The following is a 56,561-nucleotide window of genomic DNA, read 5'->3' as shown; positions in this document are numbered from 1 at the left end:
CGTAGCCGGCGGCGACAGCCTGGACATCGACGTAACGGTGGGTGCTGGCGCCCATGCGGTGCTGGCGACGCCCGGCGCGACCAAGTGGTACAAGTCGCTCGGCCGGGAGGCCGCGCAGCGCGTCACGCTGACGCTGGAGGCCGGCGCGCGGCTGGACTGGCTGCCGCAGGAGAACATCGTCTTTGACGACGCGCATGCACGCCTTGCCACCACCGTGACGGTGGCGCCTGGCGCCAGCGCGATCGGCTGGGATGCGATCGTGCTGGGCCGGCAGGCCAGCGGCGAAACGTGGGCGCGCGGATCGCTGGCGATGGAGACCACGGTGAATGGCGGTATGCGCCCGCTGTGGATCGAATGCGCGCAACTGGACGCTGGCTCCTCGCTGCGGCATGCGGTGGCCGGGCTCGACGGGCTCAACGTCATGGGCACGCTGTGGGCGGTAGGCGAGGGCGCCACGCAGGCGCTGGCCGAAGCGCTCGCCGAACAACTGCCGTATGGGCCGGACCTGCGCGCCGGCGTGACGCGGTTTGAGCAGGACGGCCAGTCCATGTTGCTGCTGCGCGTGCTGGGTGCGCAGATCGAGGCGGTCAGGCATCTGATGGTGACGGCATGGAGCGCATTGCGCGAACCCATCCACGGCGTTGCCGCCAGGCCGCTGAGGCTGTGGGCGACGTAGGCGTTGGCCGATCGCGCAGCGGACATACAAAGCAAGAAAACAACGGGAATACCACGATGGAACTCACTCCGCGAGAGAAGGACAAGCTGTTGATCTTCACCGCCGCGCTGCTGGCCGAGCGCCGCCGCGCGCGGGGACTCAAGCTCAACTATCCCGAGGCGGTGGCCTTGATCACCGCTGCCATCATGGAAGGCGCGCGCGATGGCCGCTCCGTGGCGGAGCTGATGCATGAGGGCACGACCGTGCTCGCACGCGAGGACGTCATGGATGGCGTGGCCGAGATGATCCCGGATATCCAGGTGGAGGCGACCTTCCCCGACGGCACCAAGCTGGTCACCGTGCACCATCCGATCGTTTGAACAAGACACGATGAACAAGACCCGAGGTCAAGACATGAACCACTCCAGCCGCTCGCGCGCCGTGAGGCTCGCTACCGTGGGCGCCTCGCTGGCGCTTGCCAGTGCCGCCGCCGCCGCGCATCCAGGCCACGACGCCACCACCGTTGGCGCCAGCCTGTTCGCCGGCTTGCTGCATCCTTTCACCGGCATGGATCACCTGCTAGCCATGGTGGGCGTGGGCGTGTGGAGCGCGCTGGGCGCGCGCTCGCCGCGCGAAGCTTGGCGCATGCCCTTTGCCTTCGTGGCCATGATGCTGGCCGGCGCGGCGCTCGGGCTTGCCGGCACGGGGCTGCCGCTGGTGGAGCCGATGATTGCCGCGTCGCTGCTGGTGGTCGGCTTGCTGGTGGCACTGCGCGCCAGGCTGGCGGCATGGGCGGGGATGGCCATCGTGGGCGGCTTCGCCGTCTTCCACGGCTATGCGCACGGATCCGAGTTGCCGGCCACGGCCGGCGCCTTGCCTGCGATAGCCGCCTATGTCGGCGGCTTTGGCGTGGCCACGATGGTGCTGCACGCGGCCGGCATCGGCCTGGGCGGCGCGTTGCGCCGCCACGCGGGCTGGCTGGCACGGCTGGCCGGTGCGGGCGTGGCGCTGTATGGCGTCGGCCTGATGGTCGCCTGACCGTGCTGACCTCGACAAGGAACCCATCATGATCCCCGGTGAACTGATGCCCGCGCAGGGCGAGATCGAACTGAACGCCGGCCGTGCCACGGTCAGCGTGGCGGTGGCCAACACCGGCGACCGCCCGATCCAGGTCGGCTCGCATTTCCATTTCTACGAGACCAATCCCGCGCTGGATTTCGACCGTGAGGCCACGCGCGGCTTCCGCCTGAATATCGCCGCCGGCACCGCCGTGCGCTTCGAGCCGGGGCAGCGCCGCACGGTGGAACTGGTGGCGCTCGCTGGCGCGCGCATCGTCTATGGCTTCAACGGCAAGATCATGGGAGCGCTGTGATGAGCGTGAAAATCTCCAGGCAGGCTTATGCCGAGATGTTCGGCCCTACCACCGGCGACCGCCTGCGGCTGGCCGACACCGGGCTCATCATCGAGGTGGAGAAGGACTTCACCGTGTACGGCGAAGAGGTGAAGTTCGGTGGCGGCAAGGTGATCCGCGACGGCATGGGCCAGAGCCAGCGCATGGCCAAGGACTGCGTCGACACCGTTATCACCAATGCGCTGATTGTCGATCACTGGGGCATCGTGAAGGCCGACATCGGCCTCAAGGACGGGCGCATTGCCTCGATCGGCAAGGCAGGCAATCCGGATATCCAGCCGGGCGTGACCATCGTCGTCGGGCCGGGCACCGAGGTGATCGCGGGCGAGGGCATGATCGTCACCGCCGGCGGCATCGACAGCCACATTCACTTCATCTGCCCGCAACAGATCGAAGAGGCGCTGATGAGCGGCGTCACCACCATGATCGGCGGCGGCACCGGGCCGGCCACCGGCACCTTCGCCACCACCGTCACGCCCGGCCCCTGGTTCATGGAGCGCATGCTGCAAGCGGTGGAAGCCTACCCCATGAATATCGGCCTGCTCGGCAAGGGCAACGCCAGCCTGCCGGGGCCGCTGATGGAGCAGGTCGAGGCCGGCGCCATCGGGCTCAAGCTGCACGAAGACTGGGGCACCACGCCCGCGGCCATCGATAACTGCCTGAGCGTGGCGGACGCCACCGACACGCAGGTGGCGATCCACACCGACACGCTCAACGAGGCCGGCTTCGTCGAAGCCACCGTGGCCGCGTTCAAGGGCCGCACCATCCATACGTATCACACCGAAGGCGCCGGCGGCGGCCATGCGCCCGACATCATCAAGGTGTGCGGCGAGCCCAATGTGCTGCCTTCGTCGACCAACCCGACGCGGCCCTACACCGTCAACACGCTCGACGAACACCTCGACATGCTGATGGTCTGCCACCACCTGGACCCGTCGATCGCCGAGGACATCGCGTTCGCCGAAAGCCGTATCCGCCGCGAGACCATTGCCGCCGAAGACATTCTGCACGACCTCGGCGCGTTCTCGATGATTTCCAGCGATTCGCAGGCCATGGGCCGCGTGGGCGAGGTCATCATCCGCACCTGGCAGACCGCGCACAAGATGGCCGCGCAGCGCGGCAAGCTGCCGGGCGACCCCAATGACGCGCGCGGCGGGCATGACAATTTCCGCGTCAAGCGCTATATCGCCAAGTACACCATCAACCCCGCGCTCACGCACGGCATTGCGCACGAGGTGGGCTCGATCGAGGTGGGCAAGTGGGCCGACCTGGTGTTGTGGAAGCCGGCCTTCTTCGGCGTCAAGCCGAGCCTGATCCTGAAGGGCGGGATGATCGCCGCGGCAGCGATGGGCGACCCCAACGCATCGATCCCCACACCGCAGCCGGTGCACTACCGCCCGATGTTCGGCGCCGCCGGGCGCGCACTGCACAAGTCATCGCTGACCTTCGTTTCGCAAGCGGCGATGGCCGCCGATGTGGGCGGGCGCTACGGCCTGAGCAAGGTGCTGTCGGCGGTACAAGGCACGCGCACCGTGGGCAAGCGCGACATGGTGCACAATGACTGGCAGCCGAACGTCACGGTGGATCCCGAGACCTACCAGGTGGTGGCCGACGGCCAGTTGCTGATCTGCGAGCCGGCTACCGTACTGCCGATGGCGCAGCGTTATTTCCTCTTCTGAAGGGCCGCTTTGCAAAAGATCGACAAACACCTCGCCGCCCATCGACAAACACCTCGCCGCCCCGCACGGCATCGCCGCCGTGCTGGTGCGTCGCGCGCCCAAGCTGGTACTGCCTTTTGCCGAGCGCAGCAAGAGCCGCCTGCGCGCCACGCTCGACAATGGCCAGGAAGTGGCGCTGTTCCTCGCGCGCGGCACCGTGCTGCGCGGCGGCGACCTGCTGGTCACCGAAGGCGGTATCTTCGTCGAAGTGCAGGCCGCGCCGGAGTCCGTGCTGCAAGTCGGCGCCAGCGATCCGCGGGCGCTGATGCGCGCGGCCTACCACCTCGGCAATCGCCACACGCCGGTGGAAGTGGGCCGCGACTACCTGCGCCTGGAGTTCGACCCGGTGCTCGCGGACATGCTGGCCCGCCTCGGCGTGCAGGCCGAACGCGCGGAACTGCCGTTCGAGCCGGAAGCCGGCGCCTACGGCGGCGGGCACAAGCATGGGCACGAGGCGACGTTTGCCGAGGACTATGCGGTGGCGCAGGCGGTGTTCCATGAGCATCACGGGCATGAGCACGACCACGACCACGACCACGGTCACGAGCACGACCACGACCACGACCACGATCATGCGCCGCATGTCCATGACGAGCATTGCGGGCACAAGCACTGACCTTCAGTGCAAAGTCGTTCCATGACCCAGCTGTCCCAACTCATCTCCCTGCTGCACCTCGCCTCGCCGGCGCTGCCGATAGGCAGCTTCAGCTATTCGCAAGGGCTGGAGGCGGCCATCGAGTGCGGCATGGTGCGCGATGCTGGCAGCGCGCAGCGGTGGGTGCGCAGCAACCTGCTGGACGTGCAGGCGCAGTGCGAAGCGCCCGTCTGGCTGCTGCTGTATCGCCATTGGCGCACGCTGGACGCAACGCGCCTGGCCGAATGGAACGATTGGTTCCATGCCACGCGCGAGAGCGCCGAGTTGCGGCTGGAGACGGAGCAGATGGGCTGGTCGCTGGCGCGGCTGGTGGCGCAGATGGAGTGGGGCGATGCGCGGTTGCGCGCGCAACTGGTGGCGTTGGCGCCGGTGTGCCTGCCTACCGCCTTTGCCGCGGCCTGCGTGGCGCTGGACGTGAATGAGCGCGATGGCCTCGCGGCTTATTGTTTCAGCTGGGCGGAGAACCAGGTATCGGCGGCGCTCAAGGCGGTGCCGTTGGGGCAGGTGGCCGGGCAGCACATCCTGCGCCGGCTGCATCCCGCGGTGCTGGAGACCGTCGACGAGGCCGTGCGCCGCGCCGATGCCGAGCCACCGCGGCTGTCTACCTTTTCCCCGATGCTGGGTCTGCTGTCCGCGCGCCATGAGACGCAGTACTCGCGGCTGTTCCGTTCCTGAAACGGGCCACGGCAGCATTCAAACGATTCCCCAAGACAAGATCTCCACCATGACCCAGGTTCGTACCAAGAAGAATCCTCCGTTGCGCGTCGGCGTGGGCGGCCCCGTCGGTTCCGGCAAGACCACCTTGCTGGAGATGCTGTGCAAGGCCATGCGCGAGCGCTATGATCTGATCGCCATCACCAACGATATCTACACCAAGGAAGACCAGCGCCTGCTGACCATCTCCGGCGCATTGCCGGCCGAGCGCATCATGGGTGTGGAAACCGGCGGTTGCCCGCACACCGCGATCCGCGAGGATGCCTCCATCAACCTGGAAGCGGTCGATCGCATGCTGGGCAAGTTTCCCGATGCCGACATCGTCTTTATCGAGTCTGGCGGCGATAACCTGGCGGCCACCTTCAGCCCGGAACTGTCGGACCTGACCATCTACGTGATCGACGTGGCCGGCGGCGAGAAGATTCCGCGCAAGGGCGGCCCGGGCATCACCAAGTCGGACCTGCTGGTGATCAACAAGACCGACCTGGCCCCCTATGTGGGCGCTAACCTGGATGTGATGCAGAGCGATGCGCGCAAGATGCGCGGCGCGCGCCCGTTCGTGATGGGCAGCGTGAAGTCGGGGCAGGGGCTTGACGAGGTGATCGCGTTCATCGAGCGCCAGGGCATGCTGGGCGTGTAGCCGCGGGTTCACTTCGCCCGTGGCCTCCGGTGGCTGCGGTTCCAGTAAGCCAAGGCAAGGCATGGACGGCACGCCGTGCCCGCGCATTCCACGCACGCCGCCACATCGCCGCGGCTTGTGGCATACTTGCCGATCCATGACGTTCCAATCGCTCGCCCCTTCTTCGCTGTGCCGTACCACCGATACCGGTGGCGCTGCTGCATGCGTGGGTGCCGAGATGCCGGTCGGGGTTGCCTGCGCGTCCGGCGCGTCGTCGATTTCCTTCTCGTTCTCCATTATTCGAATTATCCGGGGTCGCTGAGCTGCGGCTTTGGCTGGTGCTCGGTGGCCCGTGGTCCCTCCCTTGCCGTGCACGGCCATAGGGGCCTGCACGCGACCAACCGATTCGATGGAGAACACCCGATGTCCGATCTTTCCGACCTGCGCGCGCACGCCCGCTATCCTTCCCTGCCCGAAATCCAGGACACCGCGCGGCGCCTGCAAGGCAAGGTGCTGGAGACGCCCGCGTGGCGCTGGCAGACCGGCGCGGCCCAGCAGCTCGATGCGGGCACGGAAGTCTGGCTCAAGCTGGAGTTGTTCCAGATCACCGGCACGTTCAAGGTGCGTGGCGCGCTCAACAGCATCGAACACATGGATGCCGCCGCACGCGCGCGCGGCGTGGTAGCGGCCAGTGCCGGCAACCATGCCATGGCGGTAGCCTACGCGGCCAAGGTGGCCGGTGTCGGCGCCAAGCTGGCAATGCCGGCCACCGCCAGCCCGGCGCGCGTGGCGGCCTGCCGTGAGGCGGGCGCCGAGGTGCTGCTGCTGCCGGACGTCCATGCGGCTTTCGACCGCGCGCTGCAACTGGTGGCCGACGAGGGCCGCACCATGGTGCACCCGTACGACGGCCCGCTGATCGCGCAGGGCACGGCCACGGTCGGGCTTGAGCTGATGCGCCAGGTGGCCGGGCTGGATGCGGTCGTGGTGCCGGTGGGCGGCGGCGGCTTGTGGGGCGCCATCGCCGCGGCAGTCAAGCAGATCAATCCGGCTTGCCGGGTCTACGGGGTCGAGCCGGAGGGCGCCGATGCCATGAACCGTAGCTTCGAGGCCGGGCGGCCGCAAACGCTGGAGCGCGTCACGACGATTGCCGACAGCCTGGGCGCGCCCTATGCGCTGGACTACAGCTACGGCATGTGCCGCCAGTTTGTCGACGGCATGGTGCGCGTATCCGACGAGGCGATACGCGCCGCCATGCGCGTCCTGTATCGCGACATGAAGCTGGCCACGGAGCCTGCCACCGCGGTGTCCACCGCGGCGCTGCTGGGGCCCCTGCGCCAGACGCTGGCGGGCAAGAAGGTCGCGCTGATCGTGTGCGGGTCCAACCTTGACGCCGAGCGTTTCGCCGAACTGCTGGCGGTGGACGCGCCCGCCAGCGCCCGCTGAGCCCGGTGCCGCTCCGCGCGGCTGGCCTGCGCGGCGCCGTCAGGCCTGCATGGCCCTGACGGCGATCGTGCGCGCCACCGATGCAATCACATCCTGCTCCGCATCGGTCATCAAGGCCATGTGACGCACGGTGACGCGCTGTGCCGGCGTGATGTTGAACTCGGCGCAGCGTTGCTCCAGCACGAGCGCGCTGCCACGGCCGTTGCTGCCGGCCTCGCTGAAGTTGAGCATCTCGCGGGCGTCCACGCCAAGCGTGCCGGCCAGTGCGCAGATATTGATCAAGGAGACATTGCGCATGCCGCGCTCGATACCGCTGAGGTAGGAGCGCGCCATGCCGCTTTCGAGCGCGAGCTTTTCCTGTGACCAGCCACGCTGTTTGCGCAGTGCTGCAAGGTGTAGCCCGAAGAGCTTGAGAGGATCAGCGACCATGGCTCTATACGTGATTGAGAACGGATTGAGGCTAAGGGTTTGACCTCTTTGTAGCGACGCCTTATAGTAGTACGTACTATGGGTATCTGTCAGTTTCAATGATTATGTCATTTATGGTGATATAGGCGATCGCTGGCATATGTTGGCGTCTTGTTGGCGTCTTGTCGGCATGTTGCGGACGCTATTGGCGTTAGCGTTGGCGTTGCACAGGACGTAACTCGGCGCCAAGGCATGCCACGCAACCTGCGGATGATGTCCGTGGGCAAAGGGAAAAACCTTGTCCGAATGATACGAACGATACGAACGATACAAACGGGTTTCGCGGCAACAAGGACGAGGCGACCGGCCTCCGCGTCTTGTTCAGGCGGCGAGGCACCAGGCCCAAAAAAATGCACGGCCTCGACATAGAGGCACTGAAACCCCCGGGAAGCGCGGCGCTGTTTTTTTCCATCACCCGGAGAATGGAGTGCCATGCGTATTTTTTCGTTGTTCGATGCGCAGATGCGCGGCGAAGTCCTGACAGGCGGAACCGCATCGCAATTGCGCGTGGGCTTGCAGGTGAGGGTGGTGCCGGAGGCTGCTGGCCTTGGCAGCAGTGGTGACTACATCTTCTTGCCGCAGGGTGCGATGCAGTCCGGCATCGTCACGGCCTGCGCCGAGTGGTGGGCTTGCCTGTGCGGCACGATCAAGCTGACGCCGGTGGGCGGAGAGCCGGTGCTGGTGTCCGCGGGTGGCGTGTATGCGCTGCGCCAGGCCGAACGCCTGCATCTGGCGGTGCTGCAAGACGCGGTATTGATCCGCGCGGTCCTGGACCCGAATGCAGTCGGGCTGATGGGGGCGGGCGTGACTAGCAGCTACGATGCTTTTGCCGGGGGGCAGGCGGGCCGCTGGCAGCCGGATGGCCTGAAGCGCGGTGCGCAGGATGGCGTGCCGCGCGCCAACGCGGCCTTTGTTTCGCTGGCCGAGGGCGAGCCGGACTGGGCGCTGCGCTTGCGCGCGGGCGGGCTGAACTGGGCCGCCTGCCACGCGGGCACGCTATGCCTGCAGTGGCATTCGCCCTGGCCGCATGTCGAGCCGCGGGTGGCGTACCTGCAGCCCGGCATGGTCTTCGCGCCGGACCCCGATGAAGCGTACCGGATCGATGCGCTGCATCCCGTGGCGAGCCTGCTGTGCTGCCTGCAGGCGCCGGCGCGCGTGGCCGGCGCGGGCGGGATGCAGGGGCCTTTCCTGCATTGATCGCCTCGCGCGATGGCCATGGCCACGCTGGCGCACGGTTCAGCGGCGCTGGTACTGCGTGGTGCCGAACAGGATTTCCCGTTCCTTGTCGCCGGTCAGCGGCTTGCGTTCCTGCGCCAGCACCGCGACGCCGCGCTTCACGGCGGGCCGCTCGGCGATCTCAAGGAACCAGCGCTTCAAGTGCGGATAGTCGTCCAGTTCCACCCCCTGGTTTTGCCAGCTGCGCAGCCACGGGAAGGTGGCGATATCAGCCACGGAGTATTCGCGGCCAGCCAGCCAGGCATGTTCCGACAGTTGCTTGTCGATGACGCCGTACAGGCGCTTCGCCTCGTTGGTGTAGCGGTTGATGGCGTACTCGATCTGCTGTGGCGCATACATGCGGAAATGGTGCGCCTGGCCTAGCATCGGGCCGACGCCGCCCATCTGGAACATCAGCCATTGCAGTGCATCGTACTTGCCGCGCACGTCCTCGGGCAGGAACTTGCCGGTCTTGCCGGCGAGGTACAGCAGGATGGCGCCGGACTCGAACAGCGCGATGGGTTTGCCGTCCGGGCCGTCGGGGTCGACGATGGCCGGGATCTTGTTGTTCGGGCTGATCTTGAGGAAGTCCTCGCCGAACTGGTCGCCGGCGCCGATATTGATGGGGTGGACCTTGTACGCGAGGCCGCACTCCTCGAGCATGATGTGGATTTTGTGGCCGTTGGGCGTGGGCCAGCTGTAGACGTCGATCATCGGGAAGGGCTCCTGGCTGTGATCGTGCAAACGGTGAACCGCCACATCAACCACTGACGTGGCGAACCGCGCGATTTAAGCACAGAAGAAAAAAACGCGCAGACAGGCTGCGCGTTTCCCATGTTGCCAGCAGGGCCGGCGGCGAGGCCAATTGCGGCTTAGAAGCCGCGTGCCACCGGCATGCTGATGTCGTCCGAGCTCAGGCCCATGTGCTTGGCCAGCTCCAGCTTGGCGATGGCGTTGCGGTGCACCTCGTCCGGGCCGTCGGCCAGGCGCAGGGTGCGCTGGTGCGCCCACCAGTTGGCCAGCGGGAATTCGTCCGACACGCCAGCGGCGCCATGCACCTGGATGGCCCAGTCGATCACCTTCAGCGCCATGTTGGGGGCGACGACCTTGATCATGGCGATCTCGGCCTTGGCCACCTTGTTGCCAGCGGTGTCCATCATGTAGGCGGCCTTGAGCGTGAGCAGGCGCGCCATTTCGATTTCGCAGCGGGCTTCGGCGATGCGCTCGCGCGTCACGCCCTGGGCGGCCACCGGCTTGCCGAATGCGACGCGCGACAGGGCGCGCTTGCACAGCAGCTCCAGGGCACGCTCGGCCACGCCGATGCTGCGCATGCAGTGGTGGATACGGCCCGGGCCGAGGCGGCCTTGGGCGATCTCGAAACCACGGCCTTCGCCCAGCAGGATGTTGGCCGCCGGCACGCGCACGTCCTTCAGCTCGATCTCCATGTGGCCGTGCGGCGCGTCGTCGTAGCCAAATACCGGCAGGTGGCGCTTGATGGTGATGCCCGGGGTATCGGCCGGCACCACGATCATCGATTGCTGCTCATGGCGGCCCGCTTCCGGATCGGTCTTGCCCATCACGATATACACGTGGCAGCGGGGGTCGCCCGCGCCCGACGACCACCACTTGGTGCCGTTGATCACGTAGTCATTGCCATCGCGGCGGATGCTGCAGCAGATATTGGTGGCGTCAGACGAAGCCACGGCCGGCTCGGTCATCAGGAAGGCCGAGCGGATCTCGCCGCGCAGCAGCGGCTCCAGCCACTTGTCCTTGAGTTCTTCCGAAGCGTAGCGCTCCAGCGTTTCCATGTTGCCGGTATCGGGCGCGGCGCAGTTGAAGACTTCGGCCGACCAGGGCACTCGGCCCATGATCTCGCACAGCGGTGCGTATTCCAGGTTGGACAGGCCTTCCGGGGCACGCTTGGAATGGGGCAGGAACAGGTTCCACAGGCCGGCTTCGCGCGCCAGCGGCTTGAGTTCCTCGATCACCTTGGTCGGGATCCAGGCGTTGCCGGCCTGGCGGTTGGCCTGGATTTCCGCGTGGAAGCGCTTCTCGTTCGGATAGATGTGCTTGTCGAAGAAGGCCAGCAGGCGAGCCTGCATTTCCTTGACCTTGGGGGTGTACTCGAATTGCATGTTGTCTCCTCCACCTCTGAATGAGGCCGGCATCGGTTGGGCCGCCGCAGGTTGCGGCGGGCCGTTCCCGGCACCGGCAGACGCGGTTTGCGCCGACTGGAGAGGACTGTACCGCAATCCAGGTAATTAGAAAAATGAATTTTCTGGATTAGCCAGTATCAATACTGTGCATTCCATGCCAGAATGCCTTTCATGCAGCTATCCCGCATCGACCTCAATCTCTTCGTGGTGTTCGACGCTATCTATAGCGAAGGCAGCATCACGGCCGCCGCCCGCCAGCTTAACCTGACTCAGCCTGCGGTCAGCCATGCGCTGGGGCGCATGCGCACCTTGTTTGACGACCCCTTGTTCGAGCGGCGCGGTCAGGGCATGGCGCCCACGCCGCTAGCGCGCTCGCTGGCCGCCGAGGTCCGCACGGCCCTGCAGTCCTTTGCCCGCACCTTGCAGGACACGCCGCATTTCGATCCGGCGGCCACGGTGCGCCGGTTCACCATCGGCATGCGCGATGCGCTGGAGTCCACCTTGCTGCCGCCGCTGATGGCGCGGGTGACCGCGGTGGCGCCGCAGGTGGAAATCGCCGCGATCCGCTTTGACAGGCGGGAGATGGAGTCGGAATTGCTCTGCCGAGCATGTGCATGTGTCTTCGCGCCGGCGCGGGGCTTCACTGGAAGACCAGGCGCTGCACCGCATGGGCCTGACGCGCCGGGTGCGGTTGCGCTGCCAGCATTACGCCGCGGCCTGCCGGGTGGTGAGCTGCACCGACTTGCTGGCCACGCTGCCGCTGCGCTACGCGCGCATCGCCAACGAGCCCTATGCCAACCGCCTGCTCTCACTGCCCTTCAAGGTGCCTACGCTGGAGTTGCACCTTTACTGGCACGCCGGCGGCGAGAACGATGGCGCCAATCGCTGGCTGCGCGAGCAGTTGCTGGCAGTGATCAGCGCGCTCGGCGGCGGCGCGGGCGAGTTGGCGCAGGACTGAACGCGTCGGTTTGCCCCACCTCTCAGCTCTCAAGGCGCGCTGTCGGCCTGGCGCTCGATGCGCACGGTGGCTGGCGGCAACGTGCTGTCGGCCTGTACCGCATACGGCAGCGGCGGCCGGTATTGCGCCGGCACCGCCTGCCACAGGCGCTCGGCCCATCCCCTGACCTCGGGACTTGCCGGCGACGCCGCCGTGAGGCGCAGCGCGAGCTGCGCCCCGGCGGCGGGCTCTGCCCCCGACGGGGCGGACAGCAGGCGCTCCACGGCCAGCTGAGGCTCTTCCCGCAGGCTCATTGTCATTGTCCCCGGCCGTTGCACGCGTGCTGCGGGCGCGGGAGCGCGTGCGGCATCGGCCTGCATCGACGGGCTGGCGTGCAGCGCGAACCGGGGTGGCTCGATGGTGGGCGACGGCGCCGGTGGCGCGATGGGCCCGATCGGGGCGATCGGGGTGATCGGGGCCGGCGGCGCGATGGAAGCCATGGGGCCATCGGTGCCGGCGCGCGCATCGCAGGCGCGGGCACTGCGGCGGGCGGCGCCCCGGCAGAAAGCGAGGCTGTCGCGCCTGGCGCGCTTTCCTTGGGCGCCGGCGCGCGCTGTTCCGCGATCGCGTCGGGCTCGCGCTGCGCGGACTTGGCCTGTGCCTCGGCGGGCGGCGCGCGATGGGTTTGTGCGTTGGCCGTGGTTGGCGGGCTGGCCGGTTGCGCAGTTGGCGGCGGCACCGGCGCATCCGCGCGCGGCGCTGGCGGTTGTGCGGCAGGTTCGCCTTGCGGTGCTGGTGCCGCAGCCGTAGCCGTTGGCTGCGCTGCCGCCCGGGCGGCAGGCCTGGCGGCTTCCGCCCGCTGTTCCGCCTTGCCCGTCACGGGCACAGGGGCCTTGGCCGGCAACGTGATTTCGCCGTCGCGCAGGTCAAGCTGGCGCATGACGATCTGCAACGACAAGACACCCACGCCGAGGGTGGCAGCGAGCACGCCCAGCGCGGGCCACCAGCGCCGGGCAGGGCGGGTAGGGGCCTGCTCGCCTGCGGCAGGCTGCGCGGCGGGCTTTGCCTGTTCACGCAGCCATGCCTGCGCAGCCTCGCCGACCGGGGCGCCCAGCACGCTCCGCGGCGCGTCGCCGCGCCGGACTTCCGCCAGCACAGCGTCGCGGCGCGTGGCCTGCGCCGCCTGCATCCGCGCAGCTTCCGCCATGACCGATGCCTGCAGGCCGGCCGGCGGCGTGAACGCCATGTCGTCGTCACCGGTGGGGGCTTCGGCTTGCTCCGCATAGGCCCGGACCTTGGCCGGCAGCGACGCCGGCGGCAGCGGCGCGGGTGCATTCCGCGCAGCCTGCTCGGCCCGCGCCGCGGCCATTACCGAGGCCTCCAGCGAGGCGGGCGGCACAAAGGCCGGCAACTCGCGCAGCAGTGCCGCGAGCCGGTCCTCGCCGGCGATGAAGCGTTCGTCCGCGCTCATGGCAGCCGCTCCTGCGACGCGGTGGCGGTGGCCGCCAGGCTCTCGCGCAGCCGCGCAAAGGCGTAGCGCAGCCGGCTCTTGATGGTTTCGAACTTCTCGCCCAGCGTGAGGGCGATGTCCTCCACGCTCATCTCGCTGAAGAAACGCAGCACGATCACCTCGCGCTGGGGCGCCGGCAGCGCCAGCAGCGCTTGCCGCACGCCCTGCAGGTTCTGGCGCAGCTGCGCCTCGGCCTCGGGGCTGAGGTCATCCGCCGGCAGGGCGAGGTGCGCTTCGTCGAGCGTGTCGCGCTGGCGCTCATAGGCGCCGCGCAACTGGTCCAGCCAGGTGTTGCGCGCGATCTGGAACAGGAAGGTGCGCAGGGCCGCGCTGGGCTGGTAGTCCGCGCAGCGCGTCATCAGCTTGACCCAGGTCTTCTGGGCCACATCCTCGGCCTCGCCGGTGTTGCCCTGGCATAGCCAGGCCACGTAGTTGTACAGCGCTGCGTTGTGGCGGCGGAACAGCTCGGCCACCGGCTGCTCGATCAGGCCGTTGGCGACCAGCAGCATCAGGTCGGTATCCGGCAACGCGGACAGTCCGGCAGAGGATTGGGGGGGCGGGGCGCCAGGCGGGGAGGCATGCATGCGCGGCAGTATATGACAGCCCCGCGCACTGCTGTGCGGGGTTGTCAGCGCCGGGCGCTCGCGCGCGGACAAGCCGGTGGATCGCGGGGCGGGCGGCCTCAGCGTGGGCGGCTCCCGGGGCTACCTGGCCGAAGCCGGCGACCGCCGCGGCGAAGCGCAAGGCGTCGTCGGCCTGCGCTAGCGGCCGCACCGCGCTGTCCCGCACCGGCAGGTCGATCAACTCGCTGGCTTGCGCCTGCGGCAGCTTGTAGCGCAGCTTGATGTGGGCCAGTTCACCCGCGCTGCTCTTGCCCGGCTGGGCGGCGGGGCTGGGCGGCTGGTAGCGCAGCGGGTCGATCAGGCCGGGCTGGCCCGCCAGTGTCAGCTCATACAGCGCCGTCACCGTGTGGCCGGCGCCGATATCGCCGGCATCGACCTGGTCGTTGTTGAAATCCTCGCGCTTGAGCGCGCGGTTTTCATAGCCGATCAGGCGGTATTCCTTGACCGTGGCGGGGTTGAACTCGACCTGGATCTTGACGTCGCGCGCCACCGTGGCCAGCGTGGAGCTGAATTCTTCCACCAGCACCTTCTGGCCTTCCATCAGGTTGTCGATATACGAGTAGGCACCGTCGCCCGCGTCGGCCAGCTGCTCCATCAACTGGTCGTTGTAGTTGCCCGTGCCAAAGCCCAGCGTGGACAGGGAAACGCCGGACTTGCGCTTCTCCGCGACCAGGGCCTTGAGCTGGCGGAAGTCCGTGATGCCCACGTTGAAATCGCCATCGGTGGCCAGCAACACGCGATTGATGCCGCCCGCGATAAAGCTCTGCTGCGCGGCCTGGTAGGCCAGTGCGATGCCGCTCGCGCCGGCGGTCGAGCCGGCTGCCACCAGCGAGTCGATGGCCGACGAAATGGCGGCCTTGTCGCTGCCCGAGGTCGGCGCCAGCACCACGCGCGTGCCGCTGGCGTAGGTCACCAGCGTGATGCGGTCCTGCGCGCGCAGGGCGTTGGTGAGCAGCTTGAGCGAGGATTTCAGCAGCGGTAGCTTGTCGGGCGAATACATCGACCCCGACACATCGACCAGGAAGACCAGGTTGGCAGCCGGCAGGCTGTCGCGCGCCGCGTCGGCCGCCTTGATGCCGATGCGCAGCAGCACATTGCGCGCTTGCCATGGCGCGGGCGCGGCGTCGGCGTGCACGGCGAAGGGGCGGCCGTCGCGCGGCTGCGCGTAGTCGTACGGGAAGTAATTGACCATTTCCTCCACGCGCACCGCGTCGGCCGGTGGCAGGCGGCCCGCGTTGAGCAGGCGGCGCACATTGCTGTAGCTGCCGGTGTCGACGTCGATGCTGAAGGTGGAGACGGGCGCTTGCGCCACCTGCTGCACGCCGTTCTCGTCAATGGCGCCATAGCGCTCACGGTCTGGCCCGGGCTGCGGCTGCGGGTAGGGCATGGGCCGCGCCATCAGGGTCATCGGCGCCGCGGGCAGGGTGCGCATGACTGGCGCGCGCTTATCGGCTACAGCATTGGCGGCGGCACCGGCCGCCGCCTCCCTGGCGGCAAACGCGGCGTCGCGGGTCTTTGGCCGGCGCGGATTGCGCGGGAGCGGCTGGGGCAACCGGGGGCGGCTGCGTGGCCGGTGCCGCGTTGTCGGCCCGTGCGGGCGAATCCGGCGGAGTCGGGGCGGTGGTGGAATGACCACCGCATGCGGCCACCGCGAAGGCAATGGCTAGGGCTCCCAAGCGCTTGAGCATGTTCTTTTCTCCTGAAAGGCCGCGCCGGCGATGCCGGCGGCAGGGCGCTGTCAGTGAAACGAGGCAGCCTGGCGCAAGGGGTTAAGCGCGATCAAATAAATGCAAGAACTTGCCAAGACCCGGCGCGCGGATCAGTCGAGCCGGATGTCGGCCTGTTTCGGCGCTGAAGAACTTGTTGGTCTCCGGTGGCGTCATGGTCACCACTTCCGCGCCCTGGCCGGCCAGTTGCGCGCGCACGTCCGGCAAGCGGATGATGCGGATCAGCTCGCTGCTGATGCGTGCCACCAGCGCGTCGGGCATGCCGGCCGGCGCCATCACGCCCTGCCAGGTGCCGGATTCAAAACCCGGCACGCCTTGCTCGGCAATGGTCGGGACTTGCCCGACCAGCGGCATGCGCGTCTTCTTGGAAACGGCAATCACCTTCAGCTTGCCCGCCTGGACCTGGGGCAGCGTTGCCAGCATGCCGTTCATCAGCACCTGGGCCGTGCCGCCCACGGTATCGGCCACCGCTTGTGCGCCGCCCTTGTAAGGCACGTACTGCCACTTGGCGCCGGTAGCCTGCGCCACCGCCACGCCGGCCAGGTGCGGCGCGCTGCCGATGGCGGTCACGGCGAAATTGAGCTGGGTGCGCTTGGACAGGTCCACCAGTTCCTTGAGGTTGCTGACCTGCACCGAAGGATGGACCACCAGCAAATGCGGCGAATACGCCAGCATGGAAACGCCCTTCAGGTCCTTGCCCGGATCAAAAGTGAGCTTGGTGTAGACGGACGGGCTGATGGCAAGCGCGCCGATATCGCACAGCAGCAGCGTGTGATTGTCGGTGCCGGCCTGCGCGACCATGGCGGCGCCGATATTGCCGTTGGCGCCCGGCCGGTTGTCGACCACGATGGGTTGGCCAAGCGCTTCACCGAGCTGGCGGCTGATCAGGCGGGCGATGATGTCGGAGGAGCCGCCGGCGGGGTAAGGGACGACCAGCCGGATCGGGCGGGTGGGCCAGCCGGTGGTTGCCTTGGCCGGGGACGAAAGCAGGGTGCCGGCTGCGCCGAGGCTGCCCAGGGTGGCGGTGGCGCCCAGGGTTGAGAGCTGGGTCAGGAAAGTACGGCGGCTGGTTGGCATTGGCTTTGTCTCCGGTATTGGTTTTGTTGTATGTTGTCGTATGTGTTGGATAATAACTGGAAGTCAAGATTGGGTCCAGGGCATTTTCCCGGCAGGATTTTGGCGTGGCGAGTAGCGAACCTGGTGCGGGTCATCGTGAGATCGTCGCCGAAAGCAGGGCTACACATCATCTGATACGATAACCTGTCCCGTAAAAAAACCTCTTCCCCGCGGCTGGGGGAAGAGGTTTCCTGGTGATCCCGGCGCAGCGCCGGATGCGCGGATGACGCTGTCCCGTCCACCACGCGCTTCATGATCCCCTGCAGGATGCCGGCGATCCTGAACATGCTGAAAGCCAGGTAGAAATTCCAGTCGCCCGTGATCGGCCTTCCGGTACGTTGCTCGTAGGTGCGCCGGTAGGTTGCCTCGTCAGGGATGCCAAGCCCGGCATGGTCCAGCCCGGCGATGCCGCGGAACTGCCCGGGCGCGATATGCCAGCTCATGCAGTGGTAGCCGAAGTCGGCCATCGGGTGCCCCAGCGTGGACAGTTCCCAGTCGAGCACGGCCAGCACGCGCGGCTCGGTGGGATGGAACATGAGGTTATCCAGCCGGTAGTCGCCATGCACGATGGACGTGAGATCGGCGTCTTCCTGCGGGATATGCCCGGGCAGCCAGGCCATCAGCGAGTCCATGGCGGGAATGCTCTCGGTCTCGGACAGCTTGTACTGCTTGGTCCAGCGCTCGATCTGGCGCGAGAAGTAGTTGCCCGGCTTGCCGTAGTCGCCCAGGCCGATGGCCTGGTAGTCGACGGTGTGCAACGCGGAGATGACGCGGTTCATCTCGTCGTAGATGGCGCCGCGCTCGGCTGGCGTCATACCGGGCAGGGATTGGTCCCACAGCACGCGGCCGGCGACGAATTCCATGATGTAGAAGGCGCGGCCGATCACGGTCTCGTCCTCGCACAGGGCGTACATCCTGGCGACCGGCACGTCGGTGCCGGCCAGCGCGGCCATCACGCGGTATTCGCGTTCGATGGCGTGGGCCGAGGGCAGCAGCTTGGACTTGGGGCCAGGCTTGGCGCGCATGACGTAGGTCTGGCCCGGCGTGATCAGCTTGAAGGTGGGGTTGGACTGGCCGCCCTTGAACTGCTCGATGGAGAGCGGGCCGGTAAAGCCGGCTACATGCTCGCGCATCCAGGCTTCCAGCGCGGCCATGTCGAAGCGTTGCTGCTCGGCTACCTCGCGGGTGCCTTCGAAATTCGAAACGTTGGTGCTCATGCTGTCTCCGTGTTTTCGGTATGTTCCGGGTATTCCGAGATTCGAATCTGTCTGTTTTTTGTTTTATCTGCTTGCGGCGTGGCTAGCTGGCCGGCCCGCGCAAGTCGCGAAAGCGCAGGTACTGGTGCAGCAGCACTTCCATGGTGGTGTGGCGCGTACCGCTGTGCACGGGCGTGGGCGGCGAGTAATTCATCATGCGGACCACCCAGTCCTGCGGATCGTCGCCCACGTCCAGCACATTGATGCAGCCGGCGGTTTGCATCAGGCTGCCGTAGAACACGCGGCGCCCGCAGGTGATGGCGTGGGAGAGGATGGCGCGGTTGGTGCCACCATGCAGGACCAGCAATGCGGTGTCCCAGTTCGGGTCGTCGCGCAGGCGGCGCAGCGCGGGCAGCACGCGGTCGAGGAATTCGCCCACGCTCTCGCCGTCGAGGAAGCGCTTGTCTTCTGGCACTTCGCCTTCAAAGGCGCCGATAAAGGCGTCGCGCAGCTTGTCGTCGCTGATGCCGTGCAGCTTGCCGCCACGGATCTCCTGCAGCTCGGGCCAGGTTTCCAGCGCGGCGTCGGCCATGCCGGGCAGTTCCGCCAGCACGCGCTCTGCGGTTTCCACCGTGCGCGGCAGGCCGCTGACGATGATGCGGTCAAAGCCAATATTCTCGGCGGCGAAGGCGCGGCCGGCCGCGCTGGCCTGGGCGCACCCGGTCTCGTTGAGCGGCACCAGCTCGGGCAGCGCCGGGCGGCCAGTCTCGTCGAAGTAAGTCACGGCGCCATGGCGCATCAGGTAGACGCGGCGGCGGGGCGAGGGCGGCAATTCCATGCAAGTCTCCGGTGCTTGTGCTTTCGTGCCCGTCTGCGCGGGCATTGTTGGCGTGGCATTGCGGGCCGGGTGCGTATTGGCGGACCCGGCGGCAGGGCGGCAGGGCGGCTCAGCGGTAGTTCGGTTTGCGCTTTTCCAGGAAGGCACCGATGCCTTCGCCGCCATCCTTGTGATGCAGCGCGGCCACGAAGTTGTCGCGCTCCTCTGCCAGGTGCTCGGTCAGGCTGGCGGTGGCGGCGTGGTTGATCAGCGCCTTGATGCGGCCCATGGCATGCGGCGAGCGCGTGGCCAGCGATTCGCCCAGGCGCAGCGCTTCGGTCAGCGCCTGGCCGGGCGGCACCACGCGGTTGACCAGGCCGAAATGGGCCAGGCGCGCGGCATCCACGGGCTTGCCTTCCATGATCAGTTCGGAGGCGAGCTGGCGGGGCAGGTTGCGCGCCAGCTCGTACGAGCCACCGCCGTCGGGCGTCAGGCCAACATTGACGTAGGCCATCACGAACTTGGCGTCGCTGGCCGCTACCACGAAATCGCAGGCGAGCACCAGCGAGAAGCCGGCGCCCGCGGCGGGGCCTTCCACGGCCGCGATGATCGGCTTGGGGAAGGCGTGCAGCGTTTCGATCCAGTGGTTCAGGACTTCGATGCTCTCGGCTTGCACCTCGCGTGGCTTGGCGCGGTTGCCAAGCAGGCGGTTGAGGTTGCCGCCGGCGCAGAACACGCCGTCGGCGCCGGTGATCACTACCGCGCGGATCTCGTCGTCGCGCGAGGCCAGCTCAAGCGCTTCCTGCGAGGCCGCGTAGATGTCCGGATGCAGCGCGTTGCGTGCCTCGGGGTTCGAGATGGTCAGCACCAGGGTGGTGTCGACGCGTTCGGATAGCAGCTGTGCGGTCATGGCGGCCTGTACGGATGAGCGAATGCAACGATGCAACGATGCAAATGCGGTGTCGGATACGAAACGACCGCAGGCCAAGAACAAGCCTGCGGTCGCGCTTCTTACTGCTCTTCGGCCAGCAGCGACAGCTTGAGGCCGGCGCGGCGCCACAGCCACGGGCTGGGGCGGTAGCGCATGTCGCCGGTCAGGCGCTCCAGGTTGCGCAGCACGGTCAGCACCAGGTGCGGCCCGATCACGTCGCCGAGCGCCAGCGGGCCCTTGGGGTAGCCCAGGCCGAGGTTGACGGCGAGGTCGATGTCCACCGGCGTGGCAATGCGCTGCTGCGCGATGTCGCTGGCGATATTGACGATGCAGCTGATGATGCGCTGGGCCACGAAGCCGGCCGAGTCGCGGATCACGGTCACGGGCACGCCGTCGCTGCCGAACAGGCCGTGCGCGGCCTCGCGCATGGCAGCGGAGGTGGCCGGCGTGGTCATCAGGGTGCGGCGCTTGGTGGCTTCGAGGGGCAGCAGCGTGTCGATGGCCACCACGCGGGTCGGGTCCAGGCCTTCCTGCAGCGCGCAGGTGGTGGCATCCAGGCCCAGCGGCGTGACCACGATCAGGGCCTCGGCGGAGGGGTGGTTGCCGGCTTCGGTGGTCATGCCCAGGGCGCCGATCAGCTTGACGGCCATGGCGTGGCCGCGCTCGTCGGCGTGGCTGACCCAGACGCTGGCCGGGCGCGCGGTGGGCACGGCGGCGGTGGCGGGCAGTTGCTTCTGGCCGTCGACGTAGCGGTAGAAGCCGGCACCGGCCTTGCGGCCGATCAGGCCGCCCACCGAGCGGATTGCCGTGATCGGCGACGGGCGGTAGCGCGGTTCCTGGTAGAACTGGTTGTAGATCGATTCCATCACCGGGTGGGACACGTCAAGACCCGTCAGGTCCATCAGCTCGAAGGGGCCCATGCGGAAGCCCGCCTGCTCGCGCATGATGGCGTCGATGTCGGCAAACTCGGCCACGCCTTCCTGCGCGACCTTCAGGCCTTCGATGTTCATGCCGCGCCCGATGGTTGACGATGAAGCCGGGCATGTCCTTGCAGCGCACCGGGGTGTGCCCCAGGCGGCGCGACAGCGCCATCAGCGCATCACCCACGGCGGGGTCGCCAGACAGGCCGTCGATCACCTCGACCACCTTCATCAGCGGCACCGGGTTGAAAAGTTGATAGCCGGCGACTGCGCCCGGGCTGCTTCGCGCCGACCGCGATCGCGGTGATCGACAGCGACGACGTATTGGAGGCGATGACCGCATCCGGACGCAGGATGGCTTCGAGCTTTGCCACCAGGTCGCGCTTGACTTCCAGCCGCTCGACGATGGCCTCGAGCACCATGTCGCAGCCGGCCAGGTCTTCCAGCGCATTGCAGGGCAGCACGCGGGCCAGCGCGGCGGCACCATCCTCGGCGCTCATCTTGCCTTTTTCGGCCAGCTTGGCGAAGGTATCCTGCAGGTATTGCCGGGCGGCGGCCACGGCCTGCGGGTTGGTGTCGTACAGGCTGACGGTCAGCCCGGCCTGCGCGGCGATCTGCGCAATGCCCCGGCCCATGGCACCGGTGCCGACGATGCCCAGCGAGTCAATGGTGAAAGTGCTCATAGTGCGTCCAGAAAAGTGTGGTTAAATTAGCACGATCGTACGTTTTTTGCATCATCCGCGACAGTGGGGCAATGCAGGTGGCGTGCGCTGATCGGCCAACGCGGACCGCCAGAGTCTGTCATGGCACACAATGCCTGCTTGCCCGTGTGCGGGCAGGGTACCTTCGCCCCCGATTTCATCGCGATCCACCCGGTGGGTCGCCAATCACGCAATAACGAGGAGAGAGACGACATGCTGAAACTCTGTGGTTTTGCCGCCAGCAACTACTACAACAAGGTCAAGCTGGCCTTGCTGGAGAAGAACCTGCCGTTCGAGGAAGAACTGGCCTGGATCGGCAAGACCGATCTCGAAGCCTCGCCCCTGGGCAAGGTGCCCTACATGATCACCGATCACGGCCCGCTATGCGAGTCCGAAGTACTGGACGCCTACATCGAGTCGACCTACCCGCAGTCGCCGCTGCTGCCCGCCAGCCCCTACGAGGCGGCCAAGGTGCGTGAGCTGGTGACCTTCCTGGAGTTGTACCTGGAGCTGACCGCGCGCGAGCTTTACCCCGAAGCGTTCTTCGGCGGCAAGGTCAGCGATGGCGTCAAGGAGCGCCAGAAAAAGCTGCTCGAGCGCTATATCCCCGCCTTCGCCAAGCTGGCGAAGTTCTCGCCCTACCTGGCGGGCGACACCTTTACGCTGGCGGACTGCGCCGCGGTGGTGCACTTTCCGCTGATCTCGTCTTGTACCAAGATCATCTACGGTACGGACATGCTGGCCGACCTGCCGGTCAAGGAGTACCTCAAGCGCATGTCGGAGCGGCCGACGGTGCAGAAGGTGAATGAGGATCGCAAGGCGAATACCGAGCTGATGCTGGGCGGCCGGAAGTAAAGCGAAAACGGTTCAGTAGCAAGGCAAACTCCCGCGGCATGAAAACACCCCAAAAGTTGGTATCCAACTTTTGGGGTGCTGTTCAATCCGCGGGCGTTGTTTTTGGGCGCTTGTTTGGCTGTCTGTTCTGCGAATGGTCGTGCTTACAACGCCTTCAACCTTTCCAGGGCCAGCGCCAGCGTCTCCTCCTTCTTGGCAAAACAGAACCGCACAATCCCAGACTCCCGCGGCTGCGAGTAAAACGCCGAGACTGGAATCACCGCCACCCCGATCTCGCGCGTGAGCCACATCGAGAAATCCGCCTCGCTCATGTCCGAGATGGCGGAGTAGTCCACGCACTGGAAGTACGTGCCATCCGAGGGCAGCAGCTTGAAGCGCGTGGTGGCCAGCCCGGCGCGGAAAAGGTCGCGCTTGGCCTGGTAGAAGGCCGCCAGGTCCAGGTAGGGCGCCGGGTCCGCCATGTAGTCGGCCAGGCCGTGCTGAACCGGGGTGTTTACCGTGAACACGTTGAACTGGTGCACCTTGCGGAACTCGGCCGAGAGCGCGGCCGGCGCGGCCACATAGCCCACTTTCCAGCCAGTCACGTGGTAGGTCTTGCCGAAGCTCGACACCACGAAGCTGCGCCGTGCCAGCTCGGGGTGGCGCGACACCGACTGGTGCGGCTGGCCGTCGAACACCATGTGCTCGTACACCTCGTCGGACAGTAGCAGGATGTCGGTGCCCGCCAGCAGCCCTGACAGGCGGTCCATGTCGCCGGCGCGCCAGATGGTGCCGGTGGGGTTGTGCGGCGTGTTGATCAGCAGCATCCGCGTGCGTGGCGTGATGGCGGCGGCGAGACGGTCGAAGGGGATGTGGAAGTGCGGCGCCTCAAGCGCCACCGACACGACCTTGCCGCCGGCCAATTCGATCGCGGGGATGTAGCTGTCGTAGCAGGGTTCCAGCACGATCACTTCATCGCCCGGATGCACGGCGCACAGGATGGTGGTCAGGATGCCCTGGGTGGCGCCCGCGGTGACCGTGATCTCGCTGTCCCAGTCGTAGGCATGGCCGTACAGCTTGCCGATCTTGTCGGCAATGGCCTGGCGCAGCTTGGGCACGCCCGCCATCGGCGGGTACTGGTTCAAGCCTGAGCGCATGGCGTGGGTGACGGCGTCGACAATCTTCGGATCGCAGTCGAAATCCGGGAAGCCCTGGCCGAGGTTGACGGCATTGCGCTCGGCGGCCAGCGCCGACATCACGGTAAAGATGGTCGTGCCGACTTTGGGCAGGCGCGAAACCGGCGGCGTGAGCGGGGCGAGAGCGCCCGGCTGGGCGGAGAGATTGGTGGGCATGGGAAGCGGCGTCAGGCTAGGCGGTCGGGAAGGGCGGCAAAACGATGCTGGCATTCTAGCGGGGATCGGCATGTGCCTGCGCAGCCGCCTCGAGGCGCGCGGCCAGCCACGCGGCGAAGGCCTGGGGCAGCATGATATCCACGCCGCTCTGGCGGCGCAGGCGGCCCTTGAGCTTGAGCACGGCCTTGTCCTTGGAGACCAGGCATGCTGCCTGGGCGAAGTGCGCCAGTTCGATGAATTTCTGGTCATCGGTGTCGCGGCAGCGCGGCAGGCGGGCGGCGAGGGTGTCGGCCCCGTCCGGGATGGCGAAGGCGGTGGTCAGCCGGTCGACCGTGGCCATGGCGGCGGGGATATCCACACCAAAATGGGCGAATTGCGGATAAGCCAGCACTCGGCGCAGCTCTTCGCGGCAATCGGCACGGATCACTGCGGCAATGGTGCCGCTGTCCAGCGCGACCCGGATCGGCTCGACGTGGGGATCCGCAAAGACCAGCAGGTCGACCCAGATATTGGAGTCGAGCACAACCCGCGGCGCCAGTGGACCGGGAATGGCCTGGGGGGGCGGCGGGGAATTGACGGGTACTGCGGTGGAGTCGGGGTGCATTCGTTACAATCTGGCCTTTGTGTTTGCCGCGATTTTGCCATGCTCATCGTCCTGTCCCCTGCCAAGTCGCTCGACTACGAGACGCCTGCGCGTCTGAAGACCCATACGCTGCCACGTTTTATCGACCGTTCGGCGGTGTTGATCGAGCGTCTGCGCAAGCTTGCGCCGCAGGATATCGGGGCGCTGATGGACATCTCCGACAAGCTCGCAGTGCTCAATGCCACCCGCTATGGCGACTGGTCGCCGGCGTTCACCGCGGCCAACAGCAAGCAGGCCGTGCTGGCCTTCAACGGCGATGTCTACGAAGGGTTCAACGCGTCCAGCCTGTCGGCCGACGACCTCGGCTTCGCGCAGAAGCATGTGCGCATCCTGTCCGGCCTGTACGGCGTGCTGCGCCCGCTCGACTGGATGCAGCCCTACCGGCTGGAGATGGGCACGCGCCTCGACAACGTGGCCGGCAAGGATCTCTACACATTCTGGGGCGATGACGTCACGCAGTTGCTGAACGATGACTTCAAGGCGCAGAAGGCGCAAGGCAGCCCGACCCTGGTCAACCTGGCCTCCGAGGAATACTTCAAGGTGGTGCGTCCCAAGGTGCTCGGTGCCAGGATCGTCACGCCGGTGTTCGAGGACTGGAAGGGCGGCCGCTACAAGATCATTTCTTTCCACGCCAAGCGCGCGCGCGGCTTCATGGCTCGCCACGCGGTGATGCATCGCATCACGGAGCCGGCCAAGCTCAAGCGTTTCGCCGAGCATGGCTACGCCTTCGACGCGGCCGCTTCCGACGACGCCCGCTGGGTGTTCCGGCGCCGCCTGGACGACTGAAGCGTGGCGTGGCTGCGGCCCGCCGCCCCGTACAGAACCCGGCGCCAGGGCATGCCTCGCGGCATCCTGGCGCGAACCCTCCGAGATTCCAAGCCATGACCACAGCCCTGCATATTTCCGCCAGCTTCGACGCGGGTGCCATCGAAGTCGAATCGCTCGCGCAAGCCAGCGACATCCGCCTGCGCATCCGCGCCGATTCGCACGCCGAGTTCCGTCAGTGGTTTCATTTCCGCCTGCAGGGCGCGGGTGGCCAGGCTTGCCGCCTGCAGTTCCTCAACGCCGGCGACTGTACCTACCCCGATGGCTGGCGCGGCTACCAGGCCGTGGCCGCCTATGACCGCGCGCACTGGTTCCGCGTGCCGACCAGCTTCGATGGCAGCACCATGACGGTGGCCTTCACGCCCGAGCACGACAGCGTGTGGCTGGCCTACTTCGAGCCCTATGCCGAGGACCGCCACCTGTCCCTGCTGGCCACTTGCCAGCGCTCGCCGCTGGCGCGGCTTTCGCATCTGGGCAGCACGGTGGAAGGCCGCGACATGACCGCGGTCACGGTCGGCACGCCCGGCGACGGCAAGAAGACCATCTGGATGATCGCGCGCCAGCATCCCGGCGAAACCATGGCCGAGTGGTTTTGCGAGGGCGTGCTGCAACGCCTGACGGGTACCGGCATGTGGGCCGGCGACCCGGTGGCGCGCCGCCTGCTGGAGCGCGCCGTGTTCCATGTCGTGCCGAACATGAACCCCGACGGCTCGGCGCGCGGCAACCTGCGCACCAACGCGGCCGGCGCCAATCTCAACCGCGAATGGATGGCGCCGAGCGAGCAGAACAGCCCCGAGGTCTACCACGTGCGCCGCGCCATCGAGGCCACCGGCTGCGACATGTTCTTCGACATCCATGGCGACGAGGGCCTGCCGTACAACTTCGTCGCGGGCAGCGAGATGCTGCCGGGCTTCACCGAGGCGCAGAAAGCCGAGCAACTGCGTTTCATCGACGCGTTCAAGCGCGCGACGCCGGACTTCCAGGATGTGCATGGCTACGCTGCCAGCAAGTACAACCAGGATGCGCTCAAGCTGGCCTCGAAGTACATCGGCCATACCTTTGGCTGTCTGTCGCTGACGCTGGAGATGCCGTTCAAGGACAACGCCGACCAGCCCGATCCGGCGGTGGGCTGGAACGGCGCGCGCAGCGCCTTGCTGGGCGCCGCGATGTTGCAGGCGGTGCTGGCGCAACTAGGCTGAGGCCGTGATCGGCACCTGGCCGCCGCTCAGGTGGCCAGGTGCCGGGCGGCCCCATGCAGGGCCGGCGGCGCTCAGTGCGTCTTCTTGGTGGTCGACTTGCCGGTGGTCTTGGCGCTGCTGCTCTTCGCGCTCGATTTGCTGCTGCTCGACTTGGAAGAGGACGCGCTTGCCTTGGCGGACTTGCCCGAGCTGGACTTGCTTGCCTTGCTGCCCTTGCCGCCCTTGTGGCCCTTGCTGCTGGAGGCCTGGCGCGTGCTGCTGCGTACAGCGGGCGCGGCTGCCGGCTCGCTGATGACGGTGCCGCTGCCATCGAGCAATTCGTAGGCCAGCATCATGCCGTCGGCATAGCCACAGCGTACCTTGACCGCTTCCCACTGGGCCTCGGCGCGGCGCTTGTGGGCAGTCGCGGAAAACGTCACCACGGAGCTGACCGGCACCGCTTGCTTGCCCTGCGAGAAGCGGCCGTCCCAGGGCTCCACGGTAGCCTGGCCGGCGCCGAGCGCGCCGGTGGGAATCTTCAATGCGTCGTAGGTGGCCGAGCGTGGCACCACCCAGCTGGCGTGCGCGGCGCAATCGGCCACGTCCGCGCTGGCGTTCTCCGTCTGCATCAGTTGCTGGCGCATCTGCGCACGGTACTCGGCCAGGCTCACGCGGCCTTGCGCGGGCAGGGTCACGGTCGTGGTGGGCGGTGAGGCGGTGGCGGGCGGCGCGGCGGCGCGGGCGGTGGCGGATGCGGCGTTGGCAGCGGCTGCCTGGGCGGCCGGGGTGGCGATGCCGGGGGTCACCACGGCGTCGCGATCATTGAGCTGGGTATCGGCGCAGCCCACCAGGGCGATCGCACCTGCCACTGCAGCAGCGAGCGCACACAGCCGGCTGCTGAGGAGGTCAGAGATTCGTCGGATCACGGGATCGTCTTGCTTTGGAGCGTAAGGGGTTGGCAAAGGTCTGCCATGATAGAGGAAACCCATGCTGCAAAGTTCCGAAATCTCCCGGCCTAAGGGTTCTACCCGAAGTGAAAGCGTGCTGGATGTGCAGCGTTCTGCCCGGCTGCACTGGCCGCCCGGGGATGGCGGCGCGAGGGGGGAGGTGCCAGTGCGGGCCACCATGCATTGCATGGCGGCCCGCCTGGCCTTCAGCGCCTGGACGCTGAATCGCTGAATGGCTTTCGACGCTCAGTTCAACGCTCAGACGGTCTTGATGAAGACCTTGAGGTCGTCGAGCAGCGCGTTGAGGTCGGCCTTGAGCTTGCCGAAGCCCGCGTTGTGCACCAGGCCGACTTCATCCATGTACAGCTTGCGGTTGATCTCAAGCTGCAGGCTGTGGCGCTTGTGCGCCGGCTGGCCGACCACGCGCACGATCTCCACGCCCTTGTAAGGGTGGTTGCGCCAGACGTCGTAGCCCATGTCCTTGAGCACGCCTTCCACGCGGTCCGTGAAGCGCGTGTCGCAGGTGGTGCCGTCGCGATCGCCCACCACGAATCCAGCACGCGCCACACCAGGCCCTTGCCAAGACGGGTCTTGGAGGTTTCCTGGCGCGGGCCGGAGGGCGCGTCGAGCACGGCTTCGTCGATTTCCTCGATGCCGCGGTTGGCATCCAGGTAGCTGCGCGGGAAACCCGCGCACAGCAGCGCAATGCCCCGTGCGGGAGCGTCGGCGTACAGCTCGTCGACGAAGGTGTCTTCGGCCTGGCGCAGCAGCGCCAGGGGCAAGCCGGCCGCCGGCCGGAAATCGGCCGGGTAGCTGGTGGCGCTATGCGGCGAATCGAGAAAGAGCGGGCTGCTCTCGCCTTGCGGCAGTTGCAGGAGGTAAGGGCTGGGCCCGGTCTTTCGGTCTGCTTCCGTCATGATGTGCGTCGTTTAATCCAGGGTGATCTTGGCTGCGGCGGCGATGCGCTTGTTCTTCGCCACTTCGGACTTGATCTGCGCGGCGAATTGCGCCGGCGTGTTGCCAACCGGCACCGCGCCCAGCTTCTCCAGCTTAGCCTTTACTTCGGGCAGCGCCAGCACCTTGACGGCGGCGTCGTGCAGCTTGGCTTGCACGTCGGCAGGCAGGTTGGCCGGCGCGATCAGGCCGAACCAGGCGGCGTCGTTGACTTCGGGCAGGCCGAGTTCGGCGAAGGTGGGCACGTTGGGCAGGGCCGGCACGCGCTTGGGCGAAGCCACGGCCAGGGCGCGCAGCTTGCCGCCTTCGATGAACGGCAGCGAGGAGGGCAAGTTATCGAACAGCACCTGCACCTGGTTGGCCAGCGCGTCGTTCAGCGCGGGGCCCACGCCCTTGTACGGCACGTGCAGGAGCTCGGTCTTGCTGCTCAGCTTGAACAGCTCGCCCATCATGTGCGAGACGCTGCCATTGCCGGCCGAGCCGTAGGCCATCTTGTTCGGCTGGGCCTTGGCCAGCGCGATGAAGGCCTTCATGTCGTTGGCCTTCACGGCCGGGTTGATGCTCATCACGTTGGGCACTGAAGCCAGGTTGGTGATGGTGGTGAAGTCCTTGGTAGCGTCATACGACAGGCGCGGGTACACGGCGGGGTTGATGCCGTGGGTGGACGCGGTGGCGATGCCCAGGGTGTAGCCGTCCGGCGCGGCCTTGGCCAGGTAACCGGTACCGATGCTGCCGCCGGCGCCGCCGCGGTTGTCCACCACCACGGTCTGGCCCAGTTGCTGGCCGAGCTTGTCGGCCACGATGCGCGCCACGATGTCGGTGGTGCCACCTGCCGGGAACGGCACGACCAGCGAGATCGGCTTGGTCGGGTAGGTGCCCTGGGCAGCGGCCGACAGCGACAGGCCGGCGGCGGCGGCACCCGTGGCGGCGGCAAGGAGGCGGAGCATGTTACGGCGTTGCATGGTTCGGTTCCTGAATGGTGGGAAATGAGGAGAAGAGAGGCTTCCCCGATTCTGCTTGTTCGTGCAGGCAGGCCGCAAACGAAATAAAATCGTGCGATCATTCCGTTTGGTAGTGAAGTTGGGGGTTATCTATGCGACGCTTGTGTCCGTCGCTGACTGAATTGCAGGCCTTTGAGGCTGCCGCGCGCTACAACAGTTTCACCGCCGCGGCACGGGAGCTCCACGTCACCCAGGGTGCCGTGAGCAAGCAGGTGCGCAGCCTGGAGGCCTTCCTGGGCGTGGAGCTGTTCGAGCGTGTGCGCCAGCGCCTGATGCTGACCGATGCCGGCCAGCGCTACCTGGACCGCATCCGCCCCAGCCTGACCGAGATCGAGGCCGCCACGGTGGAGCTGATCGCCAAGCAGGGCCGCGGCGGCACCCTGCATATCGCCAGCATGCCCACGCTGGGCGCCAAGTGGTTGATCCCGCGCTTGCCGCAGTTCTTCGAGAAGCATCCCGACGTCAGCCTTGAATTCGTGCCGCATGCGCAGGGCTATGACTTCTCCCAGCCCGACCTCGATGCGGCCATCCGCTTCGGCGACGGCATGTGGCCTGGCAGCCTGGCCGACTACATGACCGGCCGCGAGGTGCTGCCCGTGTGCCGCCCGGCCTTGCTGGCCGGCGAGCCGGAAGGCATGGCGCGCGTGCCCTCGGCGCTGCTGCGTTTTCCCCTGCTGCATCACACCACCGTGCCTGAAGCCTGGCCCGACTGGTTCGCCGAGCTTGGCGTCGCGACCCGCAAGGCGTGGAGCGGCGCGCGCTTCGACCAGTTCTCGCTGCTCACGCAGGCGGCGATGTCGGGGCTCGGCATCGCGCTGATCCCGCGCTGCCTGATCGAGGAGGAGCTTGCCACCGGCGTGCTGGTGGTGGCGCATCCCGCCCGGGTGCTTAGCAAGAAGGGCTATTACCTTTGCTATCCCGAACAGAAACAGCACCTGCCTGCGCTGCAGACCTTCCGCCAGTGGGTGATGGAAGGCGTGGACGTGGTGGTGTGAGCCGCGCGCGCCTGCTGTAATCAAAACTTACGTTTTCCCGCGACGGTTTTCTCCGCCCGCCTGCGTTTAAGAGACATGACAGACATGACAAGCCTGCGCGCAAGCTGCGCCAGGCCGTCGATTGTGGACTGGAGGTTCTCATGCGCAGGTCATCGCCCCTTTCATCTAGCCTTGCCCGCCTGGGCGTCGCCGCGACGGCGGCGTTCGCGCTGGCGCCGGCAATCGCTCAAACCATCGTGATCGCGCCCTCGGCGCCCCCGCCGATGCGCCAGGAGGTCCTGCCGCCCGCGCGTGGCGGCTACGTCTGGGATCCGGGCCACTGGCAATGGCGCAATGGCGCCTACGTCTGGCTGGGTGGCCATTGGCGTCCCGCCAGGGCGGGCTACCGCTGGGTGCCGGGGCACTGGGTGGCGCGCGGCCCGCAATGGCGCTGGGTCGAAGGGCATTGGGCGGCGTGATCGGCATGGCCTTGGTGACGCGCGTTGGCAGCAAACCATAGCAAGGGGAAATCGATGAAAAGCCTTTTGATCGCGGCGCTTGTCGCCGTTACGTTGTCAGGCTGCGTGATCGTGCCGGCCCGGCCCGCCTACTATCACTATCGCGCGCCGGTTTTTGTCTACTGACGAGGCAATGCGCGCCCGCCCCGGGGGCGGGCGTGGATTACGAGAAGGATGAAGCGGCAACGCGGAACCACACCCATTGAGCGACAAAGATCCGGACGATGTGTTGCTGGCGCGGGTCGGCAGGCATGATGCAGCCGCGGTGCGCGAGATGGTCTCGCGCAAGCTGCCGCGCGTGCTCGCGCTGGCCACGCGCATGCTGGGAGACCGCGGTGAAGCGGAGGACGTGGCGCAGGAAGTGTTCATGCGGCTGTGGAGAGAGGCCGCGCGCTGGCAACCCGGCCGGGCGCGCTTTGACACCTGGCTGCATCGCGTGGCGCTGAATCTCTGCTACGACCGCTTGCGCGGTACGCAAGAGCAGGCGATCGAGGCTATGCCCGAGCAGGCGGCGCCCGGGGCGGGACCGGAGGAAGCGCTGGATGTGGCCGCGCAGGGCGCGCGCGTGGGCGCGGCACTGGCGAAGCTGCCCGCGCGCCAGCGCGAGGCGCTGGTGCTGCAGTACTACCAGGAGTTGCCCAACGGCGAGGCCGCCGCGCTGATGGGCATCAGCATCGAGGCGCTGGAAAGCTTGCTCGCGCGCGCACGGCGCAACCTGCGCGACTTGCTCATGCAGGACGGCCATCACGAGGACTTGCGATGACACCCGAGAGATTTCGCGCACTGACCGAGAGCTACGGTGCCGACCCGGCACGCTGGCCCGAAGGGGAGCGGGCCGAGGGCCAGGCCATGGCCGCCGATCCCGGGCATCTTGCTGCGCTGGCCAACGCCGCCGCGCTCGACCGCTTGCTGGCCGCGCATCAGGTGGCGGCCCCGGAAGCGGCGTTGCAGCGCCGCATCGCCGCGAGCGCGCCAACGCCACGCTCGCCGTGGTGGTGGTCCGGGCTGGGCCTGGCTGGCGTCGGCCTGGCCGGTAGCTTGGCGGGCGCGTTGCTGGTCTCGGCCGTGCTGGCAACGGTGCCGGTGCCGGCCGCCATCGATCTGCCCTATGCCTCGACCGGCTTCGGTGGCATGGCGCACAGCGGGAGCGAAGAATGAACGAGCGTACGCCGAAGCGGCTCAGGATGGCGCTGGCGGTCTCCGTGCTGGTCAACGTGTTCCTGCTGGGCGCGATTGGCGGCGGCGGCTATCGCTGGTACGCCGCGGAGCGCAACGCAGCCGCGCAGCCGCGCGGCCTGCGCTTTGCCGCCGACGGGCTGGAGGCTGAGCAGCGCAGGCAGTTCCTGCAAGGCTTGCGCGCGGCACGCCGCGGCGCGGCCGCCGAGGTGGACGCCGCGCGCGATGGACGCCGCCAGGTGGAGCAACTGCTGCGGCAGCCGCAGTTCGAGCGCGACGCGCTGGCGGCGGCTTTAGCCCGCACGCGCGAGGCCGATGCCGCGGTGCGCAGCCAGCTCGAAGGCAGCGTGGTGGATTTTGCCGCCACGCTGTCGCCCGCGGACCGGGAGAAGCTGGCCGATGCATGGTCCAGCGCGGCCCGCTGCGCACCGGCCCGGCCCGGCCCGCGAAGGCGGCGCCATGATGCGGCGAACGATAACGATAACGACGACGACAGCGATTGCGGCCAGGACCAAGGTAGCAAGCACGTCCCAGGGGAGCAACACATGACAAACACCGCCATGACGGCCGCGGCTGTCGCGGTCAACCGGTTCGGGCTGGGCGCGCGCCCGGACGAGCCGCCGCCGGCCGATCCGCGCGGCTGGCTGCTGGGCCAGTTCGAGCGCTACGAGGCCAGGCCCGCGGCCTGGAGCGCGCAGCCGGGCACCCCCGCGCTGGCCGGCGCGTTCGGCGCGCAGCAGCGCGAGGTGCGCCAGGCGCAGGCCGACGCCAAGACCGCGGCGCGCCAGCAGTTGCAGCGCGAGACGCGCGAGGCCTATCGCGACGCCGTCGACGCGCGCGTGACCAGTGCCCTGGTGACGCAGGCGCCGTTCGTCGAGCGGCTGGTGCATTTCTGGTCCAACCACTTCGCGGTCTCGGTGGAGAAGCCGGCCGTAGCCGCGCTGGCTGGCGCGTTCGAGGCCGAGGCGATCCGCCCGCATGTGCTCGGGCGCTTCGAGGACATGCTGGTCGCGGTGGAGCGCCATCCCGCCATGCAGGTTTTCCTGGACCAGGTCCGCTCGATCGGTCCCGACAGCATGGCCGCGCGGGTGGCCGCGCAACGCGCGCCCGAGCGCCAGCTCGGATTGAACGAGAACCTGGCGCGCGAAATCATGGAGCTGCATACGCTCGGCGTGCGCAGCGGCTACCAGCAGGCCGACGTGACCGAGTTTGCGCGTGCACTGACCGGCTGGAGCATAGGCGGCCTCGGCGCGCGCGAAGACGGCGAGCCCGGGCGCTTCCAGTTCCGCACGCGCGTGCACGAGCCCGGCACCCGCACCATCCTGGGCCGCAGCTACCCGCAGCAGGGCGAGGCGCAGGCGCTGGCCGTGCTGCATGACCTCGCGCAAAGCGAGGCCACGGCCAATCACCTGGCCACCAAGCTGGCGCGCCACTTCGTTGCCGACACGCCACCGCCCGCGCTGGTGGCGCGCTTGTCCGAGGCGTACCTGCGCGGTGGTGGCGCGCTGCCGGAGATGTATCGCGCGCTGGTGCAGTCGCCCGAGGCGTGGGCCGGCGCGCCGGCGAAATTCAAGACGCCTTGGGAGTGGACGCTCTCCGCCTTGCGCGGACTGGGTTTGCACGAGGCGGGTGCGCAGCACTTCGCGCCCGTGCTGACCCAGCTCGGCCAGCCGGTCTGGCGGCCGGGCTCGCCAGCGGGCTATGACGACATTGCCGCAAGCTGGGCCGCGCCCGACGCACTGGTGCGCCGGGTCGAGCTGGCGCAGCGGCTGGCGGCGCGCGTCGGCGACCGGATCGACGCGCGCGAGCTCGGTCCCAAGCTGCTCGCGGGCACGCTGTCGGCACCGACCGCCGCCGCCATCGCGCGTGCCGAGAGCGCACAGACCGCACTGGCCTTGCTGCTGGTGTCGCCCGATTTTCAACGGAGGTGATTGCCATGTTTTCCCGCCGAGATTTCCTCCGCGTTACCGCTAGTGCCAGCGCGATGCTGGCGTTGCCGCGCCTCACCCTCGCCAGCGTCGACTCCGACCATCGCTTCGTCTTCGTCATCCAGCGCGGCGCCGCCGATGGCTTGAACACGGTCATTCCCTACGCCGATCCCGGTTACGCCCGCCTGCGCGGAGCGCTGGCCATCGACGCCGCGCAAGCCACGAAGCTCGATGGCACGTTCGCGCTGCATCCCGCGCTGACGGAGACGGCACGGATGTACACGGCAGGGCAGGCGCTGTTTGTGCAGGCGGTGGCATCGCCATATCGCGAGCGTTCGCACTTCGACGGCCAGAACGTGCTGGAGACCGGCGGCGCCGAGCCTTACCAGGTGAAGGATGGCTGGATGAACCGGCTGGTGAGCCTGCTGCCCAAGCGCTCGGAGAATGCCATTGCCTTCGCGCCGACGGTGCCGGCTGCGCTACGCGGCCCGGTGCAAGTCGGTTCCTATGCGCCATCCGCGCTGCCGTCGGCACCCGACGACCTGCTCACGCGCGTCGGGCAACTCTACGAGATGGACGCGCAACTGCACCCGCTCTGGAGCGCGGCAATGCAGGCCAGGGGGCTGGCGGGAGACGCGGGCGCGCGCCAGGACCCGGCCAGCCTCGGCCGTCTCGCCGCAGGCTTCCTGGCGCGCGCGGACGGGCCGCGCATTGCCATGATCGAGACCGGCGGCTGGGATACGCACAGCGCGCAGGCGCCACGCCTGGCGGCTCGCCTCAAGGCCCTGGACACCATGCTGGCGGCGCTGCGCGACGGGCTGGGCCCGGCGTGGGAGCGCACCACGGTGCTGGTGGCCACGGAGTTCGGGCGCACCGCGGCCGCTAACGGCACCGGCGGCACCGATCACGGCACCGGCGCGGCGGCGATGCTACTGGGCGGTGGCGTGAAGGGCGGACGGGTGCTGGCCGACTGGCCAGGGCTGGCGCAGGGCGCGCTCTACCAGGGACGCGACCTGGCGCCGACCACGGAACTGGATGGATTGATCGCCGCGGCAGCGGCGCAGAGCTTCGGGCTGGATGGCGAGCGCGTGGCGCGCACGCTGTTCGGGCGCGGGCGCGGGCGGGGGGACGGGGGTGGGCGGGGGGAAATGCTGGGCGGACTGCTGCGCGCCTGAAGCGCGGCGGCAGCAGTCCAGACCCGGTGGCGTTACTTGGAGAGCAGGCGCATTGCCTGCTCGAGTCCGCCGAGCGTGACCGGATACATGCGCGACTTCATGATCTGGTTGATCACCGTCACCGACTGCCGGTATTGCCATAGCCCTTCGGGCTCGGGGTTGAGCCAGACGAAGCGCGGGAACTGCTCGATCAGCCGGTTGAGCCAGACCGCGCCGGCTTCCGGGTTGTTGTACTCCACCGAGCCGCCGGGCTGCAGGATCTCGTACGGGCTCATGGTGGCATCGCCGACAAAGATCACCTTGTAGTCGGGCGTGTACTTGTGGATCAGGTCCCACGTGGCGATCTTCTCCGCGTGGCGGCGGCGATTGTTCTTCCACACGTAGTCATAGACGCAGTTGTGGAAGTAGTAATACTCCAGGTGCTTGAACTCGGTCTTGGTGGCCGAGAACAATTCCTCCACGCGCTTGATGTGGTCGTCCATCGAGCCGCCGACGTCCATCAGCATCAGCACCTTGACCTTGTTGTGGCGTTCCGGGCGCAGCTTGATGTCGAGCAGGCCGGCGTTGGCGGCGGTGGAATGGATGGTGTCGTCCAGGTCCAGTTCGGTCTCGGCGCCTTCACGCGCGAAACGGCGCAGCCGGCGCAGCGCCACCTTGATATTGCGCGTACCGAGCTCGACCTGGTCGTCGTAGTCCTTGTAGGCGCGGGTTTCCCACACCTTGATGGCGGTGCGGTTGCCCTTGGACGGGCCGCCGATGCGGATGCCTTCCGGGTTATAGCCGCCGTGCCCGAACGGCGAGGTGCCGCCGGTGCCGATCCACTTGTTGCCGCCCTCGTGTTTTTCCTTCTGCTCGTCGAGCAGCTGCTTGAGCCGCTCCATCAGCTTGTCGAGCCCTCCCATGGCTTCGATCTTGGCTTTCTCCTCGGCCGAGAGCTCGCGCTCCAGCGTCTTTTGGAGCCAGTCCAGGGGGATGTCGGATTTCCAGTCGACCAGGCTTTCGATGCCTTTGAAGTAGGCGGCAAAGGTCTGGTCGAACTTGTCGAAGTGCTTCTCGTCCTTGACCAGCGTCATGCGCGACAAGTAGTAGAACTCGTCGATCGACGGCGTGATCACCTCGGCCTTGAGCGCTTCCAGCATGGTCAGGTATTCCTTGACCGAGACCGGCAGCTTGGCGTGGCGCAGCGAGAAGAAAAAATCGATCAGCATGGTGGGCTCGCTTAGAGTTTCCCGGAGCGGGTGCAGCGGTTTGCGTGCAGGTTCACGAGGCGCGCCCCGGCAGGTCCAGGCGGTATTGCAGGTGGCGCTTCACCGTCGGCCATTCGCTGGCGATGATGGAGAACACCACGGTATCGCGCAGCGAACCGTCGGGCATGCGCTGGTGGTTGCGCAGCACGCCGTCCTGCTTGGCGCCAAGCCGGGCGATGGCGGTGCGGCTCTGGTGGTTCATCCAGTGCGTGCGGAATTCCACGGCGATGCATGCCAGCTGCTCGAACGCGTGCGTGAGCAGCATCAGCTTGCATTCGGTGTTCACGGCGCTGCGCTGTACGCGCTGCGCATGCCACGTATGGCCAATCTCCAGGCGCCGGTTGGCGCCGTCGACATTGAAGTAACGCGTCGCGCCCACCAGCGCGCCCGGTACGCCGTCGCGGATCTCGCGGATCACGAACGGCATCGCGCCCTGCTGCTCGCGCATCTGCAGCGCGGTGTCGGTCCACGCGCGCACCTGGTCCGGCGCCGGCACCGAGGTGTACCAGAGCTTCCACAGCTCTCCATCGGCGACGGCGGCCTGTACCTCGGCTTCATGCTCCGGGCGCAGCGGTTCCAGCAAGGCGTGCTGGCCGCGCAGGGTGACGGGTTCGATAAAGCGTGCCATGGCGTGGCGCTCAGCGGTTGGCGCGGTTCATGAACACCAGGCGCTCGAACAGGTGCACGTCCTGCTCGTTCTTCAGCAGCGCGCCGTGCAGCGGCGGGATCGCGGCCTTCTTGTCCGGGCTCTTGAGCGCCTCGGGCGGGATGTCTCCATCAGCAGCTTGAGCCAATCGATCAGCTCCGACGTGGAGGGCTTCTTCTTCAGTCCCGGCAGGTTGCGCATCTCGTAGAACGATTCGAGCGCCGCGGCCACCAGCTCGCGCTTGATGCCGGGATAGTGCACGTCGACGATGCGCTGCATGGTTTCCGCATCGGGGAACTTGATGTAGTGGAAGAAGCAGCGGCGCAGGAAGGCGTCGGGCAGCTCCTTCTCGTTGTTCGAGGTGATGATCACCAGCGGGCGGTGGCGCGCCTTGACCAGCTCGCGCGTCTCGTACACATAGAACTCCATGCGGTCGATTTCGCGCAGCAGGTCGTTCGGGAATTCAATGTCGGCCTTGTCGATCTCGTCGATCAGCAGCACCACTTGCTGGTCGGCCTCGAAGGCCTGCCACAGCACGCCCTTGATGATGTAGTTGCGGATGTCGTGGACGCGGCCGTCGCCGAGCTGCGAATCGCGCAGGCGCGACACCGCGTCGTATTCGTACAGGCCCTGCTGCGCCTTGGTGGTGGACTTGATGTGCCACTGCAGCAGGGGCATGCCGAGCGCCGCCGCCACCTCCTCGGCCAGCATGGTCTTGCCGGTGCCGGGCTCGCCCTTGATCAGGAGCGGGCGCTGCAGGGCGCGGGCGGCATTCACGGCCAGCTTGAGGTCATCGGTGGCAACATATTGCTGTGTGCCTTCGAAACGGTTTTGCTGGTTCTGGCTGGCGTTGGTGGTGTTGGACATGGGGCAACCTGAAGGGGTTTATGCGTGTCGGAATTGGCCAGTATAAAAGAGCTTTTCGGTTCGCGTGTGGCTCGCCGTGCCATGCTGGACTGCCACGTGCAGCGTGCTGTACAATGCGGCGGTTTGACGCGCCCCCCACGTCCAAGACTCCACCCCCTCGCTTTGTCCGCCTTGTCACTCCCGCGGTCCTTGCCGGGAGGCGGCGATGACAAGAGATGGTTACAGAATGAGGCGGAGACTATGCCGGGATGCCTTGGCAGCGCTAGCTACAGCGCCCAGGTATCCGGCCCACGCTGGCAGCACCGCATCTACCCGCGGGCAGATACGGTCCGGCCGGACGCATTCTGAAGCCATTTCCGACCGGTTGGGCAGGTCACGCAGGGTTTAACACTTCCAATCAGCTACGACAATGAAAAAGCTCCTCACGATGGTGGTGCTGGGCGCGGCCGCAATGGCTGCGCAAGCCCAGGAAGTCAAGGGCAATGTGGACGCCGCCAAGAACAAGGTCGCGATGTGTATTGGTTGCCATGGCATTCCCGGCTATCGCGCTTCCTTCCCCGAGGTGTACCAGGTGCCCCTGCTCGGCGGCCAGAACGCCAAATATATCGAGAACGCGCTCAAGGAGTACCAGAAGGGCGAGCGCAAGCACCCGACCATGCGTGGCATTGCCGCGACCCTGACCGACCAGGACATCGCCGACGTGGCTGCCTATTACGCGCAGCAGTCTCCCAGCACGCAAAACAACACCCAGAAGTAAGAGGACCCACCCATGAATACGCTTAAGACGCTTTCGCTCGCGATCGGCGCACTCGTGCTGGGCGCCTCGGCCATCACCGCCTCGGCTGCCGACCTTGCGCACGGCAAGGCGCTGGTGGAGAAGGGCAACTGCGCGGCCTGCCACGGCGCCGGCCTGAATGCCCCGATCACCCCAGACTACCCCAAGCTGGCCGGCCAGCATGCCGACTACCTGTACCACGCGCTGGCTGCCTACCAGATCACCACCAACCCGCAGGTGGGCCGCTCCAACGCCATCATGGCCGGCCAGGTCAACGCCAACCCGGGCGTGACGGGCAAGGACGGCAAGCCGCGTCCCTTTACCCGGGATGAGCTGAAGGATATCGCCGCCTATATCGAGTCGCTGCCGGGCGGCCTGGTCCTGAAGAAGTAAGCAGGCTGGCGCCGGCTCACGCCGCGCCCGGGTCCGGAATTAGAAAAAGCCGCTGATTCAAGCGGCTTTTTCTTCGCCCGCGCGTCCGGCGGCTCAGTTGCCGGTGCCCTTGGCCAGGCGGCGTGCCTTGACGGCGTTGGCCAGGGTTTCGAGCACCTTTACCGAATCGTCCCAGCCGATGCAGGCATCGGTGACCGACTGGCCGTAGGTGAGGTCTTCCACCGGCGTACCCTGGGCATGGTCCTGGCGGCCGCCCACCAGGTGGGATTCCACCATGACGCCGACGATGCGCTCGTCGCCCGCAGCCAACTGGCGGCCGATATCCTCGCAGACCGGGATCTGGTTCTCGTGCTTCTTGCTGCTGTTGGCGTGCGAGGCATCGATCATCAGGCGCGCGGCCAAGCCAGCCTTGGAGATCGCTTCGCAAGCTTCCTGCACGCTGGCGGCATCGTAGTTGGGCGTCTTGCCGCCGCGCAGGATGATGTGGCAATCCTCATTGCCCGAGGTCGACACGATGGCGGAGTGGCCGCCCTTGGTCACCGACAGGAAATGGTGGGGCTGCGAGGCGGCCTTGATCGCATCGACCGCGATCTTGACGTTGCCATCGGTGCCATTCTTGAACCCGACCGGGCACGACAGTCCGGAGGCCAGTTCGCGGTGTACCTGGCTCTCCGTGGTGCGCGCGCCGATGGCGCCCCAGCTGACCAGGTCCGCGATGTACTGCGGGCTGATCATATCGAGGTATTCGGTGCCGGTCGGCACGCCCAGCTCGCTGATATTCAGCAGCAGTTCGCGGGCGATGCGCAGGCCATCGTTGATCTTGAAGCTGCCATCCATATGCGGGTCGTTGATCAGTCCCTTCCAGCCCACCGTGGTGCGCGGCTTCTCGAAATACACCCGCATCACCACTTCCAGCTCCCCGGCGAAACGGTCTCGCTGGACCTTGAGCAGCTTGGCGTACTCGAGCGCGGCGCGGGTGTCATGGATGGAGCAGGGCCCGACGATCACGATCAGGCGGTCATCCATGCCGTGCAGGATCCGGTGCATGGACTGGCGCGCGCCGTAGATCACGTCGGACGCCTTCTCGGAGCAGCCGAACTCGCGGATCAGGTGCGCGGGGGGCAACAATTCCTTGAGTTCGCGAATGCGCAGGTCGTCGGTGTTCTTCAGCATGATGGCTCCGGATTTTGTAGGGTCGTGTGTTTGGGTTGTCTGGGGTAGAGCTGGGTGCGGGCCGGTATAAAAAAAAGCCGCCAGGTTCGCTGGCGGCTTTTTTTTGAATTCTAGAGGCACTTACGATCGTCCCTCTCCATCCGCCAGCGGTGCGAGATCGCTAAAAAAGTAAAAATAAAACTTAGCGGACATGGATGGGATGCGGCTCAAATGGCGTTGGTTATTTGCGGCAACGCGTCACGAGATGGCAGGAAATTGCGCCAGCCCTGCCAATTCTGCCGGCAGCGGCGGTTGACCATCGGGTAACGAAGCATCTTTATAGCGCGTTTTATGGAGCTTGGCAAGCGTCCGGCATTGGCCTGGGCACAATTTCCGGCCGCTCCATGGCGGGTCCCGGATCCAGTTCCAGCCCGCGCATCACGGCGGCGGTACGGTTCTCCACGCCAAGCTTCACATAAACATGTTGCAGGTGTTTTTGCACCGTGCGGGCGCTGATGCCTAGCATGCCGGCGATTTCGCGGTCCGTCTTGCCGTGCGCCAGCCAGCGCAGCACTTGTTGCTCGCGCGCGGTCAGCCTGGCGAGCATCGAGAGCGCCGGGTCATCCTGGCAACGGCTGGATGTAAGCATTGCGGCGGCTTTGGGCAGCGTGCAGGTACGCAATGCTGCGTATTGGCGCGTTCCCGTGCGTGAACCAACATGAATGAGGCCAGTATAGGCGCCGCCAGCGCGCATGGTAGCGTGGCGGTGGCACCTGCACAGGTTTGCCCGGGGGAAGACAGGCGAACGCGGCGTGCCAGGCAACTCAGGCACGCCGGGCTGAGGCGAGGGGGAGGGAAACATCATGGCAATCGACGAAGGGAGGCTGAACGCCTTCATGGGGCAGTTTGTCCAGGATCTGGGGGCGGTGATGCATGCCGCCACCATCGTGGTGGGCGATACGCTTGGCCTCTACAAGGCCTTGGCCGAGAAACCGATGACCGCGCAGGTGTTGGCCGAGAAAACTCATACCGACGAACGCTACCTGCTCGAGTGGCTGTCCGCGCAGGCGGCCAGCGGCTATGTCGCGTACGACCCGGCCAGCGATCTGTTCAGCCTGACCGAGGAGCAGGCCTTCGCGTTGGCCCAGGAGGGCAGCCCTGCGTTTATCCCCGGCGCTTTCCAGATCGCGGTGGCGCAATTCAAGGCGATTCCCAAGATCGTGGACGCCTTTCGCAATGGGCGCGGGCTAGGCTGGCATGAACACGACCCTTCACTGTTCCACGGCACCGAGCGGTTTTTCCGCCCGGGCTACGCCGCGCATCTGACAACGGAATGGATTCCCGCGCTGGAGGATGTGCAGGCCAAGCTGCAGGCGGGCGCTCGCGTGGCCGATGTGGGCTGCGGGCATGGCGCCTCCACCATCATCATGGCGCAGGCGTATCCGGCATCGGAGTTCTACGGCTTTGATTACCACGAGCCGTCGATCCGCTTCGCCACCGAGGCGGCGGCGCGCGCCGGCGTGCAAGACCGCGTGCATTTCGAGGTGGCAAAGGCCAAGGAGTATGGCGGCAACGATTACGACCTGGTGGCCGTGTTCGACTGCCTGCACGATATGGGCGATCCGGTCGGCGCCGCCGCGCATGTGCGCGAGACCCTGCGCCCGGACGGCACCTGGATGATCGTCGAGCCTTTCGCCAACGACCGGCTCGAGGACAACCTGAACCCAATCGGGCGGGTGTTCTACTCGGCCTCGACCTTCATCTGCACGCCAGCCTCGCGCTCGCAGGAGGTGGGCCTGTGCCTGGGTGCCCAGTCGGGCGAGGCACGCATGCGCTCGGTGGTGCAGCAGGGCGGCTTTTCGCGTTTTCGCCGGGCGGCGCAAACGCCGTTCAACCTGATCTACGAGGCGCGGCCCTGAGCAGCAACCCTGAGCAGCAAGGGACCGCACCCGGCGCGCGGCACGGCAATCAGGCCGTGCCGCCGACCGTCATGTTTTCGATGCGCAGGGTCGGCTGGCCCACGCCCACCGGCACGCTCTGGCCTTCCTTGCCGCACACGCCCACGCCCGAGTCCAGGCGCATGTCGTTGCCGATCATGGTGACGTCCTTGAGCGACTCCGGGCCGTTGCCGACCAGCGTGGCGCCCTTGACCGGGGTAGTGATCTTGCCGTCCTCGATCAGGTAGGCCTCGCTGGCGGAGAACACGAACTTGCCGTTGGTGATGTCGACCTGGCCGCCGCCGAAATTGACCGCGTAGAGGCCGCGCTTGACGCTGGCGATGATCTCCTGCGGATCGCGGTTGCCGTTGAGCATGTAGGTGTTGGTCATGCGCGGCATCGGCAGCGCGGCGTAGCTCTCGCGGCGCGCGTTGCCGGTCACCGGCATCTTCATCAGGCGCGCGTTGAGCGTGTCCTGGATATAGCCCTTGAGGATGCCGTCCTCGATCAGCGTGGTGCACTGGGTCGGGTTGCCCTCGTCATCGAGGTTGAGTGAGCCGCGGCGGTTGGCCAGCGTGCCGTCGTCCACCACGGTCACGCCCTTGGCCGCCACGCGCTCGCCCATGCGGCCAGCGAAGGCCGACGAGCCCTTGCGGTTGAAGTCGCCTTCCAGGCCGTGGCCAATGGCCTCGTGCAGCAGCACGCCGGGCCAGCCCGGGCCGAGCACGACGGTCATGGCGCCGGCCGGAGCCGGCCGCGCCTCGAGGTTGACCAGCGCCGAGGCCACGGCCTCGTCCACGTACTTGCGCAGCAGCTCGTCGGTGAAATAGCCGTAGGCATAGCGCCCGCCGCCGCCGGAGGAGCCGATCTCGCGGCGCCCGTTCTGCTCGGCGATCACCGTGACGGAGACCCGCACCAGCGGGCGCACGTCGGCGGCGATCACGCCGTCGCTGCGCGCTACCAGCACCACGTCGTATTCGCCGGCCAGGCCGGCCATCACCTGCACCACGCGCGGGTCCTTGGCGCGCGCCATGCGTTCCACGCGCTCGAGCAGCGCCACCTTTTCGGCAGCGTCCATCGAGTCCAGCGGATCGTTGGGCGAGTACAGGTTGCGCCCGCCCTGGGAGGCCGTCGTCATCTTGCTCGCCACCTTGACGCGGCCGCTGCCGGCGCGGCCGATGGTGCGGGTCGCGGCGCCGGCCTTGAGCAAGGCGTCCAGGCTGATGTCGTCGGAGTAGGCAAAGGCGGTCTTGTCGCCGGACACGGCGCGCACGCCGACGCCCTGGTCGATGCTGAAGCTGCCCGACTTGACGATGCCTTCTTCCAGGCTCCACGCCTCGTTGCGGGTGTACTGGAAGTAGAGGTCGGCGTAGTCGACCTTATGCGTGAAGATGTCCGCCAGCACGCGCTGCAGGTTGGTTTCGTCCAGGCCGTAGGGCGCCAGCAGCAATTGCTGGGCGGTGGCGAGGTTGCGGATTCCGAGGTCGCCGGCGTTCATGGTTGTCCTTTATTGTCGTGCCGCGGTGGCGAAATGACGCCGCCGCTTGAAAATCTGGGAGTTTGGCGATTCCGGGGAATCGGCCAGGTCATTGCTTGTACATGCTACAGCACCCGATGGCGCAGTGCAGGCAGGTTCTGCCGCACCTCGTCCAGGCGCACGGGGTCAATCAGCCCGCTTACCACGCCTTCGCCTTCCGGCAGCACCGCCATCACTTCGCCCCAGGGATCGATCAGCATCGAGTGGCCCCAGGTGCGCCGTCCGTTCTCGTGCTTCCCACCCTGTGCGGCAGCCAGCACATAGCACTGGTTTTCGATGGCGCGGGCGCGCAGCAGGATTTCCCAGTGCGCCTGGCCGGTGGTGTAGGTGAAGGCGGCCGGCATCAAAATCAAGCTGGTGCCGCCGCTCTCGGCGAGCTGGCGGTAAAGCTCGGGAAAGCGCAGGTCATAGCAGACCGACATGGCGACCCGCCCACAGGGCGCCTCGAAGCTGACCGGGGTCTGGCCGGCCAGGATGGTACGCGATTCGTCGTAGCTTTCGGTGCCGCGCGTGAAGCCGAACAGGTGGATCTTGTCGTAGCGCGCCACGCGTTCACCGCGCGGGTCGTAGACGAGCGACGTGTTGTAGACGCGGGCCTCGTCCTCGCACCACAAGGGCAGCGTGCCGCCGACCAGCCAGATCCGGTGGCGCCGCGCGGCATCGGCCAGGAATGCCTGGATTGGTCCGTCGCCGTCGCGCTCGCGGATCGCCACCTTGTCGCCTTCGCGCAGGCCCATCATGCAGAAGTATTCCGGCAGCAACACCAGTTCGGCACCGCCCTTGGCGGCCTGCGCGATCAGCGCGTCGGCGCGGGCCAGGTTGGCCTCGGGCGAAACCCCGCTGATGGTCTGGATGGCAGCGACGCGAAAGGGTGCCGCGCTGGGGGCTTGGGCGGAGGCGTTTGCGGTCATGAAACGGTTTCCTTGGCTTGCGGCGGCGGCGCGGCGCGGCTCGGCCGGCAGGGCCAGCCGTTACGGTTATGGCGCCGGGTAGATACGATTGGACGAACCCTGCACGGGGTGCGAGTCGGTCTTATTCTCCCCCACTTTGACGATCTGCGGGCTCGCCCAGGCACCGCTGATATGGAAGCGGCGGCTGAAGGCCTTGGAGAATTCGTCGGCAAACATCAGTTGGGCCGCCAGCGTGCCGATGCCCAGCGCGGGATTGATGAACGCCGCCGCCACCGACGCGGAAGTGGCGTTGATGCGCGGCACTACCGTCACGTCCAGGTCCTGCGTCTCGCGCGGGATGTTCGCGCTGCCGGTCATCGAGGCGCGCAGTTGCCCGCCCTTGAGCGCGAAGTCCTTGGTGCTGGCCACGCCGTTCTCGATCGTGCCAGTGCCCGTGATCTCGTCGAACACCATGCCCTGGCCCGCCACTCCCCGGAAGTCGAAGGTGGCCAGCCGCATCAGGCCTTGCAGGCTGAGCACACCCAGCAGCTTGGCCGCACCCGGGTCCACGCTGAGGATCTGGCCATTTTCCAGCTGCAGCTTCATCCGCCCCGACAGGGTGGGGTAGTCGATCGACAGGGGCGAGCCGCGCCATCCGATCCGGCCCTCGAAGGTGCCATGCCCGTCGGCCGATCCCGCCGGCTTGCACTTCCACGGCATCGCCATTGCGGCGTAGCAAGTAGCGCGCATTGAGCACGTTGCCATACTGCACCAGCATTTCCTCGCTGCCGGCGCGGGCGGCGGCCGGGCGCAGCTCAAAGTGCAATGGCACGGCCAGCGCCGCGCTCTTGGCCATCGGTGCGGGCAGGTTCACCGCCAGTCCGGCCAGTTCCGATGCAACCGTGACCTGTGGCTGGTGATCGCGCACGCCGATCACGGCGCTGTAGGCGGTGCTGCCTTCCAGTTTCTGTACCAGGCCGGCTGCCGGCGAGGCGCCAAAGGCTTCGCGGATGCCCTGGGCGGTGAGGTTGCCGCTGGCATTGACCCGGACCGCGCCGTCGGGCTGGCTGCCGCCGCCGGCGCGAATCTCTCCGCCCAGGAAGCGGGCGCGCAGGTCGTTGAGCTGGAAGCCGTGCTCGTTGAAGGCAACAACGCCGGTAGTGCCGGCCAGCACGGGCAATTGCGGGGTCAGCACCACATCGTTGCCGGGTAGCCGGAACTGGCCGTCGACCTTGGTTGCATTCGCTTCGGTGAGGGGCAGGTCGAGCTTGAGCCGCAGCTCGCCGTTGCCCTGGGCGCGCATGTCCGCCATCACCTGGCCGGTCCAGTCACGCACCGGGCTGGCGGCGACAAAACGCAGGAAGCCCGCCATCGCCCCGCTGGCACTGCCGTCCAGCACCAGGCGGCCGTGCTCGCCGAGGTCGGCGATGCGGCCATTGACCTCCTGCAGCGTGACGCCAGTGGCGCCTTGCACGCCAGCGCGCTGCGCGACGAACGACAGCCCGCCGCGTTCGAACAGCAAGTGGCCGCTGATGTCGGTGAAGTTCGGCCAGGCCTTGCCGCCATTGCTGGCGCTGGCGGCGCTGCCCGCCGGCGCGCTGACATGGGGCGCGATCTGGTAGCTGACATGCTGGATCGGCACTTCGACCCGGAAGTCGCCGGCGCGCTCGAACGGGCTGTGGAAGGGGAAGTGCTCCAGGTCTCCCTTGAGCAGGAACCTGACGTCGCTGGCTTCGCCGCTGACCAGGGCGCCGGCCAGGTATTGGCGTGTGGACGCGGGTATGCCCATTGGCAGGTAGCGGGGTACGCGGCTGACCTGGGCGCGGGCCAGCTCGCCGGTCAGGTCGGCAATGCCGCCGTGGCCGTCGCCGCCGGCGTGCCAGGTGCCACGTACGCTGCCGGCGGTATCCGCATTGGCGAATTGCACGCCGTCGGTGCGCACCGCCAGCTTGCCGTTGTCGTTGGTCCAGCGCACTTCGCCGTTGATCTGGTCGAACGCAAGGCGCGGGTCCTCGAACATGCCGGGCAGTATCAGCGCGGCATTGTTGCCTTCAAAACGGGCGCTGCCCTGGCGTTCGTCGAAGCTGAAGCTGCCGGAAATCCGCGAGAAGCCCGGCACGCCCAGGTGGGGCTTGCCATTCGCGCCGAGGGGCGGGTTGGCGGGCTGGCCAAGCACCGAGACGCTGCGCAGCGTGCCCTGCACGTTGTAGTGGCGCTGGCCATCGCGGCGGCTCAGCACACCTTGGCGATCCCGTGTCCAGTTCACGTCCAGGTTATCGACATGGCCGGAGGGCTGGAGCGCGCGCAACTGGCGCGACAAAGCGGTGTCGAGCGGCAGCGAGGTGGCCAGCGCGCGCACGGTGTTCAGGTCGAACGTGGGCGCCTTGAGCGTGAATTTGCGCAATTCGCCCTTGTTGTCGGTGGCCCAGCCGACCACCACCTTGCGCATGCCTTCGCGCCAGGCGCCTTCGCCGCTGGCCAGGCCGGCGGCCGCGCTGGCGGCGCCGGCCGCCGAGGCCGCCTGCGCTTGCCGTGCCGGTGGCACCGCCGGGCCTTCCACGGGCTCGGGCTGCCACAGCAGGGTGTCGATGGTGAGGATGTTGTCGCGGTCTCGCCCTGCGCGGTGCAGGACGAAGGCCTGCGCGCTGGCCAGCTTGAGCGCTTCGGGCGCGCCGGCGAGTTTCAGGTCCACGCTGTTCGCGCGCAGCCGGGCCTGGCTGCGGGTGATCTGGCCGCCGCGAAACTCGATGGTGCCGTCGGTGCTGAAGGTGCCGCGCGTGACCCGGTCGAAGATCGCGAGATAGCGCTGCAGCACCGGGAGCTCCAGCCGGCCAAGGTCCCAGCTGGCCTGTCCATACCAGTTGTGCCAGTCGCCGGTGCGATGCAGGTATTCATGGCGGAATCGCCGACGTCCAGTTGCGGCAGCTTGTTCTTGTCGTCGAGCCAGCGCAGCTTGCCGTCGGTGAGCTCGACCCTGCCCTGGGCCAGCAGCCAGTCGAACAGCCGGTTGTCTTGCGGCTGGGCGCCGGTGGTGTCCACGGCCAGGCCGGCCACCTTTAGCTTGCCGTCGGCGGAGCGGCGGATCAGCAAGTCGGTCTGGCGGGCGGAGATTCGCTGGAACAGCACGTCCATGCTGAACAGCGAGCGCCATGATAGCTTGCCATCGAGCTCGCCCGCCGCCAGCAGCACGCGCTGGTCGGCATCGACGGCCTTGACGTCGCGCGCATGGAAAGCGGGATGCCAGCCATCCCAGTAAGTATCGAGCTGGCCGATGCTCAAATGGGCCGCGAGCGCCACCGAGCCGCGCTGCTCCAGCCAGGTGCGGGCGGCCGAGGCTTGCGGCCAGAGCACAAAGCGGATCAAGAGCCCCGCCAGCAGCGCCAGCAGCGCCAGCGCCAAGGCCAGACGCACCAGCACGCGTGCCAGGCCGCGCCAGACGGGATGGCGCAAACCTGCCAATAGGGCGCGGCCGAACGCGCGCGCAAACGCGAGCGCGCGCCGGTCGCCTAGCTGCGATGGGGGGGAGCCTGCACCGGCGGTCCCATCGAGTGCCGGCGTGCCGCCGACGGTGGCGGCGGAGGGCTCGGCAGGTGGGGTGGCGCGGCTGGACATGCGCAGATTATCCGACAATACTAGGCGCTCTCCAATTCGGTGCCTGACCGGCCGTGCATAACGCGCGACGCCGGCCCAGGGGCCGGCTCACGCGCTACTTAAGTAACAGGAATGACTTCCACTGATCCGACGAGTTCCGCGGCGGCGCCCGATACCGCCGCAACCGATGGCGCAAACCAAACCGCGGCCGCGGCTGGTCCTGCCGGCGAACATGCGCCCGGCAACACTTCCAGCGCTGCCAGGCAGGCTGTGGCCGACATGGCCACGGGCCCGTTCGCGGTGGTGGCCGCCGCGGAACTCGTGCCGGTCGCATGCGCCGGCATGGCATTGTACTCGCCCGCCTATTCCCATTACACCCGCCGCATGGTGCAAGCTCGTCCCGAGCTGGCCGAAATCGTCGCGCTCGCGCGCGAGCAGCCGCTCACGCGCGCCTGGATGGCGGCGCGGCTCAAGGTCCTGCACGAGCCATCGGCCGATGTGGAAGATGCCATCAAGCGCGCGCTGCGCCGCTTGCGCGCGGAAGTGATGTGCGTGTTGATCGAGCGCGATCTGCGCGGCCTGTCGACGCTCGGCGAAGTCACCGGCGCGATGACCGACCTGGCCGAACTGGGCATCCAGTACGGCCTGGCCATGCTGGAGGCGGACCTTGCCCCGACCTACGGGCGGCCAGTCGGGGAGAGCAGCGGGGAGGTGCAGGAACTGGTTGTGGTCGGCATGGGCAAGCTGGGTGGCCGCGAGCTCAATGTGTCGTCCGATATCGACCTGATCTTCCTGTACGACGAAGATGGCGACACCGACGGCGGGCAACGCAGCCTGTCCAATCACGAATATTTCATCCGCCTGGGGCGGCGCCTGATCAACCTGCTGGCCGACGTGACCGGAGATGGCTACGTGTTCCGCGTCGACATGCGCCTGCGCCCCAATGGCGACGCCGGGCCACTGGCCTGCAGCCTCGGCATGCTGGAGCAATACCTGATGGTGCAGGGGCGCGAGTGGGAGCGCTACGCCTGGATCAAGGGCAGGGTGGTGTCGGCGCAGGATACCCCGCATGCGCAGCGTACCGCCGCGCAGCTGGCCAGCCTGACCACGCCCTTCGTCTTTCGCCGCTACCTCGACTACGGCGTGATCGCGGCGATCCGTTCGCTGCATGCGCAGATCCGCGCCGAGGCTGCCAAGCGCAGCGGCGGCCTGGCGGCGCCTGGCAGCGGCCAGCGCGTGAACCAGCGCGCTTTCAATATCAAGCTGGGCCGCGGCGGCATCCGCGAGATCGAGTTCATGGCCCAGGTCTTCCAGCTGATCCGTGGCGGCCAGGACCCGGCGCTGCGCATCCGGCCGACCTTGGAGGTGCTGACGGTGGCCGTGGAGCATGGGCTGCTGCCTGCTGGCCAGGCCGGGCAACTGGCTGACGCTTACCGCTTCCTGCGCCAGCTCGAGCATCGCCTGCAGTATCGCGACGATGCCCAGACGCACCATCTGCCTACTTCGGAAGAGGAGCAACTGGCGGTGGCGCGGATGATGGGCTGCGCGGACTGGCCGGCCTTGCTAGAGCGGCTGGCGTCGCTGCAGGATCCGGTGGCGCAACAGTTCGAGGCAACCTTCTCGGACCCCGACGAAGCGCATGCGCCGTGCGAGGCCTTGTGGCCGGCGTTGATCCAGGAAGAACAGGATGAGCCCCCGTGCGAGCGCCTGGCCACCGCCGGCTTCAGCGATTGCGCCGGGCTGCTCGACCGCCTGCGCGCCATTCGGCGGCTCGTTGCGTTACCGGGCGTTGTCGGAGCAAAGAAAGCCGCGTGCGCTTTGACCTGCTGGTCAACCGCGCGCTCGACCTGGCCTCGCGCCAGGAAGACGCGGACCGCACCATCGCCCGCTTTGTCGATTTCCTGGATGCCATCAGCCGCCGCGCGTCCTATCTGTCGTTGCTTTCCGAGTACCCGCAAGCCATGGCGCGCGTGGCCGACACGCTGCACGCATCGAGCTGGGCCGCCGCCTACCTGACCCGCCACCCGCAATTGCTCGACGAACTGCTCGACAGCGATGCGCTGGCGGGCGCGCCCGACTGGAACGGCTTCCGCGGCCGCCTGGCCGCGCGCCTCGACGCGGCCGATGGCCAGATCGAAGCGCAGATGGACGTCCTGCGCCGCGAGCACCATGCCGAGACCTTCCGCATCCTGCTGCAAGACCTGCAAGGCATGCTGACGGTGGAGCAGATTGCCGACCGGCTGTCGGACCTGGCCGACGTCATGCTCGAAGTGACCCTGCAGGCAGTCTGGCGCCAACTAGCCACCCGCCACGCCGAGCAGCCGCGCTTTGCCGTGATCGCCTACGGCAAGCTGGGCGGCAAGGAGCTGGGCTATGCCTCCGACCTCGACATCATCTTCCTCTACGAGGACGAGCATGAGCGCGCGCCCGACGTCTACGCCGCCTACGCGCGCCGCCTGATCACCTGGCTGACCAGCCATACCGCCGCCGGCACGCTGTTCGACGTCGACACGCGCTTGCGTCCCAACGGCGAGGCCGGGCTGCTGGTGACCAGCTTCGAGGGCTTTCGCCGCTACCAGCAGCGCGAGGGCGACAACACCGCCTGGGTGTGGGAGCACCAGGCGCTGACGCGCGCGCGTTTTTGCGCGGGGGATGCCGAGATCGGGGCGCACTTCGAAAGCTTGCGCGACGAGATCCTGCGCCAGCCGCGCGACGCCGCCACGCTGCGCGGCGAGATCGCGGCCATGCGCCACAAGGTGGCCGACGGCCATCCCAACCCAAGCGGTTTATTCGACCTCAAGCATGATCGCGGCGGCATGGTCGACATCGAATTCACGGTGCAATACCTCGTGCTGTTGCACAGCCACGATCATCCGGCGCTCACGCGCAATGCCGGCAATATCGCGCTGCTGCGCACCGCGGGCGAACTCGGCCTGATCGATGCCACGCTGGCGCGCGAGGTGGGCGATGCGTATCGGGTGTTCCGTGCCCGCCAGCACCAGCTGCGCCTGGATGGGCAGGTCCACGCACGGGTTGCGCCGGCCGTGGTGGCGCAGCAGGCGGAACACGTGCGCACGCTCTGGCAAGCGGTGTTCGGCGAGCCGGTTGCTGCCGGCGCCAGATGAACCCGCAGGTGGCCGGCGCGGCGCGCCCGCCGGGATGGCTGGAGGTGCTGGCCGTGCTGACGGTCACGGCCTCGCTTGGCGCCGCCTTCACCTTCATCCCCTGGCTGCACGCGCACGGGCTCTACCTGCGCGATGCGGTAGTGGGGCACGGCTTGGCGGGCCAGTGGTGGCGCCTGCTGACGGCGATGTGGGTCCACCTTGGCTGGCAGCACTGGCTGGCGGACCTGTTGGCCGCCGCGGGCCTGTTCCTGCTGATCGGCCGCGAGGCGCGCGCCGGCGCGATGCTGGCGGTCCTGCTCGCCTGCGGCGTCGCGGTGCAACTGGCGCTATGCCGCGTGCCGTCGGTGGGCTGGTATGGCGGGTTGTCCGGCGCGCTGCACGGGCTGGCCCTGTGGGGCGGCCTGCGCCTGCTCTATGGTCACGGCGTGTCGCGCGTGCTCGGCGTGGCGCTCTGCCTCGGCGTGCTGGCGAAGACCTGGCTTGAACAGTCGTGGCTTGCGCCCGTGGTGTTTGACGCGCAGTGGGGGTTTGGGGTCGTGCGTATCGCGCACGCGGCCGGCGCGCTGGCCGGCCTGGGGCTGTGGCTGTTGCAGGAGTGGTGGCAGCGTCGTCACGGCCAGCCGGCCGCATAGGCACGCTGCCAAAGGGCGCCGACCGGCCCAGGCCGGTCGGCGCCCCGCGATCAATGCGATTTCGCCGGGCGCCGGCGGCGTCCGATCCAGTTCAACAGCAAGCCAAGCGTGCACAGCCCGAGCGCGAGCGGCCACGATAGCGCGCCGCCGCCGCCGCCGCCGCCCGAGGAGGTGGCTGGCGCAGCGGGCGCCGGCTGCACCACCTGCGTGCCGGCGGCCACGGCAGCATTGGCATCGAGCAGGCCCGCACCGCAGATGCCGGCATTGGCGGCGGCCGTGCAATAGGTACCGGCCGGATGGGGCCGTGCCGAACTCTTCAAGGTGGCAAGCACCTGGGCGGGCGTGAGCGCCGGGTTGGCTGCGAGCATCAACGACACCACGCCCGATACCAGCGGCGTGGCAAAGCTGGTGCCTTGCGAGTTGGTGACGTTGTAGTTGCCAAGCGAAGTGGTTCCGTCATTGGACAGGGTCCGGATGTACGACTCTGCGACTGTGCATTTGCCGCCCGATACCTTGGAGTTGCCACAGCCGCCGCCCGGCGCGCTCAGTGCAACCTGCGGCCCGACATTGGCATAGCTGGCGTTTTCGCCGTCATTGGCATGTGCCGTTACGGCGACCACGCCGCTGCAGTCGGCAGGTGCCTCGACCGCGCCGGCGCTGTTGCCGGTGGCGGCGACCACCACCACGCCATTCGCGGCGAGGTCAGCCACGGCTTGCTGCTCGATGCTGGAACAGGTCCCGCCGCCCAGGCTCACATTGATCACGCGCGCCGGGGTGGGATTGGCCGGCACATTAGGCACGGACAGGCCGCCGGCCCAGCGCATGCCATCCACGGTGTCCGAGAGCAGCGCGCCGCAGCGGCCGGAGACGCGCACCGGCTGGATGCGGGCGTTCCAGTCCACGCCGGCGATGTTCAGCCCATTATTGGTGAGCGCGCCAAGCGTGCCTGCCACGCGGGTGCCGTGCCAGCTATTGTTGGTGGCGGTTGTGGTTGGCGTGGTAGTGCCTGGGCAGGTGAATCCCACCGGTACGCCGTCGCCGGCGTCGGTGGCAATCGGCGTCCCGGCCGCCGCCGTCGTTGGAGATGGACGGATCGCTGATGAAGTCATAGCCGGGCACGATGCGGCCGGCCAGATCCGGGTGCGGCAGGTAGCCCGTATCGAGCACGGCAATTACCAGGCTGCTGCTGCCGCGGGTGCGGTCCCATGCGGGCGGCAGGTTAACGCCGCCCACCACCTGGCCGGGGGTGCCGAGGTAGGGCTGGTTGAGCGCGAATTCGGGATCGTTGGGCACAGTATCGTGCAGCCGCAGCCAGCGGTCCGGTACCACTTCCGCGATGCGCGGATCCTGGCGCAGCCGGGCGGCGGTGCCTTCGGGGTCGGTGGCGTCGCTGCCGGAGACGCTCAGCAACTGCAGGCTGCCCCCCATCTGGCGCTTGACCGAGAGCGCCACGCCAGTGCTCTGGCTCACGCTCAGCATGCGCTCGGACAGGCCGCCGGGGGCAACGCTGGCGCCGGCGGTGCTGGCGCTCGTGCTGGCGGTTGTGCTTGTGCTGCCGTCGCGCCAGCGCACGATGAAGTTGCCGGTGTAGTGCGGCGCGGGGCGCGCAGCGGGGTCGGGGGCTGCACTGGCTGCGGCCGGCACACCCAGCCAGAGGGCGGCGCCCAGCGCCAGCAGCAGGGCGGCATGGGGCGCCACGCGCCGCGTTTCACCAGATTGGAATTGACGCTGTGCCTGCATGTCTGCCTTCTCCCGTTGAGGCCGCTTCGGACTGACCGCGGTTAAAGCATTCAACCTTCAATCTTCAACCTTCAACGCCCAAGCCATGGATTCCGACGACAGGAATCGGGCCGCCGCCGGAATCAGCTCGCAGGCATGTCGCGGCCGATGGGCTGGGCGCGGTTCGGCTTGAGCACGCGGTCAGGCTCGGCCAGCTCGATGCGAGGGGTGCCGCGCAGCGTGGCGACCGCCTGGTCGATCGTGGCATCGGCCGATGCGGAGATCGCGGTGACCAGCCAGACACCACCCGACATGGGCCGCTTGACGACGAAGCGGATCGGGCCGGCAATCGACGCCAGCAAGCGATCGGCGTCTTCGGAGACGGTGACGGGCGGCGCGGAGAAACGCACCATGATATCGCCCACGGCGCGATCCGCGCTGATGCTGTTGGGCGGCGGCGCCGACGGGCGCTGTTGCGCCTGGCAAGCGGTCAGGGCTAGCAGGGCCAGCAGGCCGCAAGCGGCGGTCATCCACAGCGGGCGAGCCAGTGAGGGGGAGTGCGGCTGTTTGCCAAGTGACATGAGGAAACTCCTAAATGGTTACTGGCCAGGGCGTGGGCGATCAGCCAACGCTGCGCCGCGAACGGCGGGCTTCCCGGGCCGTGCCGGTGGTGCCGCGCAGGCCCTGTGCGCGAGCATCTCCTCGGCGTGTTGCACGGTGGTGGCTGTCACGGTGGTCCCACCCAGCATGCGTGCAGTTTCGACCACGCGGCCGGCGCCGTCCAGGGCACGGATGCGCGAGCGGGTGACCGAGCCTGTGCCGTCGCGCTGGCTGGTCTCCTTGCTGACCAGCAGGTGGGCGCCGGCCTGGGCCGCCACCTGCGGCAGGTGGGTCACGCACAGCACCTGGCGGGCGCGGCCAAGTTCCTGCAGGCGGCGGCCTACCACTTCGGCCACCGCGCCGCCGATGCCGGTGTCGACCTCGTCGAAGATCAGGGTCGGGGTGGGCGCGGCCTCGCTGGTAATGACGGAAATCGCCAGGCTGATCCGGGCTAGCTCGCCGCCCGACGCCACCTTGGCCAGGGCGCGCGCGCTGACGCCGGCATGGCCTGCCACCAGGAACTCGACTTGTTCCAGGCCGTGGCTTTGCCCTTCATCGAGCGGGTGCAGCGCCACCGCGAAACTGCCGCCCGCCATGGACAGGCCCTGCATGGCATCCGTCACGGCAGCCGACAGGCTCGCGGCCGCCACCTTGCGGGCGGCGCCAAGATGCTGGGCGATGGTGAGGTAGGCGGCGCGGGCCGCGGCCTCGCGCGCCATCGCCTTGTTCAGGTCCTGGGCCGACTGGAGGTCGTCCAGTTGCTGGCGGCGTGCCATCAGTTCGTCCGGCAGTTGCTCCGGCGGCATCCGGTACTTGCGCGCGGTGGTGTGCAGCGCCTGCATGCGCGCCTCCACCACCTGCAGGCGTTCCGGGTCCAGGTCGATCCGGTCGACGTAGCGGTTGAGCGAGTGCGCGGCCTCCTCGACCTGGACCAGCGCCGGGTCCAGCGCCGCCAGTACGTCGCCCAGCGCCGGGTCGACGTCAGCCATCTGGCGCAGGCGCTGCACTACGCTGTTGAGCCCCGACAGCACCGAGCCATCGGCCTCGGACAGCGCCTCCAGCGCGGCCCGGCTGCCCTCGATCAGCCCGGCGGCGTGCGACAGCCGGTTGTACTCGGCCTGGATGTCTTCCCATTCGCCGGGTTGCGGTGCCAGCTTCTCGAGTTCGCCAACCTGCCATTCGAGCCGTTCGCGTTCCAGCTGCATCTCGCGCGAGCGGCGCTCGACGTCTTCTCGCTGGCGCACGCAGGCGCGCCACGAGCGCCAGGCTTCGGCCACCGCGCCGGCCTGCGCGGTGAGCCCTGCATGGGCATCGAGCAGCAGGCGCTGGGCGTCGGGGCGCAGCAGCAGCTGATGGGCATGCTGGCCGTGGATGTCGACCAGGCGGTCGCCGATGTCGCGCAGCTGGCCCAGCGTGGCGGCGGCGCCATTGATAAAGGCCTTGCTGCGCCCGCTGGCATCAACCGTGCGGCGCAGCAGCACGGTGCCTTCGTCGCCGGTGAGGTCGTGTTCGGCCAGCCAGGCATCGAGCCCGGCCGGGGTGGAGAAGGTGGCGCTGATGCTGGCCCGGGCGGCGCCTTCGCGGACCACGCCGGCGTCGGCGCGCTCGCCCAGCACCAGGGCCAGCGCATCGATCAGGATCGACTTGCCGGCGCCGGTCTCACCGGTGAAGACGGTGAAGCCCGGAGAGAAGTCGAGGTCGAGGGTATCGACAATGACGAAATCGCGGATGGACAGGCTGCGCAGCATCGTGGTCGACGGGTCAGGGCTGGGTGATGTCAGGGGGCGGATCTGGGCCGGATCGGTGCGGACCGGGGCGGATCAGAGCCGGTTGTCTTCGCTCGGGTACTCGTGCCAGTGCAGCTTCTTGCGCAGCGTGGCGTAATAGTTGTAGCCGATCGGGTGCAGCAGGTTGACGGTCTTGGCCGAGCGCCGCACCACGATGCGGTCGCCGGGCAAGAGCGAGGTCAGCGACTGCATGTCGAAATTCACGCTGGCGTCACGCGCCGTGGCGACCTCGATCGACACTTCGGCGTCGTGCGGCAGCACGATCGGGCGGTTCGACAGCGCATGCGGGGCAATCGGCACCAGCACCAGCCCCGACAGGGTCGGGTGCAGGATCGGGCCGCCCGCCGACAGCGCATAGGCGGTCGAGCCGGTCGGCGTGGACACGATCAGGCCGTCGGAGCGCTGGTTGTACATGAAGTGGCCGTCCACCGAGACCGCCAGCTCGACCATGCCGGAAATGCCGGAACGGTTGACCACGACGTCGTTGAAGGCCAGCGCGGAGAAGATCACGCCATCGTCGCGCACGACCTGGGACTCCAGCAGCATGCGGGTCTCCGACTCGTAGCGGCCCGCCAACATGTCGGGCAGCACCGATTGCACGTCCTGCAACGGGATGTCGGTCATGA

Annotated in this window: 44 protein-coding genes and 10 pseudogenes (1 of these 54 running past the window's edge); 25 read left to right on the top strand and 29 right to left on the bottom strand. The window is 67.6% G+C overall.

What is annotated here, in order from left to right:
- The 9 genes from OR16_RS04655 to OR16_RS04615 form a co-directional block, all read left to right on the top strand.
- On the top strand, window positions 1-676 hold the 3' portion of the coding sequence (locus OR16_RS04655) for an urease accessory protein UreD (protein ID WP_043418479.1). The gene continues 194 nt to the left of window position 1, outside the view; only the last 676 of its 870 coding nucleotides appear in the window; its start codon lies off the left edge, out of view; its stop codon occupies window positions 674-676.
- Between the two features lie 56 nt (window positions 677-732).
- On the top strand, window positions 733-1,035 hold the full coding sequence (locus OR16_RS04650; RefSeq protein ID WP_006156809.1) for an urease subunit gamma: 303 nt from the start codon (window positions 733-735) through the stop codon (window positions 1,033-1,035).
- A gap of 34 nt (window positions 1,036-1,069) precedes the next feature.
- Complete coding sequence (locus OR16_RS04645) at window positions 1,070-1,693, top strand: HupE/UreJ family protein (RefSeq protein ID WP_006156808.1); 624 nt, start codon at window positions 1,070-1,072, stop codon at window positions 1,691-1,693.
- 28 nt (window positions 1,694-1,721) lie between these two features.
- Window positions 1,722-2,027, top strand: coding sequence for an urease subunit beta (locus tag OR16_RS04640; RefSeq protein ID WP_006156807.1), 306 nt, complete (start codon window positions 1,722-1,724; stop codon window positions 2,025-2,027).
- Window positions 2,027-3,745 (top strand): urease subunit alpha, encoded by a 1,719-nt coding sequence (gene ureC, locus OR16_RS04635; RefSeq protein ID WP_006156806.1) that lies wholly within the window; start codon window positions 2,027-2,029, stop codon window positions 3,743-3,745. The genes OR16_RS04640 and ureC overlap by 1 nt, the downstream gene beginning before the upstream one ends.
- Window positions 3,746-3,785: 40 nt before the next feature.
- Window positions 3,786-4,400: an urease accessory protein UreE gene (gene ureE / locus OR16_RS04630; RefSeq protein WP_043418477.1), complete on the top strand. Its 615-nt coding sequence runs from the start codon at window positions 3,786-3,788 to the stop codon at window positions 4,398-4,400.
- A gap of 21 nt (window positions 4,401-4,421) precedes the next feature.
- Window positions 4,422-5,114 (top strand): urease accessory protein UreF, encoded by a 693-nt coding sequence (locus tag OR16_RS04625; RefSeq protein ID WP_006156804.1) that lies wholly within the window; start codon window positions 4,422-4,424, stop codon window positions 5,112-5,114.
- Window positions 5,115-5,163: 49 nt separating this feature from the next.
- Window positions 5,164-5,793 (top strand): urease accessory protein UreG, encoded by a 630-nt coding sequence (gene ureG / locus OR16_RS04620; protein WP_006156803.1) that lies wholly within the window; start codon window positions 5,164-5,166, stop codon window positions 5,791-5,793.
- Between the two features lie 402 nt (window positions 5,794-6,195).
- Window positions 6,196-7,215, top strand: coding sequence for a threonine/serine dehydratase (locus tag OR16_RS04615; RefSeq protein WP_006156802.1), 1,020 nt, complete (start codon window positions 6,196-6,198; stop codon window positions 7,213-7,215).
- Between the two features lie 39 nt (window positions 7,216-7,254).
- Here OR16_RS04615 and OR16_RS04610 read toward each other — a convergent pair whose 3' ends face one another.
- Window positions 7,255-7,644, bottom strand: coding sequence for a helix-turn-helix domain-containing protein (locus tag OR16_RS04610; RefSeq protein WP_043418476.1), 390 nt, complete (start codon window positions 7,642-7,644; stop codon window positions 7,255-7,257).
- 471 nt (window positions 7,645-8,115) lie between these two features.
- On the opposite strand from OR16_RS04610, the gene OR16_RS04605 reads away from it, so the two are divergent.
- On the top strand, window positions 8,116-8,880 hold the full coding sequence (locus OR16_RS04605; RefSeq protein ID WP_006156800.1) for a hypothetical protein: 765 nt from the start codon (window positions 8,116-8,118) through the stop codon (window positions 8,878-8,880).
- Between the two features lie 39 nt (window positions 8,881-8,919).
- Here OR16_RS04605 and OR16_RS04600 read toward each other — a convergent pair whose 3' ends face one another.
- Together OR16_RS04600 and OR16_RS04595 are read right to left on the bottom strand one after the other, a co-directional pair.
- Complete coding sequence (locus tag OR16_RS04600; RefSeq protein ID WP_006156799.1) at window positions 8,920-9,612, bottom strand: glutathione binding-like protein; 693 nt, start codon at window positions 9,610-9,612, stop codon at window positions 8,920-8,922.
- A 158-nt stretch (window positions 9,613-9,770) separates the two neighbouring features.
- Complete coding sequence (locus tag OR16_RS04595; protein ID WP_006156798.1) at window positions 9,771-11,033, bottom strand: acyl-CoA dehydrogenase family protein; 1,263 nt, start codon at window positions 11,031-11,033, stop codon at window positions 9,771-9,773.
- Between the two features lie 192 nt (window positions 11,034-11,225).
- On the opposite strand from OR16_RS04595, the pseudogene OR16_RS04590 reads away from it, so the two are divergent.
- Window positions 11,226-12,012 (top strand): annotated as a pseudogene (locus OR16_RS04590) (LysR family transcriptional regulator).
- Between the two features lie 29 nt (window positions 12,013-12,041).
- On the opposite strand, the gene OR16_RS04585 reads toward OR16_RS04590, so the two are convergent.
- From OR16_RS04585 to OR16_RS04545, 9 genes and pseudogenes are all read right to left on the bottom strand, one after another.
- Entirely contained in the window at window positions 12,042-12,305 is a 264-nt protein-coding gene (locus tag OR16_RS04585; RefSeq protein ID WP_006156795.1) for a hypothetical protein, read from the bottom strand.
- A 2-nt stretch (window positions 12,306-12,307) separates the two neighbouring features.
- Window positions 12,308-13,462, bottom strand: a complete 1,155-nt coding sequence (locus tag OR16_RS04580) for a hypothetical protein (RefSeq protein ID WP_006156794.1) — start codon at window positions 13,460-13,462, stop codon at window positions 12,308-12,310.
- The gene (locus OR16_RS42800) at window positions 13,459-14,010 is read right to left on the bottom strand and encodes an RNA polymerase sigma factor (protein WP_237716932.1); all 552 of its coding nucleotides are present in this window, start codon (window positions 14,008-14,010) and stop codon (window positions 13,459-13,461) included. The genes OR16_RS04580 and OR16_RS42800 overlap by 4 nt, the downstream gene beginning before the upstream one ends.
- 220 nt (window positions 14,011-14,230) lie before the next feature.
- Window positions 14,231-15,511: pseudogene (locus tag OR16_RS04570) on the bottom strand (vWA domain-containing protein); the annotation flags it as partial.
- A gap of 382 nt (window positions 15,512-15,893) precedes the next feature.
- Window positions 15,894-16,928: a Bug family tripartite tricarboxylate transporter substrate binding protein gene (locus OR16_RS04565; protein WP_006156791.1), complete on the bottom strand. Its 1,035-nt coding sequence runs from the start codon at window positions 16,926-16,928 to the stop codon at window positions 15,894-15,896.
- A gap of 257 nt (window positions 16,929-17,185) precedes the next feature.
- Window positions 17,186-18,184, bottom strand: a pseudogene (locus tag OR16_RS04560) (phosphotransferase); the annotation flags it as partial.
- An 82-nt stretch (window positions 18,185-18,266) separates the two neighbouring features.
- Window positions 18,267-19,001 carry a histidine phosphatase family protein gene (locus OR16_RS04555; RefSeq protein WP_006156789.1) on the bottom strand — a complete coding sequence of 245 codons (735 nt, stop codon included), beginning with the start codon at window positions 18,999-19,001 and terminating at the stop codon, window positions 18,267-18,269.
- 109 nt (window positions 19,002-19,110) lie between these two features.
- Window positions 19,111-19,890: an oxepin-CoA hydrolase, alternative type gene (locus tag OR16_RS04550; protein ID WP_006156788.1), complete on the bottom strand. Its 780-nt coding sequence runs from the start codon at window positions 19,888-19,890 to the stop codon at window positions 19,111-19,113.
- 101 nt (window positions 19,891-19,991) lie between these two features.
- Window positions 19,992-21,514: pseudogene (locus OR16_RS04545) on the bottom strand (3-hydroxyacyl-CoA dehydrogenase).
- 231 nt (window positions 21,515-21,745) lie between these two features.
- Between OR16_RS04545 and OR16_RS04540 the strand changes: the two are divergent.
- Complete coding sequence (locus OR16_RS04540) at window positions 21,746-22,387, top strand: glutathione S-transferase (RefSeq protein WP_006156787.1); 642 nt, start codon at window positions 21,746-21,748, stop codon at window positions 22,385-22,387.
- Window positions 22,388-22,530: 143 nt separating this feature from the next.
- On the opposite strand, the gene OR16_RS04535 is transcribed toward OR16_RS04540, so the two are convergent.
- Window positions 22,531-23,718 carry a pyridoxal phosphate-dependent aminotransferase gene (locus OR16_RS04535; protein ID WP_006156786.1) on the bottom strand — a complete coding sequence of 396 codons (1,188 nt, stop codon included), beginning with the start codon at window positions 23,716-23,718 and terminating at the stop codon, window positions 22,531-22,533.
- 55 nt (window positions 23,719-23,773) lie between these two features.
- Window positions 23,774-24,241, bottom strand: coding sequence for a PIN domain-containing protein (locus OR16_RS04530; RefSeq protein ID WP_006156785.1), 468 nt, complete (start codon window positions 24,239-24,241; stop codon window positions 23,774-23,776).
- 120 nt (window positions 24,242-24,361) lie between these two features.
- On the opposite strand from OR16_RS04530, the gene yaaA reads away from it, so the two are divergent.
- On the top strand, window positions 24,362-25,147 hold the full coding sequence (gene yaaA, locus OR16_RS04525; protein ID WP_006156784.1) for a peroxide stress protein YaaA: 786 nt from the start codon (window positions 24,362-24,364) through the stop codon (window positions 25,145-25,147).
- Window positions 25,148-25,242: 95 nt separating this feature from the next.
- On the top strand, window positions 25,243-26,385 hold the full coding sequence (locus OR16_RS04520) for a M14 family metallopeptidase (protein WP_006156783.1): 1,143 nt from the start codon (window positions 25,243-25,245) through the stop codon (window positions 26,383-26,385).
- A gap of 71 nt (window positions 26,386-26,456) precedes the next feature.
- On the opposite strand, the gene OR16_RS04515 is transcribed toward OR16_RS04520, so the two are convergent.
- The 3 genes and pseudogenes from OR16_RS04515 to OR16_RS04505 form a co-directional block, all read right to left on the bottom strand.
- Window positions 26,457-27,290 carry a BspC domain-containing protein gene (locus OR16_RS04515; protein WP_237716931.1) on the bottom strand — a complete coding sequence of 278 codons (834 nt, stop codon included), beginning with the start codon at window positions 27,288-27,290 and terminating at the stop codon, window positions 26,457-26,459.
- Between the two features lie 279 nt (window positions 27,291-27,569).
- Window positions 27,570-28,228: pseudogene (locus tag OR16_RS04510) on the bottom strand (N-formylglutamate amidohydrolase).
- A 12-nt stretch (window positions 28,229-28,240) separates the two neighbouring features.
- Window positions 28,241-29,227, bottom strand: a complete 987-nt coding sequence (locus tag OR16_RS04505) for a tripartite tricarboxylate transporter substrate binding protein BugE (RefSeq protein ID WP_006156780.1) — start codon at window positions 29,225-29,227, stop codon at window positions 28,241-28,243.
- A gap of 131 nt (window positions 29,228-29,358) precedes the next feature.
- Between OR16_RS04505 and gcvA the strand changes: the two genes are divergently transcribed.
- The 6 genes from gcvA to OR16_RS04475 all read left to right on the top strand — a co-directional run bounded on the left by gcvA (window position 29,359) and on the right by OR16_RS04475 (window position 35,037).
- Entirely contained in the window at window positions 29,359-30,261 is a 903-nt protein-coding gene (gene gcvA, locus OR16_RS04500) for a transcriptional regulator GcvA (protein WP_043418474.1), read from the top strand.
- A 140-nt stretch (window positions 30,262-30,401) separates the two neighbouring features.
- Entirely contained in the window at window positions 30,402-30,719 is a 318-nt protein-coding gene (locus OR16_RS04495; RefSeq protein ID WP_006156778.1) for a YXWGXW repeat-containing protein, read from the top strand.
- Window positions 30,720-30,960: 241 nt separating this feature from the next.
- Window positions 30,961-31,521: an RNA polymerase sigma factor gene (locus tag OR16_RS04490; RefSeq protein WP_006156777.1), complete on the top strand. Its 561-nt coding sequence runs from the start codon at window positions 30,961-30,963 to the stop codon at window positions 31,519-31,521.
- Window positions 31,518-31,916 carry a hypothetical protein gene (locus OR16_RS04485; protein WP_006156776.1) on the top strand — a complete coding sequence of 133 codons (399 nt, stop codon included), beginning with the start codon at window positions 31,518-31,520 and terminating at the stop codon, window positions 31,914-31,916. The genes OR16_RS04490 and OR16_RS04485 overlap by 4 nt, the downstream gene beginning before the upstream one ends.
- Window positions 31,913-33,865, top strand: coding sequence for a DUF1800 family protein (locus tag OR16_RS04480; protein WP_006156775.1), 1,953 nt, complete (start codon window positions 31,913-31,915; stop codon window positions 33,863-33,865). The genes OR16_RS04485 and OR16_RS04480 overlap by 4 nt, the downstream gene beginning before the upstream one ends.
- A 5-nt stretch (window positions 33,866-33,870) precedes the next feature.
- Window positions 33,871-35,037: a DUF1501 domain-containing protein gene (locus OR16_RS04475; protein ID WP_043418500.1), complete on the top strand. Its 1,167-nt coding sequence runs from the start codon at window positions 33,871-33,873 to the stop codon at window positions 35,035-35,037.
- A gap of 32 nt (window positions 35,038-35,069) precedes the next feature.
- Here the strand turns inward: OR16_RS04475 and OR16_RS04470 are convergent, their stop codons facing one another.
- The 3 genes and pseudogenes from OR16_RS04470 to OR16_RS04460 form a co-directional block, all read right to left on the bottom strand.
- A complete protein-coding gene (locus tag OR16_RS04470; RefSeq protein ID WP_006156773.1) occupies window positions 35,070-36,245 on the bottom strand; it encodes a vWA domain-containing protein in 1,176 nt (391 codons plus the stop codon).
- A gap of 52 nt (window positions 36,246-36,297) precedes the next feature.
- A complete protein-coding gene (locus OR16_RS04465; RefSeq protein ID WP_006156772.1) occupies window positions 36,298-36,912 on the bottom strand; it encodes a GNAT family N-acetyltransferase in 615 nt (204 codons plus the stop codon).
- Between the two features lie 10 nt (window positions 36,913-36,922).
- A pseudogene (locus OR16_RS04460) lies at window positions 36,923-37,797 on the bottom strand (AAA family ATPase).
- 409 nt (window positions 37,798-38,206) lie between these two features.
- Here OR16_RS04460 and OR16_RS04455 point away from each other — a divergent pair.
- Window positions 38,207-38,554 (top strand): c-type cytochrome, encoded by a 348-nt coding sequence (locus OR16_RS04455; RefSeq protein WP_006156770.1) that lies wholly within the window; start codon window positions 38,207-38,209, stop codon window positions 38,552-38,554.
- A 12-nt stretch (window positions 38,555-38,566) separates the two neighbouring features.
- The gene (locus OR16_RS04450; RefSeq protein ID WP_006156769.1) at window positions 38,567-38,965 is read left to right on the top strand and encodes a c-type cytochrome; all 399 of its coding nucleotides are present in this window, start codon (window positions 38,567-38,569) and stop codon (window positions 38,963-38,965) included.
- A gap of 93 nt (window positions 38,966-39,058) precedes the next feature.
- On the opposite strand, the gene aroG is transcribed toward OR16_RS04450, so the two are convergent.
- Together aroG and OR16_RS45330 are read right to left on the bottom strand one after the other, a co-directional pair.
- The gene (aroG, locus tag OR16_RS04445; RefSeq protein ID WP_006156768.1) at window positions 39,059-40,138 is read right to left on the bottom strand and encodes a 3-deoxy-7-phosphoheptulonate synthase AroG; all 1,080 of its coding nucleotides are present in this window, start codon (window positions 40,136-40,138) and stop codon (window positions 39,059-39,061) included.
- Between the two features lie 328 nt (window positions 40,139-40,466).
- Window positions 40,467-40,766, bottom strand: coding sequence for a helix-turn-helix domain-containing protein (locus OR16_RS45330; protein ID WP_423739632.1), 300 nt, complete (start codon window positions 40,764-40,766; stop codon window positions 40,467-40,469).
- 214 nt (window positions 40,767-40,980) lie between these two features.
- Here OR16_RS45330 and OR16_RS04435 point away from each other — a divergent pair, with 214 nt between their 5' ends.
- Window positions 40,981-42,036, top strand: a complete 1,056-nt coding sequence (locus OR16_RS04435; protein WP_006156766.1) for a class I SAM-dependent methyltransferase — start codon at window positions 40,981-40,983, stop codon at window positions 42,034-42,036.
- A gap of 49 nt (window positions 42,037-42,085) precedes the next feature.
- Here the strand turns inward: OR16_RS04435 and tldD are convergent, their stop codons facing one another.
- From tldD to OR16_RS48085, 3 genes and pseudogenes are all read right to left on the bottom strand, one after another.
- Window positions 42,086-43,552, bottom strand: coding sequence for a metalloprotease TldD (gene tldD / locus OR16_RS04430; protein WP_006156765.1), 1,467 nt, complete (start codon window positions 43,550-43,552; stop codon window positions 42,086-42,088).
- A 104-nt stretch (window positions 43,553-43,656) separates the two neighbouring features.
- Entirely contained in the window at window positions 43,657-44,502 is an 846-nt protein-coding gene (locus OR16_RS04425) for a carbon-nitrogen hydrolase family protein (protein ID WP_006156764.1), read from the bottom strand.
- Window positions 44,503-44,568: 66 nt separating this feature from the next.
- A pseudogene (locus tag OR16_RS48085) lies at window positions 44,569-48,093 on the bottom strand (YhdP family protein).
- A 258-nt stretch (window positions 48,094-48,351) separates the two neighbouring features.
- Between OR16_RS48085 and glnE the strand changes: the two are divergent.
- Both glnE and rrtA read left to right on the top strand, forming a co-directional pair.
- Window positions 48,352-51,197 (top strand): annotated as a pseudogene (glnE, locus tag OR16_RS04415) (bifunctional [glutamate--ammonia ligase]-adenylyl-L-tyrosine phosphorylase/[glutamate--ammonia-ligase] adenylyltransferase).
- Window positions 51,194-51,829, top strand: coding sequence for a rhombosortase (gene rrtA / locus OR16_RS04410; RefSeq protein WP_006156763.1), 636 nt, complete (start codon window positions 51,194-51,196; stop codon window positions 51,827-51,829). The pseudogene glnE and the gene rrtA overlap by 4 nt, the downstream one beginning before the upstream one ends.
- A 50-nt stretch (window positions 51,830-51,879) precedes the next feature.
- On the opposite strand, the pseudogene OR16_RS04405 reads toward rrtA, so the two are convergent.
- From OR16_RS04405 to OR16_RS04390, 4 genes and pseudogenes are all read right to left on the bottom strand, one after another.
- Window positions 51,880-53,569 (bottom strand): annotated as a pseudogene (locus OR16_RS04405) (S8 family peptidase).
- Between the two features lie 122 nt (window positions 53,570-53,691).
- Window positions 53,692-54,129: a hypothetical protein gene (locus OR16_RS04400; protein WP_006156762.1), complete on the bottom strand. Its 438-nt coding sequence runs from the start codon at window positions 54,127-54,129 to the stop codon at window positions 53,692-53,694.
- An 18-nt stretch (window positions 54,130-54,147) separates the two neighbouring features.
- The gene (gene recN / locus OR16_RS04395) at window positions 54,148-55,896 is read right to left on the bottom strand and encodes a DNA repair protein RecN (RefSeq protein WP_006156761.1); all 1,749 of its coding nucleotides are present in this window, start codon (window positions 55,894-55,896) and stop codon (window positions 54,148-54,150) included.
- A gap of 72 nt (window positions 55,897-55,968) precedes the next feature.
- Window positions 55,969-56,561, bottom strand: a pseudogene (locus tag OR16_RS04390) (NAD(+)/NADH kinase); the annotation flags it as partial.

It is taken from the genome of Cupriavidus basilensis OR16, assembly GCF_000243095.1.
Lineage (GTDB): Bacteria > Pseudomonadota > Gammaproteobacteria > Burkholderiales > Burkholderiaceae > Cupriavidus > Cupriavidus basilensis_D.
This window is presented reverse-complemented; position numbering and strand designations above follow the sequence as displayed.

What these genes read in the sequence shown, in the direction of transcription:
- OR16_RS45330 (WP_423739632.1), bottom strand. Translation starts at nt 40,766, where the DNA reads ATGCTTACATCCAGCCGTTGCCAGGATGACCCGGCGCTCTCGATGCTC.
- ureG (WP_006156803.1), top strand. Translation starts at nt 5,164, where the DNA reads ATGACCCAGGTTCGTACCAAGAAGAATCCTCCGTTGCGCGTCGGCGTG.
- yaaA (WP_006156784.1), top strand. Translation starts at nt 24,362, where the DNA reads ATGCTCATCGTCCTGTCCCCTGCCAAGTCGCTCGACTACGAGACGCCT.
- OR16_RS04615 (WP_006156802.1), top strand. Translation starts at nt 6,196, where the DNA reads ATGTCCGATCTTTCCGACCTGCGCGCGCACGCCCGCTATCCTTCCCTG.
- aroG (WP_006156768.1), bottom strand. Translation starts at nt 40,138, where the DNA reads ATGCTGAAGAACACCGACGACCTGCGCATTCGCGAACTCAAGGAATTG.
- OR16_RS04555 (WP_006156789.1), bottom strand. Translation starts at nt 19,001, where the DNA reads ATGGAATTGCCGCCCTCGCCCCGCCGCCGCGTCTACCTGATGCGCCAT.
- OR16_RS04610 (WP_043418476.1), bottom strand. Translation starts at nt 7,644, where the DNA reads ATGGTCGCTGATCCTCTCAAGCTCTTCGGGCTACACCTTGCAGCACTG.
- OR16_RS04465 (WP_006156772.1), bottom strand. Translation starts at nt 36,912, where the DNA reads ATGGCACGCTTTATCGAACCCGTCACCCTGCGCGGCCAGCACGCCTTG.
- OR16_RS04565 (WP_006156791.1), bottom strand. Translation starts at nt 16,928, where the DNA reads ATGCCAACCAGCCGCCGTACTTTCCTGACCCAGCTCTCAACCCTGGGC.
- OR16_RS04640 (WP_006156807.1), top strand. Translation starts at nt 1,722, where the DNA reads ATGATCCCCGGTGAACTGATGCCCGCGCAGGGCGAGATCGAACTGAAC.
- OR16_RS04425 (WP_006156764.1), bottom strand. Translation starts at nt 44,502, where the DNA reads ATGACCGCAAACGCCTCCGCCCAAGCCCCCAGCGCGGCACCCTTTCGC.
- OR16_RS04520 (WP_006156783.1), top strand. Translation starts at nt 25,243, where the DNA reads ATGACCACAGCCCTGCATATTTCCGCCAGCTTCGACGCGGGTGCCATC.
- OR16_RS04550 (WP_006156788.1), bottom strand. Translation starts at nt 19,890, where the DNA reads ATGACCGCACAGCTGCTATCCGAACGCGTCGACACCACCCTGGTGCTG.
- OR16_RS04495 (WP_006156778.1), top strand. Translation starts at nt 30,402, where the DNA reads ATGCGCAGGTCATCGCCCCTTTCATCTAGCCTTGCCCGCCTGGGCGTC.
- OR16_RS04600 (WP_006156799.1), bottom strand. Translation starts at nt 9,612, where the DNA reads ATGATCGACGTCTACAGCTGGCCCACGCCCAACGGCCACAAAATCCAC.
- OR16_RS04505 (WP_006156780.1), bottom strand. Translation starts at nt 29,227, where the DNA reads ATGCAACGCCGTAACATGCTCCGCCTCCTTGCCGCCGCCACGGGTGCC.
- ureC (WP_006156806.1), top strand. Translation starts at nt 2,027, where the DNA reads ATGAGCGTGAAAATCTCCAGGCAGGCTTATGCCGAGATGTTCGGCCCT.
- OR16_RS04650 (WP_006156809.1), top strand. Translation starts at nt 733, where the DNA reads ATGGAACTCACTCCGCGAGAGAAGGACAAGCTGTTGATCTTCACCGCC.
- OR16_RS04585 (WP_006156795.1), bottom strand. Translation starts at nt 12,305, where the DNA reads ATGAGCCTGCGGGAAGAGCCTCAGCTGGCCGTGGAGCGCCTGCTGTCC.
- gcvA (WP_043418474.1), top strand. Translation starts at nt 29,359, where the DNA reads ATGCGACGCTTGTGTCCGTCGCTGACTGAATTGCAGGCCTTTGAGGCT.
- OR16_RS04595 (WP_006156798.1), bottom strand. Translation starts at nt 11,033, where the DNA reads ATGCAATTCGAGTACACCCCCAAGGTCAAGGAAATGCAGGCTCGCCTG.
- OR16_RS04480 (WP_006156775.1), top strand. Translation starts at nt 31,913, where the DNA reads ATGAACGAGCGTACGCCGAAGCGGCTCAGGATGGCGCTGGCGGTCTCC.
- recN (WP_006156761.1), bottom strand. Translation starts at nt 55,896, where the DNA reads ATGCTGCGCAGCCTGTCCATCCGCGATTTCGTCATTGTCGATACCCTC.
- rrtA (WP_006156763.1), top strand. Translation starts at nt 51,194, where the DNA reads ATGAACCCGCAGGTGGCCGGCGCGGCGCGCCCGCCGGGATGGCTGGAG.
- OR16_RS04580 (WP_006156794.1), bottom strand. Translation starts at nt 13,462, where the DNA reads ATGAGCGCGGACGAACGCTTCATCGCCGGCGAGGACCGGCTCGCGGCA.
- OR16_RS04535 (WP_006156786.1), bottom strand. Translation starts at nt 23,718, where the DNA reads ATGCCCACCAATCTCTCCGCCCAGCCGGGCGCTCTCGCCCCGCTCACG.
- OR16_RS04485 (WP_006156776.1), top strand. Translation starts at nt 31,518, where the DNA reads ATGACACCCGAGAGATTTCGCGCACTGACCGAGAGCTACGGTGCCGAC.
- OR16_RS04470 (WP_006156773.1), bottom strand. Translation starts at nt 36,245, where the DNA reads ATGCTGATCGATTTTTTCTTCTCGCTGCGCCACGCCAAGCTGCCGGTC.
- OR16_RS04450 (WP_006156769.1), top strand. Translation starts at nt 38,567, where the DNA reads ATGAATACGCTTAAGACGCTTTCGCTCGCGATCGGCGCACTCGTGCTG.
- OR16_RS04400 (WP_006156762.1), bottom strand. Translation starts at nt 54,129, where the DNA reads ATGTCACTTGGCAAACAGCCGCACTCCCCCTCACTGGCTCGCCCGCTG.
- OR16_RS04540 (WP_006156787.1), top strand. Translation starts at nt 21,746, where the DNA reads ATGCTGAAACTCTGTGGTTTTGCCGCCAGCAACTACTACAACAAGGTC.
- OR16_RS04475 (WP_043418500.1), top strand. Translation starts at nt 33,871, where the DNA reads ATGTTTTCCCGCCGAGATTTCCTCCGCGTTACCGCTAGTGCCAGCGCG.
- OR16_RS04455 (WP_006156770.1), top strand. Translation starts at nt 38,207, where the DNA reads ATGAAAAAGCTCCTCACGATGGTGGTGCTGGGCGCGGCCGCAATGGCT.
- OR16_RS04435 (WP_006156766.1), top strand. Translation starts at nt 40,981, where the DNA reads ATGGCAATCGACGAAGGGAGGCTGAACGCCTTCATGGGGCAGTTTGTC.
- OR16_RS04625 (WP_006156804.1), top strand. Translation starts at nt 4,422, where the DNA reads ATGACCCAGCTGTCCCAACTCATCTCCCTGCTGCACCTCGCCTCGCCG.
- tldD (WP_006156765.1), bottom strand. Translation starts at nt 43,552, where the DNA reads ATGAACGCCGGCGACCTCGGAATCCGCAACCTCGCCACCGCCCAGCAA.
- OR16_RS04605 (WP_006156800.1), top strand. Translation starts at nt 8,116, where the DNA reads ATGCGTATTTTTTCGTTGTTCGATGCGCAGATGCGCGGCGAAGTCCTG.
- OR16_RS04645 (WP_006156808.1), top strand. Translation starts at nt 1,070, where the DNA reads ATGAACCACTCCAGCCGCTCGCGCGCCGTGAGGCTCGCTACCGTGGGC.
- OR16_RS42800 (WP_237716932.1), bottom strand. Translation starts at nt 14,010, where the DNA reads ATGCTGCTGGTCGCCAACGGCCTGATCGAGCAGCCGGTGGCCGAGCTG.